50 protein-coding genes (2 of these 50 only partly in view) are annotated in these 56761 nt (G+C 73.2%); 17 read left to right on the forward strand and 33 right to left on the reverse strand.

All coding sequences use genetic code 11. From position 1 onward, the window contains the following. A protein-coding gene (locus C4J65_RS32505; protein WP_115745646.1) for a LysR family transcriptional regulator ArgP crosses the window boundary here: on the reverse strand, positions 1-332 show its 5' portion. The gene continues 583 nt to the left of window position 1, outside the view; the window shows 332 of its 915 coding nt (coding positions 1-332); the start codon lies at positions 330-332; the stop codon falls past the left edge of the window. A 77-nt stretch (positions 333-409) separates the two neighbouring features. On the opposite strand from C4J65_RS32505, the gene C4J65_RS32510 reads away from it, so the two are divergent. Continuing rightward, positions 410-1024, forward strand: coding sequence for a LysE/ArgO family amino acid transporter (locus tag C4J65_RS32510; protein ID WP_115745647.1), 615 nt, complete (start codon positions 410-412; stop codon positions 1022-1024). 74 nt (positions 1025-1098) lie between these two features. Continuing rightward, positions 1099-2409 carry an MFS transporter gene (locus C4J65_RS32515; protein ID WP_162833461.1) on the forward strand — a complete coding sequence of 437 codons (1311 nt, stop codon included), beginning with the start codon at positions 1099-1101 and terminating at the stop codon, positions 2407-2409. A 7-nt stretch (positions 2410-2416) separates the two neighbouring features. On the opposite strand, the gene C4J65_RS32520 is transcribed toward C4J65_RS32515, so the two are convergent. The 3 genes from C4J65_RS32520 to C4J65_RS32530 all read right to left on the reverse strand — a co-directional run bounded on the left by C4J65_RS32520 (position 2417) and on the right by C4J65_RS32530 (position 4927). Next, entirely contained in the window at positions 2417-2872 is a 456-nt protein-coding gene (locus C4J65_RS32520) for a cyclic nucleotide-binding domain-containing protein (RefSeq protein ID WP_115745649.1), read from the reverse strand. Between the two features lie 313 nt (positions 2873-3185). Beyond that, positions 3186-4664: an ornithine decarboxylase gene (locus C4J65_RS32525; RefSeq protein WP_115745650.1), complete on the reverse strand. Its 1479-nt coding sequence runs from the start codon at positions 4662-4664 to the stop codon at positions 3186-3188. A 29-nt stretch (positions 4665-4693) separates the two neighbouring features. Continuing rightward, positions 4694-4927, reverse strand: coding sequence for a hypothetical protein (locus C4J65_RS32530; protein WP_115746746.1), 234 nt, complete (start codon positions 4925-4927; stop codon positions 4694-4696). A gap of 155 nt (positions 4928-5082) precedes the next feature. On the opposite strand from C4J65_RS32530, the gene C4J65_RS32535 reads away from it, so the two are divergent. The 4 genes from C4J65_RS32535 (at position 5083) to C4J65_RS32550 (ending at position 7518) form a co-directional block, all read left to right on the forward strand. Further along, positions 5083-5541 (forward strand): ATP-binding protein, encoded by a 459-nt coding sequence (locus C4J65_RS32535; protein WP_115745651.1) that lies wholly within the window; start codon positions 5083-5085, stop codon positions 5539-5541. A 184-nt stretch (positions 5542-5725) separates the two neighbouring features. Further along, positions 5726-6598: a SigB/SigF/SigG family RNA polymerase sigma factor gene (locus tag C4J65_RS32540; RefSeq protein ID WP_115745652.1), complete on the forward strand. Its 873-nt coding sequence runs from the start codon at positions 5726-5728 to the stop codon at positions 6596-6598. A gap of 55 nt (positions 6599-6653) precedes the next feature. Beyond that, on the forward strand, positions 6654-6899 hold the full coding sequence (locus C4J65_RS32545; protein ID WP_115745653.1) for a DUF5133 domain-containing protein: 246 nt from the start codon (positions 6654-6656) through the stop codon (positions 6897-6899). A 184-nt stretch (positions 6900-7083) separates the two neighbouring features. Beyond that, positions 7084-7518 carry a hypothetical protein gene (locus C4J65_RS32550; RefSeq protein WP_115745654.1) on the forward strand — a complete coding sequence of 145 codons (435 nt, stop codon included), beginning with the start codon at positions 7084-7086 and terminating at the stop codon, positions 7516-7518. A 23-nt stretch (positions 7519-7541) separates the two neighbouring features. On the opposite strand, the gene C4J65_RS32555 is transcribed toward C4J65_RS32550, so the two are convergent. From C4J65_RS32555 to C4J65_RS32610, 12 genes are all read right to left on the reverse strand, one after another. Continuing rightward, positions 7542-9788 (reverse strand): FUSC family protein, encoded by a 2247-nt coding sequence (locus tag C4J65_RS32555; RefSeq protein ID WP_162833462.1) that lies wholly within the window; start codon positions 9786-9788, stop codon positions 7542-7544. 133 nt (positions 9789-9921) lie between these two features. Continuing rightward, the gene (locus C4J65_RS32560) at positions 9922-11298 is read right to left on the reverse strand and encodes an NAD(P)/FAD-dependent oxidoreductase (protein ID WP_162833463.1); all 1377 of its coding nucleotides are present in this window, start codon (positions 11296-11298) and stop codon (positions 9922-9924) included. A 207-nt stretch (positions 11299-11505) separates the two neighbouring features. Further along, positions 11506-13239: a GAF domain-containing SpoIIE family protein phosphatase gene (locus C4J65_RS32565; protein ID WP_115745656.1), complete on the reverse strand. Its 1734-nt coding sequence runs from the start codon at positions 13237-13239 to the stop codon at positions 11506-11508. Next, positions 13236-14297 carry an ATP-binding SpoIIE family protein phosphatase gene (locus tag C4J65_RS32570; RefSeq protein WP_115745657.1) on the reverse strand — a complete coding sequence of 354 codons (1062 nt, stop codon included), beginning with the start codon at positions 14295-14297 and terminating at the stop codon, positions 13236-13238. The genes C4J65_RS32565 and C4J65_RS32570 overlap by 4 nt, the downstream gene beginning before the upstream one ends. Then, positions 14297-14737 (reverse strand): anti-sigma regulatory factor, encoded by a 441-nt coding sequence (locus C4J65_RS32575; protein WP_115745658.1) that lies wholly within the window; start codon positions 14735-14737, stop codon positions 14297-14299. Before C4J65_RS32575 ends, C4J65_RS32570 begins: the two co-directional genes overlap by 1 nt. After that, positions 14737-15168: an STAS domain-containing protein gene (locus C4J65_RS32580; protein WP_115745659.1), complete on the reverse strand. Its 432-nt coding sequence runs from the start codon at positions 15166-15168 to the stop codon at positions 14737-14739. The genes C4J65_RS32575 and C4J65_RS32580 overlap by 1 nt, the downstream gene beginning before the upstream one ends. Continuing rightward, positions 15165-16064: an STAS domain-containing protein gene (locus C4J65_RS32585; protein ID WP_115745660.1), complete on the reverse strand. Its 900-nt coding sequence runs from the start codon at positions 16062-16064 to the stop codon at positions 15165-15167. Before C4J65_RS32585 ends, C4J65_RS32580 begins: the two co-directional genes overlap by 4 nt. Before the next feature lie 161 nt (positions 16065-16225). Next, the gene (locus C4J65_RS32590; protein WP_115745661.1) at positions 16226-16618 is read right to left on the reverse strand and encodes an STAS domain-containing protein; all 393 of its coding nucleotides are present in this window, start codon (positions 16616-16618) and stop codon (positions 16226-16228) included. 115 nt (positions 16619-16733) lie between these two features. Continuing rightward, complete coding sequence (locus C4J65_RS32595) at positions 16734-19181, reverse strand: SpoIIE family protein phosphatase (RefSeq protein WP_115745662.1); 2448 nt, start codon at positions 19179-19181, stop codon at positions 16734-16736. Then, positions 19178-23173: a HAMP domain-containing protein gene (locus C4J65_RS32600; RefSeq protein ID WP_115745663.1), complete on the reverse strand. Its 3996-nt coding sequence runs from the start codon at positions 23171-23173 to the stop codon at positions 19178-19180. The genes C4J65_RS32595 and C4J65_RS32600 overlap by 4 nt, the downstream gene beginning before the upstream one ends. Positions 23174-23443: 270 nt before the next feature. Continuing rightward, the gene (locus C4J65_RS32605; protein WP_087811184.1) at positions 23444-23878 is read right to left on the reverse strand and encodes an ATP-binding protein; all 435 of its coding nucleotides are present in this window, start codon (positions 23876-23878) and stop codon (positions 23444-23446) included. Positions 23879-24008: 130 nt separating this feature from the next. Continuing rightward, on the reverse strand, positions 24009-25916 hold the full coding sequence (locus C4J65_RS32610; protein ID WP_115745664.1) for an AMP-dependent synthetase/ligase: 1908 nt from the start codon (positions 25914-25916) through the stop codon (positions 24009-24011). Between the two features lie 154 nt (positions 25917-26070). On the opposite strand from C4J65_RS32610, the gene C4J65_RS32615 reads away from it, so the two are divergent. After that, positions 26071-26307 (forward strand): DUF6480 family protein, encoded by a 237-nt coding sequence (locus C4J65_RS32615; protein WP_115745665.1) that lies wholly within the window; start codon positions 26071-26073, stop codon positions 26305-26307. A 4-nt stretch (positions 26308-26311) separates the two neighbouring features. Here the strand turns inward: C4J65_RS32615 and C4J65_RS32620 are convergent, their stop codons facing one another. The 6 genes from C4J65_RS32620 to C4J65_RS32645 form a co-directional block, all read right to left on the reverse strand. Then, positions 26312-27403, reverse strand: a complete 1092-nt coding sequence (locus C4J65_RS32620) for a glutamate--cysteine ligase (RefSeq protein WP_115745666.1) — start codon at positions 27401-27403, stop codon at positions 26312-26314. 72 nt (positions 27404-27475) lie between these two features. Next, the gene (gene glgB / locus C4J65_RS32625; protein WP_115745667.1) at positions 27476-29701 is read right to left on the reverse strand and encodes a 1,4-alpha-glucan branching enzyme; all 2226 of its coding nucleotides are present in this window, start codon (positions 29699-29701) and stop codon (positions 27476-27478) included. A 3-nt stretch (positions 29702-29704) separates the two neighbouring features. Further along, positions 29705-31066 (reverse strand): maltokinase, encoded by a 1362-nt coding sequence (locus C4J65_RS32630; RefSeq protein ID WP_115745668.1) that lies wholly within the window; start codon positions 31064-31066, stop codon positions 29705-29707. 28 nt (positions 31067-31094) lie between these two features. Next, entirely contained in the window at positions 31095-32813 is a 1719-nt protein-coding gene (gene treS, locus C4J65_RS32635) for a maltose alpha-D-glucosyltransferase (protein ID WP_115745669.1), read from the reverse strand. Further along, positions 32810-34819: an alpha-1,4-glucan--maltose-1-phosphate maltosyltransferase gene (locus C4J65_RS32640; protein WP_115745670.1), complete on the reverse strand. Its 2010-nt coding sequence runs from the start codon at positions 34817-34819 to the stop codon at positions 32810-32812. The genes treS and C4J65_RS32640 overlap by 4 nt, the downstream gene beginning before the upstream one ends. A gap of 62 nt (positions 34820-34881) precedes the next feature. Next, the gene (locus tag C4J65_RS32645) at positions 34882-35154 is read right to left on the reverse strand and encodes a DUF5133 domain-containing protein (RefSeq protein WP_115745671.1); all 273 of its coding nucleotides are present in this window, start codon (positions 35152-35154) and stop codon (positions 34882-34884) included. A 337-nt stretch (positions 35155-35491) separates the two neighbouring features. Here C4J65_RS32645 and C4J65_RS32650 point away from each other — a divergent pair, with 337 nt between their 5' ends. Together C4J65_RS32650 and glgX are read left to right on the forward strand one after the other, a co-directional pair. Further along, a complete protein-coding gene (locus C4J65_RS32650) occupies positions 35492-36007 on the forward strand; it encodes a pep a2 (protein ID WP_115745672.1) in 516 nt (171 codons plus the stop codon). Next, the gene (gene glgX / locus C4J65_RS32655; RefSeq protein ID WP_115745673.1) at positions 36004-38151 is read left to right on the forward strand and encodes a glycogen debranching protein GlgX; all 2148 of its coding nucleotides are present in this window, start codon (positions 36004-36006) and stop codon (positions 38149-38151) included. Before C4J65_RS32650 ends, glgX begins: the two co-directional genes overlap by 4 nt. A gap of 10 nt (positions 38152-38161) precedes the next feature. Here glgX and C4J65_RS32660 read toward each other — a convergent pair whose 3' ends face one another. Next, complete coding sequence (locus tag C4J65_RS32660; RefSeq protein WP_162833464.1) at positions 38162-38965, reverse strand: VOC family protein; 804 nt, start codon at positions 38963-38965, stop codon at positions 38162-38164. Between the two features lie 176 nt (positions 38966-39141). On the opposite strand from C4J65_RS32660, the gene C4J65_RS32665 reads away from it, so the two are divergent. Further along, positions 39142-39483, forward strand: coding sequence for an ANTAR domain-containing protein (locus C4J65_RS32665; RefSeq protein WP_115745674.1), 342 nt, complete (start codon positions 39142-39144; stop codon positions 39481-39483). Here the strand turns inward: C4J65_RS32665 and C4J65_RS32670 are convergent. Continuing rightward, the gene (locus C4J65_RS32670; protein ID WP_115746749.1) at positions 39431-40222 is read right to left on the reverse strand and encodes a SigB/SigF/SigG family RNA polymerase sigma factor; all 792 of its coding nucleotides are present in this window, start codon (positions 40220-40222) and stop codon (positions 39431-39433) included. The two genes, C4J65_RS32665 and C4J65_RS32670, sit on opposite strands and share 53 nt — an antisense overlap. Positions 40223-40525: 303 nt before the next feature. Between C4J65_RS32670 and C4J65_RS32675 the strand changes: the two genes are divergently transcribed. Beyond that, entirely contained in the window at positions 40526-41050 is a 525-nt protein-coding gene (locus C4J65_RS32675) for a hypothetical protein (RefSeq protein ID WP_115745675.1), read from the forward strand. 18 nt (positions 41051-41068) lie between these two features. On the opposite strand, the gene hemC is transcribed toward C4J65_RS32675, so the two are convergent. From hemC to C4J65_RS32695, 4 genes are all read right to left on the reverse strand, one after another. Further along, positions 41069-42004, reverse strand: coding sequence for a hydroxymethylbilane synthase (hemC, locus tag C4J65_RS32680; protein ID WP_115745676.1), 936 nt, complete (start codon positions 42002-42004; stop codon positions 41069-41071). Positions 42005-42080: 76 nt separating this feature from the next. Further along, on the reverse strand, positions 42081-42857 hold the full coding sequence (locus tag C4J65_RS32685) for an NPP1 family protein (RefSeq protein WP_115745677.1): 777 nt from the start codon (positions 42855-42857) through the stop codon (positions 42081-42083). Positions 42858-42998: 141 nt separating this feature from the next. Beyond that, on the reverse strand, positions 42999-43979 hold the full coding sequence (locus C4J65_RS32690) for an ATP-dependent DNA ligase (protein ID WP_115745678.1): 981 nt from the start codon (positions 43977-43979) through the stop codon (positions 42999-43001). Positions 43980-44075: 96 nt separating this feature from the next. Continuing rightward, complete coding sequence (locus C4J65_RS32695) at positions 44076-45530, reverse strand: MFS transporter (protein WP_115745679.1); 1455 nt, start codon at positions 45528-45530, stop codon at positions 44076-44078. A 245-nt stretch (positions 45531-45775) separates the two neighbouring features. On the opposite strand from C4J65_RS32695, the gene C4J65_RS32700 reads away from it, so the two are divergent. Continuing rightward, positions 45776-46432, forward strand: a complete 657-nt coding sequence (locus tag C4J65_RS32700; RefSeq protein ID WP_115746750.1) for a TetR family transcriptional regulator — start codon at positions 45776-45778, stop codon at positions 46430-46432. Positions 46433-47042: 610 nt separating this feature from the next. Here C4J65_RS32700 and C4J65_RS32705 read toward each other — a convergent pair. Then, positions 47043-48236 (reverse strand): MFS transporter, encoded by a 1194-nt coding sequence (locus tag C4J65_RS32705; RefSeq protein ID WP_162833654.1) that lies wholly within the window; start codon positions 48234-48236, stop codon positions 47043-47045. 63 nt (positions 48237-48299) lie between these two features. Between C4J65_RS32705 and C4J65_RS32710 the strand changes: the two genes are divergently transcribed. From C4J65_RS32710 to C4J65_RS32725, 4 genes are all read left to right on the forward strand, one after another. After that, on the forward strand, positions 48300-49094 hold the full coding sequence (locus C4J65_RS32710; protein WP_115745681.1) for a helix-turn-helix transcriptional regulator: 795 nt from the start codon (positions 48300-48302) through the stop codon (positions 49092-49094). A 32-nt stretch (positions 49095-49126) separates the two neighbouring features. Beyond that, the gene (locus C4J65_RS32715; protein ID WP_115745682.1) at positions 49127-49507 is read left to right on the forward strand and encodes a DoxX family protein; all 381 of its coding nucleotides are present in this window, start codon (positions 49127-49129) and stop codon (positions 49505-49507) included. After that, entirely contained in the window at positions 49504-49971 is a 468-nt protein-coding gene (locus C4J65_RS32720; protein WP_115745683.1) for a peroxiredoxin, read from the forward strand. The genes C4J65_RS32715 and C4J65_RS32720 overlap by 4 nt, the downstream gene beginning before the upstream one ends. Before the next feature lie 61 nt (positions 49972-50032). Next, entirely contained in the window at positions 50033-52405 is a 2373-nt protein-coding gene (locus tag C4J65_RS32725) for a SpoIIE family protein phosphatase (RefSeq protein ID WP_162833465.1), read from the forward strand. A 32-nt stretch (positions 52406-52437) separates the two neighbouring features. On the opposite strand, the gene C4J65_RS32730 is transcribed toward C4J65_RS32725, so the two are convergent. After that, positions 52438-53076, reverse strand: coding sequence for a DNA polymerase ligase N-terminal domain-containing protein (locus C4J65_RS32730; RefSeq protein WP_115745684.1), 639 nt, complete (start codon positions 53074-53076; stop codon positions 52438-52440). 57 nt (positions 53077-53133) lie between these two features. Further along, positions 53134-53964 (reverse strand): aldo/keto reductase, encoded by an 831-nt coding sequence (locus tag C4J65_RS32735; RefSeq protein WP_115745685.1) that lies wholly within the window; start codon positions 53962-53964, stop codon positions 53134-53136. Positions 53965-54076: 112 nt separating this feature from the next. Between C4J65_RS32735 and C4J65_RS32740 the strand changes: the two genes are divergently transcribed. Further along, the gene (locus tag C4J65_RS32740) at positions 54077-55075 is read left to right on the forward strand and encodes a TauD/TfdA family dioxygenase (protein WP_115746752.1); all 999 of its coding nucleotides are present in this window, start codon (positions 54077-54079) and stop codon (positions 55073-55075) included. 35 nt (positions 55076-55110) lie between these two features. Here C4J65_RS32740 and C4J65_RS32745 read toward each other — a convergent pair whose 3' ends face one another. Then, a complete protein-coding gene (locus C4J65_RS32745) occupies positions 55111-56613 on the reverse strand; it encodes a metallophosphoesterase (RefSeq protein ID WP_115745686.1) in 1503 nt (500 codons plus the stop codon). 91 nt (positions 56614-56704) lie between these two features. After that, positions 56705-56761, reverse strand: the 3' end of a protein-coding gene (locus C4J65_RS32750) for a dienelactone hydrolase family protein (protein ID WP_115745687.1). It continues 699 nt past the right edge of the window; the window shows 57 of its 756 coding nt (coding positions 700-756); its start codon lies off the right edge, out of view; the stop codon is at positions 56705-56707.

A 56761-nucleotide genomic window follows, 5' to 3' on the forward strand; every position in this document is an offset into this window, starting at 1 on the left:
GAGTCCGCGTTCACCGCCACCGACACCCGGGTCGGCTCGCCCGCCCCGCGCAGGCCCAGCTCGGCCGAGGCGTCCCGCTCCAGCCGCGCCACCTGGCGGGCCAGCCGCACCAGCACGGCACCGGAGTCCGTCGCCCGCACCGGCTTGGTGCGCAGCAGCAGCACCCGGCCGGTGCGCTGCTCCAGCGCCTTCACCCGCTGGCTCACCGCGGACGGCGTCACGTGCAGGGCGGCGGCGGCCGCGTCGAACGTCCCCTCGTCCACCACTGCCAGCAGGGTGCGCACGTGGTCCAGCGGCAGATCCGCGAGGGCCGGCGCACAGGCCGGCGTCATGTCGTCATCACGACGGCTAATGATACGTAAGAATCCTTAGCTGTACGTCCGGTGATCGCCCGCTTAGCGTCGAGGACATGAACAACGCGCTCACGGCGGCCGCCGCCGGTTTCGGGACCGGCCTCTCGCTCATCGTCGCCATCGGCGCCCAGAACGCCTTCGTCCTGCGTCAGGGGGTCCGCCGCGACGCGGTGCTCGCCGTGGTCGGCATCTGCGCGCTGTCCGACGCCGTGCTCATCGCCCTGGGCGTCGGCGGGGTCGGCGCCGTGGTGGTGGCCTGGCCGGGCGCGCTGACCGCCGTCGGCTGGATCGGCGGCGCCTTCCTGCTCTGCTACGGAGCCCTGGCCGCCCGGCGGGTGTTCCGGCCGTCCGGTGCGCTGCGGGCGGACGGCGACGCCGCGGGCTCGCGCCGCCGGGCCGTGCTCACCTGCCTGGCGCTGACCTGGCTCAACCCGCACGTCTACCTCGACACCGTGTTCCTGCTGGGCTCCGTCGCCGCCGACCGCGGGCCGCTGCGCTGGACCTTCGGCCTCGGAGCCGCCGCCGCCAGCCTGGTCTGGTTCGCCGCGCTCGGCTTCGGCGCCCGCCACCTCGGCCGCTTCCTGGCCCGGCCCGCGGCCTGGCGGGTCCTCGACGGCCTGGTGGCCGCCACCATGATCGTCCTCGGCGTCTCACTCGTCGCCGGGGCCTGACCGGACCTGAACCCGAACACAGCTGCGATAGTGATCCCCGCAGCCGAAAGATGTACCGAGCATGCAGGAAGCGCGTGGACACGAGCGAGAGCAACAGTGAGAGCGGCACCGAACCGGGCGCGAAGGCCCCGGCGCCGGACGGGACCCGGCAGCGCGGATGGCGCCGCTGGGCCATGGACACCCGGCCCCTGCGCCGCCCGGCCTACCGCAGGCTGTGGTCCTCGACCATCGTCACGGCCGTCGGCAGCCAGCTCACCGCCGTCGCCGTACCCAAGCAGATCTACGACATCACCGGCTCCTCCGCGTGGGTCGGCGCCGCGAGCCTCGCCGGTCTGCTGCCGCTCATCGTCTTCGCGCTGTGGGGCGGCGCGGTGGCCGACACCATGGACCGCCGCAAGCTGCTGCTGATCACCAACACCGGCATCGCGGTGACCTCGCTGCTCTTCTGGATACAGGCGGTGACCGGCATGGCGTCGGTGGCCGCGCTGATGCTGCTGCTCGCGCTGCAGCAGGCCTTCTGGGGCCTCAACGCCCCGGCCCGCAACGCCTCCATCGCCCGTCTGGTGCCCGAGGACGAGCTGCCCGCCGCCAACGCCCTCGGCTCCACCGTCATGCAGACCGGGCAGGTGGTCGGCCCGCTGCTCGCCGGTGCGCTGATCCCGGTGATCGGACTGCCCGAGCTGTACCTGATCGACGCGCTGGCCCTGTGCGTCACCGTGTGGGCGGTCCACCGGCTCCCCGCGCTGCCGCCACTCGCGGGCACGGCGGTCCGGCGCGCGGGCGTGCGCGAGGTGGTGGCCGGCTTCCGCTACATCGCCGGGCACAAGGTGCTGCTGCTGTCCTTCCTGGCCGACATCGTCGCCATGGTGTTCGGCATGCCCCGCGCCCTGTTCCCGCAGCTCGCCGCCGAGACGTACGCCCCGTACGGCGAAGGGCTGGCGCTCGGTCTGCTGTTCGCGGCGATCCCCATCGGCGCGGTGGCCGGCGGACTGTTCTCCGGCACCTTCTCGCGGGCCCGCCGGCACGGCTGGATGGTGATCGGCGCGGTCGTCGTCTGGGGGGCCGCCATCACCGGCTTCGGGCTCAGCGGCAGTCTGTGGCTCGCGGTCGCCTTCCTGGTCGTGGCCGGTGTCGCCGACATGGTCTCCATGGTGTTCCGCGGGGCGATCCTGCTGTCCGCCGCGACCGACGAGATGCGCGGGCGCATGCAGGGCGTGTTCACCGTCGTCGTGGCGGGCGGCCCGCGGCTGGCCGACGTCCTGCACGGCGGCGCGGGCTCCGCCTTCGGGGCCCGGGAGGCCGTGGCCGGCGGCGGTCTGCTCGTCGTGGCCGTGATGCTGGCCCTGGCCGTCGCGATGCCCGCGCTGCGCCGCTACCGCGTCTGACGGCGGCTCACAGCGAGCCGCGCCCGTGCAGCGCGTAGTGCTCCATGAGCCGGCCCCTGGTGGACTCCAGCCGGTGCGCGAGGATCTCCGCGACCGACCGCACCAGCACGATGCCCAGCTGCGGGTCCCGCTCGCACAGGTCGAGCACCGCGGCCGCGTCGAACTCGTACGCGCGCACCGGGCTGAACGCCTCGGCGCCGAAGTCCCACTCGTAGGGCGGGAACAGCCAGGACCAGCCGAGCAGGTCGCCCACGCCGAGACTGGCGACCGTGACCCGCTGCAGGGACGTCACCTGCTGGGTCAGGGAGACCGCGCCGGAGCGGATGACCCAGAAACGGTCCGCCCCGCCACCCGCCTCGAAGATCCGGTCGTCCTCCGGGAAGGAGACCTCCTGGGCCAGCTCCATCAGCCGCGCGCGCTGGGGGAGGGGGAGGGCGTTCAGGAGTTTGATCGCTTTGGTCATGGCACGGGGCTCCTCGCCGGCGATTCGGTTCCGGGGCTTTCCCTATGTCCATTTCAGTCGCTGTCGCCGTGCTGAGCACCTCGGCGGACGGCGGGATCCGGTACGGATTCCGTGCCGGAACCGGGGACGGGAGCGCGCGGGCATGAAAAAGCCCTGGCCGGACGGGGGAGGCCGGCCAGGGCCGTAAGCGGTGACCGCGGAGGACATTTCGGTCGACTCCGTCGCCACGTATGGATGAACGCTAAACCATCTCCGGGTGTTCCGCGAAACCGACACCGCGACACGTGACCCGTTTCACTCATCGGGCCCCCGCTCAGGCACCGTGTTCCGCGACGACCCTGACGGTCTCCAGTGCCGGATCGGTCGGATCGGGGAGGTACATTCCCGCCTCCAGGCCGCTGCGCAGATAGCGCAGGACCGGCTCGGCCAGCCGCTCACCGGGCAGCACGGCCGGAATGCCGGGCGGATACGGAGTGATCATCTCCGCCGCGACCCGGCCGGCGGCCCGGTCCAGGGGTACATCCTCGGTGGGGCCGAAGAACGCGTCCCGGGGCAAGCACGTCTGAGGCATCCGCAGCTCGGCCGGCGACGGCACCTCGACGCGCGCAGCGGACCCCAGACCCGGGGCGGCGCGGGCGAGGTCCTTCAGGGCGGTGAGCAGTTCCCCGGCGGTCTCCCGGTCGTCGCCGTGGGTGATCTGCGCCCCGATGCGGCGGTGGTCGGTGATGTGGGCGATCACACCGCGGTGCTCCCGCAGCCAGTCCGCCGCCCGGAAGCCCGAGACGCCGAGCCCGTCGAGGTCGATGACGACCGGCAGCGGATCGAAACCGTGGGCCAACCCCGGACCGCAGAAGTCGTCGCGGTCGTTGACGTGCATGCCCTCGATCTCCTCGACGGCCGTCCGGACACCGGCCACCAGCTCCAGCGCGCCGCTCATCAGCTCCTGCCCGCCGAGTGCCATCTGGCGGCGCCAGCCGTCGAGACCGGCGAAGATCAGCACCGACGGGCTGGTGGTGCTCAGCAGGTCGGCGCGCATACCGAGCAGTTCGGGCGGCACCAGGTCGCCGCGCAGGTGGAACACCGATCCCTGTTCGAGACCGCTGCCCATCTTGTGGATGCTGGTCACGCAGATGTCGGCGCCCGCGTCCATCGCCCAGGACGGCAGATCCGGGTGGAAGGGCAGATGCGCCCCCCACGCCTCGTCGACGATCAGCGGCAGCGAGCGGCGGTGGCAGACCTCGGCGACGGCCCGCAGATCGGCGCTCGCACCGTACGGCGTCGGGCTGGTGACCAGGGCACCCCTGGCGTCGGGATGCGCCGTGAACGCCTCCTCGAACGACTCGGCGGACGGCGGGTGGGCCAGATGCCGTTCCGCGTCCCAGCGCGGCTCCACCCACACCGGCTCGATGCCGGACAGGATCAGCCCCGAGACCACGGACTTGTGGGCGTCCCGGCCGATCAGCAGCTTCTCGTGCGGCCCCGCCACCGCCAGCATCGCCGCCTTCACCGACAGGGAACTCCCGCAGGTCGAGAAGAACGTGTGATCGGCGTGCACGGCGTCCGCCATCAGCTGCTGGGCGCGCTCCAGCACCCGTCCCCGGGTGAGCCGGTCGTCGAGTCCGGCCGTCGCCAGCACGTCCCCGTGGAAGACGGCGTCACCCAGCACCTCGCGCACCGCGGGGTCCGCCCCGCGCGCCTGCTTGTGCCCGGGTGGCGTGAAGGACAGCCGTCCCGCACGGCGGTATTCGACGAGGGCTTCCAGGACCGGTGCTCGGCGGTGGTCGACTGTCATGCCGCCCCGGTTTCCCGTCCGGCGCCGTGTCAATCCGCCGGCGATCGCCGGTCCGCGTTCCGGCCCGGAGTCAGCACCTCGTCCAGCACCCGCAGCACCGCCTCGTACGCCACGGTCCGTACCGCGGCCTCCCGGGAGCCCTCCGGGTCGGTCGACCGCAGCGCCTCGCTGCGCGCCCGCCAGCTCCGGCCCTCCTCCAGCGCGCAGCTCCTCGCGCGGTGCATCCGGCGCAGTAGTTCGTCCGCGTCCACAACATCCGTCATGCACTCCGCGTACCCCCACAGGGCGTCCGGATGGCCCTTGGGCCGCACGGAGGACCGGAGGTTTGCCCCTACCGGCAGAGGTCAGCCGAAGGTGACGGGCCGCACGGCGCGCGCAGGGCCGAACCGGACCGTCCGACCGACCAGGGAGCTGACCGATGCGTGACAGGGACACGACTCAACCCGTCGTCGAGCAGCGCGGCAGGGAAACGGGCCGCCGGTACCGGCCGCGCCGGCCCGCCGACGCGCGCGAGGCGGTCGAACGCGCCGTCACCGAGTGCCGCGGCGCCGACGGCCGGGCGTCGTGCGACGCGGGGGCCCTGTCGGACGCCGTGCTCGTCGCCTCGGAGCTGACCACCAACGCCATCCTGCACGGTGGCGGCATCACCGACTTCCGGGTCGACGTCGTGGGACCGCGCGTACGACCGGGCGTGCGCCTCTCGGTGTGCGACCGCAGCCACGACCTGCCGGTGGCGGTGCCGTCCGACGACGACCTGGGCCGTCGACGCCTCGGCGGCCGGGGCTGGCCGATCGTCTGCCGACTGGCCCGCGAGGTGCGGGTGGCAGATCTTCCCTCGGGCGGCAAGTGCATCACCGTGGTCGTTCCGCTGTCCTGATGACTTTTCGAAAAGCGGAGTTTGTTCCACCGGGCCGGGGGCAGTCGCAGATTCGTGCTTCGGACCGGAGGCGCAGCAGCGGAAGCGGCAGGGCTGCTTCGGTGCCCCGGCTGTGCCGGGGACGACCCGGGCAGCGCCGTTTCCGCGGAAAGTCCCTGAGACCACCGTTCAGGAGCGGATCCGCATGCTCATAGAAACGCCCACCATCCGTCCCGGTACCCCCCAGCCCACCCAGCCCGTCCACCCCTCGACCGCCTCCGCACGCCGACGCCACGACGACGCCCCCGACACCATGGTGCTCTTCGGCCGCCTGGCGGGGCTGGCGGACGGCCCCGAACGCGACGCCGTCCGCGACGAACTCGTCACGGCCTGGCTGCCCATGGCCCACCGGATCGCCGGGCGGTTCCGGGACCGCGGGGAGTCCATCGAGGACCTCCGCCAGGTCGCGGCTCTCGGCCTGGTCAAGGCCATCGACCGCTTCGACCCCGAGCGCGGGGCCTTCGAGAGCTACGCCGTGCCCACCATCACCGGCGAGGTCAAGCGCCACTTCCGCGACCGGATGTGGGCCCTGAGGGTGCCCCGCCGGGTCCAGGAACTGCGCAACAAGGTGCGCGTCGCCCGCCGGGAACTCGCCCAGAGCCCGGGCAGTCCCGAACCCTCGGTGGCCGCCCTCGCGGCCCACACCGGGCTGAGCGAGGACGAGGTCGGCGCCGGGATGGAGGCGCTGGAGAGTTTCAGCACCCTGTCGCTGGACGCCGAGCTGTCGGCGGGCGACGACGGCTACAGCCTCGCGGACACCCTCGGCGCGGCCGACGCCTCGTACGACACGGTGATCGACCGCGAGTCCGCCAAGGAGGGCCTTCGCAGGCTGCCCGAACGGGAGCGCGCCATCCTCTACATGCGCTTCTTCGAGGACATGACGCAGAGCCGGATCGCCGACTGCCTGGGCATCTCGCAGATGCACGTCTCGCGGCTCATCAGCCGCAGCTGCGCCCGCGTCCGCGACGAGGCGATGGGGCAGCGCCCGGCCCGGCCCGGCCACCCGGCGCGGGCCTGATGGGCCGCGGCGCCGACGAGCCGGACGGCGGGGACACGGGGAGGGGGCGGGACGGATGCTGATGCCACACCCCGCGGTGCTGCGCAGACTCCTCGCGGAGTACGAGGTGGCCGCGGTGAACGAGCCCGCCGACGCGACGGGCGAACCGGGCCCGCGGACCCGGGACCTGGCGTACACGCTGTGCGTGTCGACCGGCACGCGTGACGTGCGCCGGGCCCTGGAGACGGCCCGGCGCCACCTCGCGGACGCACCGGCGCCGGAACCCGCACCCGGCGCCGCCCACGCGGGCGTGGCGGACTGAGACGAGGGACGGCCAGGGGCACGACGGCACCGCCCGTACACCGCCCGTCGGTGTACGGGCGGTCCTACGACCACGGCCCCCGCGGTGTGGCCGGGCGATGCGGGGCATGCGGAGTCCGGGACGGGAGGCCCACCCGGACACCGGCCAGGGGTCTGAGCCGCCCGGCACGGGGAACACGGGGCGAATGAACGAACACGAGATTCCTCCGCCGGACGGACGTCCCGTGGACGTCTACCTCGACCTCCTGCGCGTGCGCATGGCCAGCGACGACTACCAGCTACTGCTCAGCGTGGTGGAACCGGTCCTCCAGGCGATCGACGAGCAGCAGATGCCGACCATCGACTTCTCCCTGGACGGGGACAGCACCGAGGCGCTGCCCCAGGAGATCAGGGACGAGGCCGCACTCGTCATCGCCACCGCCGTCACCGGACGTCTCGACAACGAGGTCGTCGAGATCAGCACCGACGTGACCGGCCCGGTCCGGGTCGTCACCGACGCGGCCACCGCCTCCGACCCCGAACGACTCGGCGAGATCGCCGACTACCTCAAGGAACGCCACCAGCAGAACGAGGAGCTGCGCGGCATCGCCGAGGCGAGCGGTCTGCCCAGCGACTTCTGACCCTCACCACCCGGGCGGGACCGTCACCGCCGAGGCGCCCCGACGGACACGCCCAGCGGCCGGGCGAGGCCGACCACCGCCTCGTCCAGCCGCTCCAGGTGCCGCAGCACCCGACCCGTGATGCGGCCGTACCGCGGCACTCCGGCGGCGTCCGGCTCCAGCAGCGAGGCGATGCTCGGCCCGGTCTCCACCCGCGTCCCGGCGTTCTCGTCCGCGACGTGGGCGGCGATCGCCTCGATGTTGCGCACCGTGCGCCGCACCGCGCCGCGCAGCCGCGGGTCGGCCGCGATCGAGGGGTGGGTGGGCAGCAACTCGGCCGTCGCCGCCAGCGACCGCGCGTGATAGGCGCAGGTCTCCAGCAGCGCCACCACGTACTGGGCGGTGTCGCGCCGGGCCCGCAACGGCGTGATCGGATGGGTCAGCGGCTGGGTGGCGGCCCGCAGGTCGCCCAGTGCCTGGTCCAGCTCCCGCGCGGTGTCCAGCAGGTCGGCCTCCGGCCCGCCGCTGAGCTGGTCGACCGCGCCCTCCGTGACGTCGGTGAGCCGCTCCAGCACCGTGCCGAGGAGTTCGTTCGTACGCCGGTCGGTGCGGATCGGCAGCACCAGCGCCGCCGCCACGATCCCGCAGGCCGCGCCGAGCGCCGTCTCCTCCACCCGCAGCAGCAGCACCGACATGCTGTAGGTGTGCAGCAGCGTGTACAGCAGCCCGAGCATCGCGGTGACGAAGAACGACATCAGCGTGTAGGACAGCGGCGCCGTGTAGAACATCGCGAAGATCAGCACCAGTACCAGGCCGAACGCGGTCCAGGTGTGGTTGCCCACCAGTCCGGCCAGCACGATGCCCGCCACCACCCCCAGCACCGTGCCCAGCAGCCGGCGGTAGCCCTTGACCAGGATCTCGCCGGTGGAGGCGGTGTTGATGAACACGATCCAGCATGTGAGCACCGCCCAGTACCAGCGCTGCGAGGACAGGAACTCGCCGCCGACGATGGCCAGCGAGGACCCCACGGCCACCTGCACCGCGGCGCGGGTGGTGGGCCGCCGCAGCCCGGTCTGCTCCTCCTCCTCGGCCGCCTCCTCACCGGCGTCGATGGCCGCGTCCTCGGCGTCCAGCTCCTCCCGCGAACGGGCGGTGGCCGGTGAGTCGTCGGACTCGTCCTGCGGCCCGTCCAGCGCGATCCTGAGGCCCATCACCGCGCGCGCCGTCTCACCGACGCCGCGGAACACGTCCTGGACGGCCGCGGTCGCCTCGGGCAGGTTCTCCTCGTCGCGGTAGCCGAGCAGCCGGTTGCGCAGGTGGGACAGCGCGGTGCCGCGTGCCTCCGCCGGCGGCCGGAGCACCAGGGTGCGCAGCGCCGTGAGATCGCGGCGCAGCAGCTCCGTGGCCTCGCCCGGTGCGGGTGAGTGACCCACCGCGGGAGCGGGCGCGCCCGGCAGATGCAGCGTGAGGGTGTCGGCCCGCTCGGCGCTGCGCGCGGTCAGCAGCAGCAGACCGAGGCGCTCGGCGGCGATCTCGGCGTCCGCGATGCGCCGCTGCACCAGGCGTGCCGTGGACGCGTCGGGCGTGCCCTCGTCCAGCCGGGACTGGATCATCAGGGCCGTCTCGTGCAGGCGCGCGGTGCCGTCGCGCAGGCGCTCCAGCGTCCTGTCGATGTCGTCGGGGCCCGCGTCCAGCAGATCGAGCTGCGTCGCGATCAGCTGGGCCAGCCGTGCCCGGAAGGCCTGCCGCAGAAGGCTCAGGATGCGCACCGGCGTGGCCGGGACCACCCCGAAACGCACCACCGCGCTGGACGCGAACGCCACGGCGACGGCGGCCCACAGCCCCGGGAGTCCGGACACCTTCCCGCCGACGAACAGCGACACGAAGTAGACCTGGAAGCCGATCAGACCGAGCGCGGTGCCCCGGTCGCCGAACCGGCGGACGAAGACCGCGCAGAAGATCAGGACGACGAAGAAGGCGTCGCCGACGACGACCCGCGAGGAGAGCAGTGTGCTCAGCGAGACCGAGGCCAGGGCGACGGGCAGGCCCAGCGCCAGCGTGACCGCCTGCGGGCCCGGTTCCTTCTCCCGGATGGCGAACGTCGCGACCATCGCCGCCATGGCGCCCGCGACCAGATGCTTGACGTCCACGCCGAACACGGCGAGCACGCCCAGCGTCAGCGCGATGGCGCCCACCGTCCGCAAGCCCGCCGTCAGCCGCAACAGCCCCGGGTCGGACGCGGCGACGCGGTCGCGCAGCCTTGTCCGCGCCGAGCGTCCCGCTGCCTTCACGCCGCCGTACACTCTCCCGATTCACAGCCGGCCTCACAGCCGGTTCCAGCCACGCCCCGGCCGGTTCACGCCGAGATCCACTTCTCAGCATGTCATGCCCCGGTCCGTTACGGGAGGTGGGGGCGGCCGGGGGTCACCGCTTGGCCCGGTCCGCCTCCGCGACCCGCTCCCGCACCTGTTCCGGTGTCAGATAGGCGTCGGTGTACTCGAAGTCCTTCAGCTTGGCGGGCTTGCGGGCCTGGAAACCGGTGCGGACGAAATCGTCGCCGGCGACGGCGTTGAGCGCCCAGTCCGCCGCGACCCGGGCCTTGGCCACGCCGGTGCGCAGCGCCGACCAGTGGTAGCCGCGGGCCACCGCCTGCGCGGGCAGGCCCGTCAGCTCGACCCCGAGCGGCTTGGAGACCGCGTCGGTGCCGCCGAGGTCGACGACGAGCCCCAGGTCCTTGTGGACGTACGGCCGCAGCGGCTGGTTGCGCAGGGTGGCGATGAGGTTCTCGGCGACGTGCCGCCCCTGCCGCATCGCGTGCTGGGCGGTGGGCGGGCAGACGGCGCCCTCCTGGCCCTTGGCGAGGTCGGGTACGGCCGCGGAGTCGCCCAGCGCGAACACGCCGTCGTGGTTCGGCAGGCACATCTCGGCGGTGACCGCGAGCCGTCCCCTGACCGTCTCCGCGCCCAGCGTCGCGATCAGCGGGCTCGCCACCACGCCCGCCGTCCAGATCAGCGTGCGGGTGGGCACCACCCGGCCGTCCGTGAAGGTGACCTCCTCGGGCGCCGCCTTGGCGATGGACACGCCCAGGGAGATGTCGATGCCGCGCCGGGTCAGGATCTGCTGCGCGTCGCGGCCGAGCTTCTCGCCCAGCTCCGGCATCAGCTTCGGCGCGATGTCGATCAGATGCCACTTGATCAGCGCCGGGTCCAGCCGGTTGTAGCGCTTGACGGCCGCGTGCGTCAGCCGTTGCAGACACGCCGCGGTCTCGGTGCCCGCGTAACCGCCGCCCACCACCACGAACTGCAGCCGGGAGGCACGCTCCGCGGGGTCCTGGCTGGCGTCGGCGAGGTCGAGTTGGGAGATGACGTGGTCGCGGACGTACGCGGCCTCCGCCAGCGTCTTCATGCCGAACGCGTTGTCCGTGAGTCCCGGGATGTCGAAGGTGCGGGTGATGCTGCCGGGCGCCAGCACGATGTAGTCGTAGGGCTCGTTGACGATCCGGTCGGTGATGGTGCGCACCACACAGACCTTCGCCTCGAGGTCCACCCCGATGGCGCCGCCCGGGATGATCCGGGTCCGGTAGCGGCTGCTGCGGCGCAGGGAGAGCGCGATCGACTGGGGGGCGAGCACCCCGGCGGCGACGTGCGGCAACAGGGGGAGATAGAGCTGGTAGGAGAACGGCGTCACCAGGGTGACGTCGGCCTCGCCGGGGGAGAGCTGCCGCTCCAGACGACGGACGCACTCCACGCCGGCGAAACCTGCGCCCACCACCAGGATCCTGGGTCGTGTCACGGTGTTCATCCCTTTCTGCGACTCCGGGGCCATCTGCCGCGAACGCCGTTCGCCTGCCCGTGGATCGCCGCTTCGCACCTCGTCCATGCCACCGCGCCCGCACCGCCTCGGCCAGCCGGGTGCGGCAGGCAGGCGACACGTCCTGATCACCACCATGCCCCGCCCGGGCCCGCAGCGCACCGGGCGGGAGCGAACCGCTCGGAAATTTCCCGGGGATCAGTCCGTACCACGCAGGTGACACAGCAGCAGACACACGTCGTCGTCCCGCTCGGAGTCGCTGAGCATCGGACGCAGGATCCCGTCGGCCGAGCCCTCCAGGTCCGCGTCCAGCTCCGCCGGACCGAACGACCCGAGCGCGTCCGCCAGCCGCGCGATGCCCGGGTCTATGCCGCGGGCGCGGCGCTCCACCAGACCGTCCGTGTACAGCGCGAGCGTCGAACCGGGCGCCATCGGCACCCTGTGGTCCGCGATCACCTGGCGCATCGGGATGCCGAGCATCGCACCGGGTTTGGCGTCCAGGGTGCGAACCCGTCCGTCCGGGGTACGCAGCACCGGCGGCGGATGACCGGCGGCCGCCCACGTCACCGTCGGGTCGTCGGGGTGGAAGCGGGCGATGACCGCGGTGGCGAACAGGTCGGGCTGCAAGTGGTGCAGGAAGGTGTGCAGTTGGGTCAGCAACTGCCCGGGGCTGCCCCCGTCGACCGCGTACGCGCGCAGCGCGGTGCGCAGCTGGCTCATCATCACGGCCGCCCGCAGCCCGTGCCCGGTGACGTCCCCGACCACGGCGATGACACCGCCGTCGGGCTGCCGGAAGGCGTCGTACCAGTCGCCGCCGATGTTCAGCCCGTGGGTGGCCGGCAGATAGCGCGCGGCCAGGGCGAGCCCGGGCGGGGCCGGCAGCTCCGTCAGCAGGGCCCGCTGGAGCGTCTCGGCGATGTCGCGGTTGTGCTGGTAGCGCTGGGCGTGATCGATCGCGATGCTGGCCCGCCGGGTCAGCTCCACCAGCATCACGGCGTCGTCCGGGTCCCAGCGGTCCCCGGGCGGGGACAGGGTCACCACGCCCAGCGGCGCCTGCCGCGTCGGCAGCGGGATGCACAGCAGGGGCCGGTCCGGGGCGAGCGCCGAGGGCGGCTGGTCGTCGACGCCGGGCAGTCCGCCGGGATGCGCGGCGGCGTACTGCGGGCGACCGGTGCGGGCGGCGACCACCGCGGCGGCCGCGTGGGCGGGCCCCGGCCGGTCGCCGTCCTGGTCGAACAGCCAGATGTCCACACCGTCCGCGTACTCCGGCACCAGCAGCTCCGGCAGCCTGCGGACGATCTCGTGATGGTCCAGTGACGCCGTCAGCACCGCGCTCGCGTCCGCGAGGAACGTCAGCCTGCGCCGGGCGTGCTCCGCCTCCGTACGCGCCTTGCGCTCGGCGGCGAACGCCTCGCGCTGGGCCCGCCCGGCGGCGTCCAGCTCGGCGTGCAGCGCCACCACGCCCTGGTTCGTCTGCTGGAGCTCCTCCCGGTGGAAGTCGACCAGGCCCTCCTGCTCGGTGAGCCGCTCCAGCACCAGCGCCGTGTCCTCGTCGGCACCCAGCAGTGCCTCAGCCAGCTCCGCCGGGTCGTCCGCCACGGCGGCGGCGCCGACGTCCGCCGACGCCTCGGGGCACGGCACCGTGACCCGCCACGGCGGCTGTCCCGCGGCAGCGGCCTCGGGCGACGGCGTCACCACGGCGTGCAGCACGCGCTGCCCGGCCTCCGGAGCGGTGCGGGAGAGCGTGCCCGTCTCCAGGGTGAGCCGCCAGGTGCCGCCCTTGGTCAGACACTGCCGCAGCTGTGCGCCGAGGGCGGCCGTCAGCCGCGCGCGTTCCACGGGCGGCACACCGAGGGCCGTCGCCAGACGTGCGGCGGCGATGCGTGCCGCCGCCGCGCCGGTGACGTCGCTGATCTGCCAGGTTCGGGTCATGGGCCATCCGGCGGGTTCGGGGCCAGCACGGCGACGGCGGTGTCGTCCCGCACGGGCCGCGCCGAGCTGCTGGCGTCACGGATCGTGACGGCGGCGGTCACCGCCGGGTCGGTGGTGGTGCGGCAGGTGTCGGACGTCGGCGACCAGCGGCTCGGCAGACCGTCGCTGTGCAGGACCAGCACCCGGTCGTCGGCCCAGGCGGTCTCCTCCTCGCGCAGCGTGGTGGGCCGGTGGGTGCCGACGATGCCGGGCCGCGACACCAGGTGCCGCCAGGTGCCGCCCTCGCACAGCCGCGCCCCGATGTTGCCGACGCCGGTGAACCGGAGGACCGAGGCCCGCGTGTCGACCTGGGCCACCGCGACGGCGGCGCCGCGGGTGCCGGACAGCGCCCGGTCCAGTCGCCGCACCGCCTCGCCGGGCGGCAGGTGGGCCGAGGCGCGCAGTGCCTCCACGGCGGCGGTCGAGGCACGGGCGGCCTCCGGGCCGTGGCCCAGACCGTCGGCCAGCATCAGCGTGACGAGGTCGCCGTCCCGGACCCAGGCCCAGGCGTCGCCCGAGTACTCCGCGCCGCCGAACGGGACGTTCACCGCGCCGGCCCGCAACCGTCCCGCCGGACCGGGATCGGCGGCGCGGGACCCGGACACGCCGATCCGGGCGACCACCACCGTGCCCCGGCCGGGGACGCTGTGCAGGTCGAAGTCGTCGGCGACGCGCGCGCAGGTGCCGAGGCCCGCCCCCAGGGAGCCCGTGGTGGTGAAACCGTCGCGCAGCGCGGCGGAGACGTCGGCGATCCCCGGGCCGTGGTCGACCGTCGCGACCTGCACGCGCGGCCTCGGCTGCCCGCCGGCCGCGAGGACGGGAGGGTCGACCACGTCGACGACGACCCGGCCGCCCCCGGCGTGCTTGAGCAGGTTGGTGGCCAGCTCGGTCGCCACCAGCGCCGCCGCCGAGGTCCGCTGCTCGTCGAGACCGGCCAGGGCCGCCGCGTGCTCGGCGGCCACCCGGGCGTCCCGCACCCGGGTCGAGTCGTGCACCGGGACGTCCCACACGCGGGGCATCAGGACTCCTCCCGCGGGCGTGGCGGCCGGCCCACCCAGGACGCCACCCGCACCGTCGTTCCGGAGCCCGGGGCGCTCTCGATCGCGAACTCGTGCACCAGGCGCCGCGCGCCGCCCAGCCCCATGCCGAGTCCGTCGCCGGACGTGAACCCGTCGCTGAGCGCCTGTTCCAGGTCCGGGATGCCGGGCCCCTCGTCGCTGAAGGTCAGCCGCAGCCCGTGCGTGGTCCCCTCCATGAGCGACTCCGTCTCCATCGTGCCGCCACCGCCGTACACCAGCGTGTTGCGGGCCAGCTCACTGGCCGCCGTGACCAGCTTGGTCTGGTCCACCAGGCCGAAGCCGAGCTGGGCGGCGGCCTGGCGCACATGCTGTCGCACCCATACCAGATCCATGTCCGAACGGATCGGCAGGCGGGCCTGGGAGCCCGCGGCGGTGTGCATCACTGACTCTCCCGGCGCAGGCCGCCGAAGCGGGACGACGGGGCCTGCTGCCCGAGGAGCTCCATGGCCACCTCGGTACTGAGCGCGGTGTGCACGCCCGGCAGCGTCAGCCCCAGCTCCACCAACGTGATGGCCACCGCGGGCCGCATCCCGACCAGCACCGTCCGCGCCGCCAGCAGACCGGTCTGCCCGGCGATCTCGGCCAGGACCCGGCCGAGGAAGGAGTCGACGATCTCCACGCCCGAGACGTCGATGACCACGCCGGTGGCGCCGGCGCGCACGATGGTCTCGGCGAGATCCTCCTGGAGCTGCTGCGCCGTACTGTCGTGCAGATCCCCCTGAAGGGTGACCAGGAGGACCTCGCCGAGCCGCAGGACCGGTACATGCCCCGTCACCGGAGCCCCGTGGGGCCCGGGAAACGCCTGGCTCACCGCGCGACCGCACCGTTCGTGCCGGGCGTCACGATGCCGACCCCGAGCTGGTGCAGCACGTACCCCAGCGCGTCGGCGAGGCTCGCCCGGGTGACCACCGTGCCCAGGTCCAGACCGAGGTGGACCATGGTCTGCGCGATCGCGGGCCGGATGCCGGAGACGATGCACTCGGCGCCCATGAGCCGGGCCGCCGCGACCGTCTTCATCAGGTGCTGCGCCACCAGCGAGTCGACGGTCGGCACGCCGGTGATGTCCAGGATCGCGTAGCGCGCCTGCTGCTCCACGATGGACTCCAGCAGGGTCTCCATCACCACCTGGCTGCGCGCGCTGTCCAGCGTGCCGATCAGCGGAACGGCCACGATGCCGTCCCACAGCTTGATGACCGGCGTGGCCACCTCCAGCAACTGCAGCCGCTGGCGGTCGATGAGCGCCTGCCCCTCGCTGAGCGCCGTCTGCATCACCACCACCCGCAGGGTGCCCATCAGCACGTTCAGCGCGGTGACACACTCCCGGACGTGTTCGGCCGGGGCCTGCTCGGGCAGGTCGGCCACCAGCAGGTTCTCGACGGGGGGACGCAGCGCGGCCAGCTCGTTCGACACCTGCGCGGTGCTCAGCCCGGCGCGCGAACGGGCTGCGCCCATTCTGGCCAACTGCTCGCGCACCGCCGTGAATCCGGCGGCGTCCGGGTCCTCGACCCGTGCCGCGTCCGCGACTTGGGCCAGCGCGTCCACGACGGCCTTGCCCGCCTCGACCGCCTCGTCGCGCGAGACGGTGAACACGGCCCGGAACAAGGGCTCGTCCGCCCATCGCTGGGCGATCTGCTCACGGCGGCGCCGCAGAAAGTCCCTGACCTCGCGCGTCGGCGCTCCCGCCGTTCCCTCCGCCTGTTCCGGCACCTGTCCCACTCCTCATCCGCGTTGCGTCGCACCCCACCCCGACCGGGACGGTGTGCCGGCGACGTGACCCAGCCGGTCGACAACTCTAACCACCCGCCGACCTGGCGCGTCACCTGCTTCCGCGCGACCGGTACGGGACGGGAACACGGGCGTGCCGCGGCTCAGGCGTCGGGCACCCGCGGACCCTCCGGCTGGGCGTCCACACGGGCGAGGGCCTCGTCGAGGCTCTCCGAGACCGGCACCGTGATGCTCACCCCCGTCAGGTCCAGGACGCGCAGCACCGCCGGGGCCGGCGCGATGATATGCACGCTGCCCGGCAGCTCGCGGGCCTCCTGATAGACCCGCAGGATGATGTTCATGCCGGACGAGTCCATGAACGGGACCGCCGACAGATCAAGCAGGAAGTGCCGCCGGCCGTGGTGGAGCTGGTTGGCCAGATGGTGCTGGAACTCGGTCGCCGTGTCGACGTCCAGGTACCCCTCCACCTCGAGCAGCGCGACATCCTCCCGGGGCAGCGTCACCTCGACGGACAGCGGGTTCTGGGCCATGGGCACGTGTACCTCCAACGAACGCGGCGACGCGGCGGACCGGAGTGTGGCCCACCGCGCCGGGCGGATACCCCCGAAACCCGTCTCCATGCCTGCCGGCCGGACCGGTCGCCGCCGTGCCTCAGCCCACCCGGATGCCCACCAGACACGTGTCGTCGTCCGTGTCCGACCTGCTGTAGGTGAGCAGCCGGTCCAGATGCTGGTCCAGGGTGTTCGGCGTCGGACGCACCGTGCTCAGCAGCTGGGCCAGCGCCTCCTCCACCGGCCGGTCGCGGCGTTCGATCAGACCGTCGGTGTACATCAGCAGCGTGTCCCCGGCGGCCAGCTGCGCCTCCGCCTCCTCGTACGCGGCCTCCGCCACCGCCCCCAGCAGCATGCCCCGCACCAGCGGAAGCGGCTTGGCCCCCGGGCCCCGTACCAGCACCGGCGGCAGATGGCCCGCCCTGGCCCAGCGCAGCGTGCGCCGGGCCGGGTCGTACAGACCGCACACCGCCGTGGCGGTGACCCCGCCCGTCAGATGGTGCGCCACGATGTTGAGCCAGGACAGCAGCTGTCCGGGACCGGCCCCGGTGACCGCGAGACCGCGCAGCGCGTTGCGCAGCACCACCATGCTGGTCGCCGCCTCTATCCCGTGCCCGGCGACGTCCCCCACGCACAGCAGCACCAGCCCGCTCGGCAGCATCACGGCGTCGTACCAGTCGCCGCCCACCAGCTGCTCCGTCTCCGCGGGCCGGTACCGGACGGCCACCTGGAGGTCCGGCACCTGCAGCGGGGTCTGGGCGGGCGGCATGATGGCGTGCTGCAACTGCAGGGTGAGCCGGTTGCGTTCGACGGCCTGCTGCTCGGTGTGCGCCAGCTGGTCGCGGGTCGCGGCGAGCGCCACCTCCGTCCAGTGCTGGGCCGAGATGTCCTGGCAGGCACCCCGTACGAGGAGCAGCCGGTCGTCGGTGTCCAGGACCGGCTCGGCCACCACCCGCACGTGTCGGGTCACGCCGTCGGGCCGCCGCAGCCGGAACGCCGCCGACGCCGAACGCCGGTGGTGCAGCAGCGTGCGCAGGAACCGCCCGATGGTGACCGCGTCGTCCGGGTGGGCGTGGGCGGCCAGCTCCTCCAGCGGCACCGGCGTGCTCGTGTGCGGGCGCCCGTACAGGTCGAACAGCTGTCCGTTCCAGGTGATCTCGCCGGTCAGCAGGTTCTCCTCGAAACCGCCGATGCGGCCGAGTCGCTGGGCGTGCTGGAGAAGGCTGGCCAGCCGGGCGGTCTCGTCCTCGATGCGCCAGATGAGCAGCACGGCGTTGCCGTGCCGGCTGACGCTGATGTCCGCGACCGCCGACAGCGGCACCTGGTCCACCAGCGCGGTCAGGTTCAGATGCCGGGCGCGGAACGGCTCGCCCGTGGCGTACACGCGCTCCACGTTCTGGAACAGCTCGCTGTCCCCGGCGGCCATCGGATAGGCCTCGAGGAGCAGCGCACCGCCCACCACGGCCCGCGGCCGTCCGGCCGGATCCATGAAGCGCTTGTTCACGTGCTGGATGCGGAAGTCCGCCAGATGCCCCGCCGCGTCCAGGTGCGGCACCAGCACCAGGGCGGGGTCGTGCAGCCCGTCGGCCAGGTCCATCAGCTCCACCGCGTCCGGGACGACCCGCGGCTCCTGCCCGGGCCGGCGCGGCGGCGTGTACGACTCCAGGGTGTGCGCGCACAGCTCCGCCAGGGCCTCCACCTGACGGACCACCTGCGGGGGCTGCGGGGCCAGCGGCACCGGCCAGGCGATCTCCAGCACGCCGTGGATGCGCCCCCCGGTGCCGGCGGGCACGGCGACCCTGCCGCCGTCCGGGTACTGGTGCCGGCCCACGCTGGGCAGCCCCGTCCGGGCGAGGGAGGCGAACCACTGTCCCGAGCGCTCGGTCAGTCCGCACCGGGCCACCGTCGCCACGTCCGGCGGCACGTAGCGCCAGCGGGCCGCCTCCGCGGGCGGGAACCCGGCGCTGCCCACCAGGGTGAGCGCCCCGTCGTACCCGGCCGACCAGATGGCCACCGCGACCGCGCCGAGCGGGCGCAGCGCCTGCTCCAGCAGCGCGTCGGCGACGGCCTGGGTGTCGTCCGCGGCCAGTGCGCCGCTCTCGGCCGCCCGCAGGCGTACGGCGGCGGACTCCGCCACCGCCTCCTCGGCACCCGCGCCGTGCGTGTCCTCTTCGGAGTCCGTGGCCCGCACCGCGGCGGTGGCCGCGAGGAACGCGTCCGTCACCTCCGACACGCGGTCCCGGGCAGCCTGGTTGATGACGTCGACCGCGAACTCCAGCGGCGTCGCCCGGGACTGCTCGGCCAGCTCGGCGAGCTGCCGGGCGGCCTCGGCCGGGCCACAGCCGAGCCGCGCGACCAGGATGCCCTTGGCCAGCTCGACCAGCGCCCGGCCCTCGGCCTCCGCCTGGGCGGCGCGCACCTCGCGGCTGAGCCGGTCCACCGTGGCCGCCAGCCTGCCCACGGGCGACAGCGGCGCCATGCCGACCGGCTCGGACAGGTCCCGCCGGACACCGCCGCCCGGCTCGCCGGGCCGCTCGGGCACGCTCATGCGGGCAGCCACCGGCGGACGCAGGCGATCAGGTCCTGGGTGTCGACGGGTTTGGTGACGTAGTCGCTGGCACCCGAGGCCAGGCTCTTCTCCCGGTCGCCCGGCATCGCCTTGGCCGTGACCGCGATGATCGGCAGCTCGGCGTACCGCGGCATGCGGCGGATCTCGGCCGTCGCCGTGTAGCCGTCCATCTCCGGCATCATCACGTCCATCAGGACCAGCGCGACGTCCGGGTGGTCCACGAGCGCCTCGATGCCACGGCGGCCGTTCTCCGCGTGCAGCACCCGGAAACCGTGCAGCTCCAGGATCCCGCTGAGCGCGAACAGGTTGCGCGCGTCGTCGTCGACGACGAGGACGGTGCGCCCGGCGGGCGGACCCTGACCGGCCCGCGGGTCCGGACGCGGCGGCTCCTCCGGCCGCACCAGGGACAGCACGTCCCCGGGTTCCTCGGCGGCCAGGTGCAGCGCGATGCGCTCGCGCAGCTCGTCGAGGCCGGACAGGAACTCCAGGGCCCCGCCTGCCGCGCGCGAGCGCAGGTCCTCCTCCACGGCGGCGTCCGCGCGGTGACCGCTGTGCACGAGCACCGGCACGCTCGCCAGCGCCGAGTCGCCCCGCAGCGCCCGCAGGAAGCGGGACGCCTCGCCGTCCGGCATGCCCAGCTCCAGGACGACGCAGTGGCACGGCTCGGCGGCCAGCGCTCCGGCGGCCTCCTCGGCGCCCACGGCCGTGATGACGTCGAGCGGGGGCCGGTCGCCGGCGTCGTCCCGCCCGTGCGTCAGGTCGGCGACCACGCTCTCCGCGACGAGGGTCAGCAGGCCGCGCGGCCGCTCCTCCACGACGAGCAGGCGCCGCGGCCGCCCACGGTGGCCGCCGGTCGGTTCGGCCACCGGGGCCGGACGGTCGAGAACGCCGGCGGACGCGTCGGCAGGCAGCTGCTCCGGGCCGCGGGCCAGCAGGTCCTCGAAGTCGGGCCGGGCCACCGGCAGGTAGAGCGTGAAGGTGCTGCCCCGGTCGGGCGTGCTGTCCACCGTGACGGCGCCGCCGAGGAGCTGGGCGATCTCCCGTGTGATGGACAGGCCGAGCCCGGTGCCGCCGTACTTGCGGCTCGTCGTGCCGTCCGCCTGCTGGAAGGCGCCGAAGATCGACTCCAGGTTCTGCTCGGGGATGCCGATGCCCGTGTCCTTGACCCGGAAGGCCACCACGGGCCCGCCCCGCACCACGCCCCCAGGCACCTCGTCGTCCGGTGCCGGTTCGACGGCCAGCGCCACGCCGCCCCGCTCGGTGAACTTCACCGCGTTGGACAGCAGGTTGCGCAGCACCTGTCGCAGCCGGGAGTCGTCGGTCAGCAGGTCCGCCGGTGCCCCGGGGGCCGTCGTGACGGTGAACTCCAGGCCCTTCTGGCTCGTCATGGGCCGGAAGGTGGCCTCGACGTACTCGATGAGCCGGCCCAGCGTCACGCGCTCGGGGGAGACGTCCATCTTGCCCGCCTCGACCTTCGACAGGTCCAGGATGTCGTTGATCAGCTGCAGCAGGTCCGAGCCCGCCGAGTGGATGATGCCCGCGTACTCGACCTGCTTCGGGGTGAGGTTGCGCGAGGGGTTCTGGGCGAGCAACTGGGCCAGGATGAGCAGGCTGTTGAGCGGGGTGCGCAGCTCGTGGCTCATGTTGGCCAGGAACTCCGACTTGTACTTCGAGGCCAGCGACAGCTGCTGGGCGCGTGCCTCCAGCTCCTGCCTGGCCTGCTCGATCTGCAGGTTCTTCGCCTCGATGTCCCGGTTCTGCGCCGCGAGCAGGGACGCCTTGTCCTCCAGCTCGGCGTTGGAGTGCTGGAGTTCCTCCTGCTGGGTCTGCAGCTCCGCGGAACGGGCCTGGAGTTCGCCGGTCAGGCGCTGCGACTCGGCGAGGAGTTCGTCGGTACGCGCGTTGGCCACGATCGTGTTGACGTTGACGCCGATGGTCTCCATCAGGATGTCCAGGAAGTCCCGGTTGATCTGGCTGAACGCGGCGACCGAGGCCAGTTCGATGACCCCGAGGACCTGCCCCTCGACCACGATGGGCAGCAGCACCAGCGCGGCCGGGACCACTTCGCCGAGCCCCGAGGAGATGGTCAGGTAGCCCGGCGGAAGCTCGTTCACCGTGATGGTGCGCCGGCTGCGGGCGGCCTGGCCGACCAGGGTACGGCCGAAGGCGATGCGGGTGGGTCTGGCCGTGTCCTCCGGGTAGCCGTAGGAGCCGACGAGCCGCAGCTCGGGGCCGTCGTCCCCGTCCTCGGCCAGGTAGAAGGCGCCGTACTGCGCCGACACCAGCGGCACCAGCTCGTCCATGATCAGCTCGGCGACGACGGGCAGGTCCCGGTGCCCCTGCATCAGGCCGGAGATGCGGGCGAGGTTGGTCTTGAGCCAGTCCTGCTCCTGGTTGGCCCGCGTGGTCTGGCGCAGGGACTCCACCATGGCGTTGATGTTGTCCTTGAGCTCGGCGACCTCGCCGGACGCCTCCACGTTGACCGAGCGGGTCAGGTCGCCCTCGGCGACGGCGGAGGTGACCTCGGCGATCGCGCGGACCTGGCGGGTGAGGTTGCCGGCCAGCTCGTTGACGTTCTCCGTGAGGCGCTTCCAGGTACCGGAGACGCCCTCCACCTCGGCCTGGCCGCCGAGCCGGCCCTCGGTGCCCACCTCGCGGGCCACCCGGGTGACCTCGTCGGCGAAGGCGGAGAGCTGGTCGACCATGGTGTTGATGGTCGTCTTGAGTTCGAGGATCTCGCCGCGGGCGTCGACGTCGATCTTCTTGGACAGGTCGCCCCGGGCCACCGCGGTCGTCACCAGGGCGATGTTGCGCACCTGATTGGTGAGGTTGTTGGCCATCGAGTTGACGTTGTCGGTGAGGTCCTTCCAGGTGCCGGCGACGTTCGGCACGTTCGCCTGGCCGCCGAGCCGCCCGTCGGTGCCGACCTCCCGGGCGACCCGGGTGACCTCGTCGGCGAACGCCGACAGCGTGTCGACCATGGTGTTGATCACGTCGGCCAGCGCCGCGACCTCGCCCTCGGCGTCCACGGTGATCCGCTGCGACAGGTCGCCCCGGGCCACCGCGGTCGCCACCTGTGCGATGGAGCGCACCTGACCGGTCAGGTTGGACGCCATCACGTTGACGTTGTCGGTGAGGTCCTTCCAGGTGCCCGACACCCCGCGCACCCGGGCCTGCCCGCCCAGGTTTCCGGCCGTGCCGACCTCGCGGGCGACGCGGGTGACCTCGTCGGCGAAGGCGGAGAGCTGGTCGACCATGGTGTTGATGGTGTTCTTCAGCTCCAGGATCTCGCCGCGGGCGTCCACGGTGATCTTCTGGGAGAGGTCGCCCTTGGCCACGGCGGTGGCCACCTGGGCGACGTTGCGGACCTGGTTGGTCAGATTGCCCGCCATGAAGTTCACCGAGTCGGTGAGGTCGCGCCAGGTGCCCCGGACGCCCTGGACGTCGGCCTGGCCGCCGAGCCGGCCGTCGGTGCCGACCTCGCGGGCGACGCGGGTGACCTCGTCGGCGAAGGCGGAGAGCTGGTCGACCATGGTGTTGATGGTGTTCTTCAGCTCCAGGATCTCGCCGCGGGCATCCACGTCGATCTTCTGGGAGAGATCCCCCCTGGCGACCGCCGTGGCCACCTGGGCGATGTCACGGACCTGGGTGGTGAGGTTGCCCGCCATGGCGTTGACGGAGTCCGTCAGGTCGGCCCAGGTGCCCGAGACCCCCGGCACCCGCGCCTGCCCGCCGAGGGCACCCTCCGTGCCGACCTCGCGGGAGACCCGCGTGACCTCGGAGGTGAACACGGACAACTGGTCCACCATGCCGTTGAAGACCTTGGCGATGTCGCCCATCAGCCCGTCCGCGTCGTCCGGCAGACGGGTGCCGAAGTCGCCGTCCCGCACGGCCGTCAGGCCCGCCAGGAGACGGCGCAATTCCTGATCGCCCGGAACCGCGTCGACCGGTCCCGTGCTGTCGCTGGTCATGCGCACCCTCGTTCCGCTCCCCGGGGGTCCTCGCGGCGAGGACCCACCACCCCCTGCCGGACCGTTCGGGCGGTCCGGCCTCCCGTGCCCGCGTTCGCGCAGTTCACGGAGTCGCCCCCAGCAGAAAAATACGCCAGAGGCTAACCCAGGTCCCCGGCGCGGACAAAGCGATGTGTCACCCGGCCGAACGCCTGCCCCCGTACGGGTCACGCCCGGCCCGTGCGGATCGCCGTCCACGACGACACGGGGTGGTGCCCCGGCGGCTGCCCGTCACCAGGGCAGGAAGACGTGGATGTCCTTGCCCCGTTCCCCGGTGACCACGCTCACCTGGTCGGACAGGGTGTGGATCAGGTGCCAGCCGATGCCGCCGCCGCCCTTGCTCGGATGGAAGGGGCGCGGCGCGGGCTCCGTCGTGCTGGTGTCGTGCATCACCACGTGCACACCGTCGAAGGTACGCCGCAGTCGCAGTTGGAACGGCCCCGGAGCGTACTGCACGGCGTTGGCCGCCAGCTCCGTGACGACGAGGAGGATGTCGTCCCAGTGCTCGGGCGCCGCGGGCGGCGCCGCACGGGCGAGGTCGTAGAGGAACTCCTCCGCGACCAGCCGCGCACCGGTCACGTTGTGCAGCTCCCCGGTGAAGCTGGCGGTGCGGTTCGTGATCTCCTCGGAAGCCAGTGTCCTGTCCCAACGCGACTCGGCTGCCATTGCGCCTTCCCGGCCCGGCACGGGCCGGGCGTCGTTCCTTCTCCTTCGCATCCCCTTCGTTGGTAAGTTCCCGTGCGGGCCGAACCTAGTCGCGCCGGTGTGCCGGGCCGGGGGCGGGACGGGCGCCGGTTCAGCGGAAGAACACGTTGTCCGTGTCCTCCCAGGGGGCCGGCTCCTGCGGCGGCGGCGCCGGCCGGTGGTGGGACCGCGCGTCGTACATCGCGTCGATCTCCAGGGAGTAGGTCCGTACGATCTCGTCCCGCCGGAGTTTCATCGACGGGGTGAGCAGTCCGCCCGCCACGTCGAAGGGGGCGGGCAGGACCCGGAAGACCCTGATCGACTCCGACCGCGACACCGCGCTGTTGGCCGCGGCCACGGCCCGGGCGATCTCCTCCCGCAGCGCGTTCTCCTCGCGTGCCTCCCGGGCCGGGGCGTCGCCGGGCAGGGCCAGGGACGCCCGCCAGTGCGTCAGGAACTCCGGGTCGAGCGTGATCAGCGCACCGACGCAGGGCCGGTTGTCGCCCACCAGCACCGCCTGGTGGACCAGCGGGTGCATCCGCAGCCGCTGCTCCAGGGCGGCCGGGGCCACGCTCTTGCCGCCGCTGGTGATGATCACGTCCTTCTTGCGGCCGGTGATCGCCAGGTAGTTCTCGTCGTCCAGGTGCCCGAGGTCGCCGGTGGCCAGCCAGCCGCCGCGCAGCACCTCGCGGGTGGCGGTCCCGTCGCCGACGTACCCCTGGAACAGTGACGGCCCGCGCACCAGGATCTCCCCGTCGTCGGCCATCCGGATCTCCATGCCGGGCAGCGGCTGCCCGACGGTGCCCGACTTCTCCCGGCCCAGCGGCTGCATCGTCAGCCCGCCGCTGGTCTCCGTCAGCCCGTAGCCGTCGTGCACGTAGACGCCGATGCCCTCGTAGAAGAGGGCGAGCTCGCGGCTGAGCGGCGAACCGCCCGACGTGGCCCGGGTCACCCGGCCGCCCAGCGCGGTGCGCAGCCGCCGGTACACCGTCCGTTCGTACAGGGCGTGCTGGAGGCGCAGGTCGAAGCCGGGCCCGGTTCCCCTGCCCAGGCGCCGGCGCTCCAGCGCCGTGGCGAAGTCGCGCGCCGTGTCCGCGGCCCGCTCGAACAGGGCGCCGTGTCCCGCCTGCTGTGCCGTGCGCAGGAAGTTCTTGTAGATCTTCTCCAGGACCGACGGGACGGCGTACAGATACGTCGGACGGAAGGAACGCAGGGCCGAGGAGAGCGCCTCCCCGGTCAGCACGGGCTCGTGGGCCAGGAGGATCCCGCCGCGGACGCACAGGTTCTGGATCATCAGCCCGTACACGTGCGAGAAGGGCAGGTAGGCGAGGACCGCGCCCTGCTCTCCCGGGGGCGCCACCGTGTGACCCCAGCCGGCGAGCAGCGTGTCGCACGGGGCGGCCAGGCCGCGGTGGCTCAGCGCACAGCCCAGCGCGCGCCCGGAGGTGCCCGAGGTGTAGGCCACCACCGCCGTGGCGTCCGGCAGCACGATGCGGCGCATGGAGTCGACCGTGGCGGACGGGAGGAACGCGCCGCGCGCCACCAGCGTGTCCAGCGCGCCCGCGTCCAGCTGCCAGACGTGGCGCAGCGCGGGCAGCGAGGCGCACACCGAGCCGACGGTCATCACGTTCTGCTCGTCCTCGACCAGCACGCCCACGCAGCCCGCGTCCCGCAGGATCCACTCCACCTGGTCGCGTGAGGAGGTCGGGTAGATCGGCACGACCTCGGCGCCCACCGTCCACAGGGCGTAGCTGAAGACCGTCCACTCGTACCGGGTGCGGGCCAGGATCGCGACCCGGTCGCCCGGCGAGATACCGCTCGCGATCAGGCCCTTGGCCAGGTCGACCACCTCGTCGCGGAACTCCACCGCGGTCACCTCGTCCCACGCCGTGGAGCCGGGGCCGCGGCGCCGGGCGAGCATCGGCAGGGTCGGCGTGCGGGCGGCCGTCTCGAAGAGGCTGTCGGCGAGACCGCCGGTCAGCGACGGGACGGCCCGGGGAGCGAGTGCGGGGTCGTGCATGCGCCGGCTCCTGACGTGTACGGACGGTGACGTCGCCGACGAACACCGTGGTCGACGGTGCTCGGAGGCTAGCCCAGCCGCAGGCGGCGGGGGGCCCGGACGGCAGAAGTGTTCCCACCCGGTGATCTCGGCCCGATCGGGGGACCCGGGGTACATGACCTACGTGAATCCGGATCCCGAACCCCGACTCAGCACCGGCCTGGAGCCGGGCGGCGGCGTGCCGCCCGGGGAGACCCCGCCGGCGGAGAGCAGCATGCCCGAGGCAGGCCCGCAGGACCTGCTCAGCAATCCCGCCAAGGGCTGGGCCAAGGGCCCGATGGCCCTGATCCTCGCGGTCGTGCTGCTCTTCGCGGTGGGCCTGCTGGGCTACGCCCTGGCCCTGATCTACTGATGTCTCAGACCGCCTGAGTACGGCGCACGCACGCGGCGACGACCTCCCGCAGGCTGCCGGTGCGCGCCAGCAGTTCGCGCTGCACCCGGGCGCCGTTGCCGTGCCCCAGCAAGTCCTCGACACCCTCGCGCACCCGTTCCAGGTCGCCCGCGGCCGCGAGGGCCTCCCCCGCGTGTTCCAGCAGGTCCCGTACGACCGTCTCGGCCGGCATCCGCCGCATGGTCGCCGGGTGGAGCAGCTCACTCGTCAGCCCGGACCGGGCGGCCCGCCAGGCCGCGAGACGGAGCAGACTCACACTGTGCTCGGCCGGTTCCGCGCCCCCGCGCCACTCCCGCGCCGCGGTGTCGACCAGCGCCCGGGCGAGCGCGGCGAGGACGACGGCCGTCGAGGCGTCGAGGCAGACGTCGGCGACCCGGAACTCGACCGTCGGATACCGCTGGGAGAGCCGGATGTCGAAGTAGACCATCCCGTCGTCCAGGATCGTCCCGGTGGCGAGCATGTCCGCGACCCTGCGGTGGTAGCGCTCCGCCGAGCCGAACAGCTCCGTGGGACCGGCCGACGGCCAGCGCTGCCACACCCGGCTGCGATAGCTGCTGTACGAGGAGTCCCGGCCCTGCCAGAACGGCGAGTTCGCGCTCAGCGCGGCCAGCACCGGCAGCCAGGGCCGCACCCGGTCGATCACCGCGACGCCCTCCTCGTCGGAGTCGACCGAGACGTGCACGTGGCACCCCAGGACCAGCTGCTCGTGGACCACGACACCGTACTGCTCGGCCATCCACTCGTAGCGCCGGTTCACGCCGATGGACGGCGTCACCGGCAGCGGTGAGGTGGCGAGCGCGGCGACCGCGCACCCGATCCCTCCGGCATGCCGCCCGGCCTCCTCGCGGCAGCGGACGATCTCGGCGTGCAGCCGCTCCATGTCCGCCTGCGGATGGGTGGCGAACTCGAGCATCTGCTCGTGCAGCTCCTTCTCGAAGACGTCCTGCCCGGAGCCGTCCAGGAACGCCCGGGCGAGCACGGCCGCGGACAGCGCCCGCGGCTCACCGGTCGCGGGATCGACCAGGAGGAGCTCCTCCTCCACTCCGACGGTGCGCACGTGATGCCGCCTCTCTGTGGGCCGGTGCCACCGACCGACTGCCCCGGACAGCCGGCCGGACACCTGGCCGGCTCACGGGGCGTACGGCATCAGCCACACCGTCGCCAGCGGGGGCAGCGTGATCCGGACGCTCCCGTCCTCCGGCTTCACCGGGTCCGGGTTGGTCACGCCGCTGCCGCCGTACTCCTCGGCGTCGGTGTTGAGCACCTCCTGCCAGGCGACGGCCTCGTCGCCGACGGCGAGCCCGTAGTCGTGCCGCACGACCGGCGAGAAGTTCGACACCGCCAGCAGCGGAGTCCCGTCCGTGCCGTACCGCAGGAACGCGAAGACGTTGTCCTCGGCCGCGTCCACCGAGACCCAGCGAAAGCCGGCCGGGTCGGTGTCGCGCTGCCACAGGGCGGGGGTGCGGGCGTAGCGGGTGTTGAGCTCGCGGACCAGGTCCCGCACCCCGCGGTGGTCGCCCGCCGAGTGGTACCCCTCGTCGAGCAGCCACCATTCGGGGCCCTGCTTCTCCGACCACTCGGCACCCTGCGCGAACTCCTGGCCCATGAACAGCAACTGCTTGCCCGGGTGCGCCCACATGAAGCCCAGGTAGGCGCGCACGTTCGCCCGCCGCTGCCACCAGTCGCCCGGCATCTTCGACACCAGCGCCTGCTTGCCGTGCACCACCTCGTCGTGGGAGATCGGCAGCACGTAGTTCTCGCTGTACGCGTACACCATCGAGAAGGTCATCTCGTGGTGGTGGTACTTGCGGTGCACCGGTTCGTGGGCGACGTACTCCAGCGAGTCGTGCATCCAGCCCATGTTCCACTTCAGGCCGAAGCCGAGCCCGCCGGTGTCGGTCGGCCGGGTCACCCCGCCCCACGCGGTCGACTCCTCGGCGATGGTCACCACGCCCGGGCAGCGCCGGTAGACGGTCGCGTTCATCTCCTGGAGGAAGGCCATGGCCGCCAGGTCCTCCCGGCCGCCGTACTGATTGGGCTCCCACTGGCCGGAGTCGCGCGAGTAGTCGAGGTACAGCATCGAGGCGACCGCGTCCACGCGCAGGCCGTCGATGTGGAACTCCTCGCACCAGTACACGGCGTTCGCCACGAGGAAGTTGCGCACCTCGGTCCGCGCGAAGTCGAAGGTGTACGTGCCCCAGTCCGGGTGCTCCGCGCGCCGGGAGTCCCCGGGCTCGTACAGCGGGTCGCCGTCGAAGCGGCCCAGTGCCCAGTCGTCCTTCGGGAAGTGCGCCGGCACCCAGTCCATGATCACGCCGATGCCGGCCCGGTGCAGCGCGTCGACCAGGAAGCGGAAGTCGTCCGGGGAGCCGAGGCGCGCGGTCGGCGCGTAGAAGCCGGTGACCTGGTAGCCCCAGGACGGCCCGTAGGGGTGCTCCGCGACCGGCATCAGCTCGACGTGGGTGAAGCCCAGGTCCTTGACGTAGGCGGGCAGCTCCTCGGCCAGCTCGCGGTAGGTCAGCCCGGGCCGCCAGGACGGCAGGTGCACCTCGTACACCGAGAACGGCGCCTCGTGCACAGGCGTGTCGGCCCGGGTCCGCATCCATTCCGCGTCGCTCCACTCGTAGCGCGAGGCGGTCACCACGGACGCGGTGTTCGGCGGCTCCTCGGCCGCGCGGGCCATCGGGTCGGCCTTCAGGAACCGGTGCCCGTAGCGGGAGTGGATCTCGAACTTGTACCGGGTGCCCTCGCCGACGCCGGGCAGGAACAGCTCCCACACCCCGGACGAACCGAGCGAACGCATCGGGAACGCGGTGCCGTCCCAGTGTGTGAAGTCGGTGGCGACCCGCACCCCCTGGGCGTTGGGCGCCCACACGGTGAACCGGGTGCCGGTGACGCCCTCGTGCGTCATCGGCTCGGCACCGAGCGCCTGCCACAGCTGTTCGTGCCGGCCCTCGCCGATCAGGTGCAGGTCCAGCTCGCCGAGGGCGGGCAGGAAGCGGTACGGGTCGTGCGTCTCCTGCGCCTCGCCCTCGGCGTACGCCACCACCAGCGTGTACGCCGGGACCCCGGCTAGCGGCAGGACACCGGAGAACAGGCCGTCCTCCTCCGACGCGAGGGCGTGGCGCTCACCGTCCACGACCACACCCACCTCGCGGGCGAAGGGACGCAGCGCCCGGAAGGCGATGCCGCCGGGCACCGGGTGGGCGCCGAGCAGGGCGTGCGGGTCGTGGTGGGCGCCCGCCAGCAGGCGCCCCCGGTCGGTGGGGTCCAGGGGCGGCGCGGTCGCGCACACACCGGGTGCGGGTGCGACGGGACCGGACGGCTCGGGGATCGAGGTGTCGCGGAGGGCCACGGGTCAGTCTCCTCTCACGGCGAGTCGTTCGATCGCCGCCATGGGTACGGGAAGCCAGTCGGGGCGGTGCCGGGCCTCGTACAGCACCTCATACACGGCACGGTCGGTCTCGTAGGCGCGCAGCAGGCCGTGCTTCTTACGGGGGTCCCACCCGGCGCGGGCGGCGTAGCCCGCGCAGAACGCCTCCCGGCAGCGGCGCGCCCACTCCGGGCGCCACGGCCGGCGCTGCCGGGCTGCGTAGTCGAAGGAACGCAGCATCCCCGCGATGTCCCGCACGGGGGAGTGGGCGCTGCGCCGCTCGGCCAGTGGACGCGAGGGCTCGCCCTCGAAGTCGATGACGAACCAGTCCCGGCCGGCCCGCAGCACCTGACCGAGGTGCAGGTCGCCGTGGATGCGCTGGGCGGGCGGTCCCGAGTCGCAGGTGGACAATGCCGCGAAGGCCGCCCGCAGGCCGGGGACGAAGGGCTGCAGCGCCGGTACGCAGTGCGCCGCCGCGGTCAGCCGCTCGGTCATCGCCGCCGCCGTGCGGCCGTTCTCGCCGGGAGCGCCGACCGGGAAGGCGGAGGCCAGCGCGAGGTGCACGTCACCCATCGCCTGCCCCAGCTCGTGGGCCCGCACGGTGAACTCGTCCCCGGCGGCGAGCGCGTTGAGGGACAGGGTCCAGCCGTCGGAGGCGCCGTGCAGGAACGGCTGGAGCACGCCGAGCGTCGCCCCGTACGGATGGGTCGTGCGCATCCAGGCCACCGGCGCCGGCACCCGGCCGCAGCCCTGCCGGGCCAGCGCGTCCGGCACCTCCAGGTCGGGGTTGACGCCGGGCTGGATGCGGCGGAACAGCTTCAGGATGAACTCGTCGCCGTAGATCAGCGAGGAGTTGGACTGCTCGGCGTCCAGCAGCCGCGGCGCGAGACCGCCGGGCACCGGCCGCGCGGGGTCGGCCTCGAAGCGCAGGGGGCCCGCCTTGCCCGGGTGCCGGAGCCGTTCCAGGAGCAGCTGGGCGGTCCGGGGGTCGTGCAGCGCGTCGTAGACCGTCCGCCCGGCCAGCGGCCCGTCCTGCACCTGCCCGATGACGGCCCGGCCCAGCCGCGGCGCGGGCTGCTCGCGCACGCCGAGGAGCAGCTGGTAGCAGTCCCCGGCCGGGGGAACGCCGCCCGGGGAGGGCACGGAGCCCTGCCCGGTGTGCACCAGGAGGTGCAGACAGCCCGGGAACAGTTCGGTCATCGACAGCAGACCCAGCTCGGCCACGGGCCGGTCCTTGCCCGCGAACCAGCGCTGGCGCGGCAGCCACTGGCGCAGCAACTCGCCGAGCGACGCCATCGGCTCGGCGAGCTGCCTGCGTCTGGGGCGCAGGGGTGCGGTCTTCGGCATGGTGACGCGTCCTTTCCTCGGCCCACGCTCAAGCGCGGCGGCCGATGCGGGATGCGACTCGGGTGAGCCGGAACCAGTAGAAGCCGTGGCCCCCGAGGGTCAGCAGGTACGGCAGTTCACCGATGGCGGGGAAGCGGACCCCGCCGAACAGCTCGACCGGATGGCGTCCGGCGAACTCGCGCAGGTCCAGCTCGGTGGGCTGGGCGAACCGCGCGAAGTTGTTCACGCACAGCACCAGGTCGTCCTCGTACTCGCGCAGGAAGGCCAGCACCGCCGGGTTGGAGGAGGGCAGCTCGGTGTAGGTGCCCAGGCCGAAGGCGGGATTCTGCTTGCGGATCTCGATCATGCGCCGGGTCCAGTGCAGCAGCGAGGAGGGCGAGGCCATCGAGGCCTCGACGTTCGTCACCTGGTAGCCGTGGACCGGGTCCATGATCGCGGGCAGGTAGAGGCGGCCCGGGTCACAGGTCGAGAAGCCGGCGTTGCGGTCGGGCGTCCACTGCATCGGGGTGCGCACGGCGTCGCGGTCGCCGAGCCAGATGTTGTCGCCCATGCCGATCTCGTCGCCGTAGTAGAGGATCGGGGATCCCGGAAGGGCGAGGAGCAGCGCCGTGAACAGCTCGATCTGGTCGCGGTCGTTGTCCAGCAGGGTGGCGAGCCGCCGGCGGATGCCGATGTTGGCGCGCATGCGCGGGTCCTTGGCGTACTCCGCGTACATGTAGTCGCGTTCCTCGTCGGTGACCATTTCCAGGGTCAGCTCGTCGTGGTTGCGCAGGAAGATGCCCCACTGGCAGCCGGACGGGATCGCGGGCGTCTTGGCGAGGATTTCCGAGACCGGGTAGCGGGACTCCCTTCTGACCGCCATGAAGATGCGGGGCATGACGGGGAAGTGGAAGGCCATGTGGCACTCGTCGCCGCCCGCGGCGTAGTCGCCGAAGTAGTCGACCACGTCCTCCGGCCACTGGTTGGCCTCGGCCAGCAGCACGGTGTCCGGGTACTGCGCGTCGATCTCGCGGCGCACCCGCTTGAGGAACGCGTGGGAGGCGGGCAGGTTCTCGCAGTTGGTGCCCTCTTCGGCGTACAGGTAGGGCACGGCGTCGAGACGGTAGCCGTCCACGCCCAGGTCCAGCCAGAACTTCAGGGCGGCGAGCATCTCCTCCTGCACGGCCGGGTTCTCGTAGTTGAGGTCCGGCTGGTGGGAGAAGAACCGGTGCCAGTAGTACTGGCCGCGGACCGGGTCGTAGGTCCAGTTGGACGCCTCGGTGTCGACGAAGATGATCCGGGCGTCGGCGTACCGGGTGTCGTCGTCGGCCCAGACGTAGTAGTCGCCGTACGGGCCGTCCGGGTTCTTGCGGGACTCCTGGAACCACGGGTGCTGGTCGCTGGTGTGGTTCATGACGAAGTCGATGATCACGCGGATGCCGCGCTGGTGGGCCGCGTCGACGAAGGCGACGAAGTCGGCGAGATCGCCGAACTCGGGCAGGACGGCGGTGTAGTCGGAGACGTCGTAGCCGCCGTCGCGCAGGGGCGACTTGAAGAAGGGCGGGAGCCACAGGCAGTCCACGCCCAGCCATTGCAGGTAGTCCAGCTTGGCGGTCAGGCCCTTGAGATCACCGACGCCGTCGCCGTTGCTGTCCTGGAAGGAGCGGACGAGGACCTCGTAGAAGACGGCTCGTTTGAACCAGTCCGGGTGCCGGTCCCCCGCGGGGGTGTCCTCGAAGGTGTCCGGCACGGGCTCGTTGACGGTCATGAGGCTCCTGACCCTCCGTTCTGCGGCGCGGCGGCAGCGGACGGACGCCGGACGTGGAAGACGTGGGCAGGAGCCCGGCCGGGCTCGAGCCGCACGTAGTTCGTCCGGCCCCAGTGGTAGGTCCGGCCGGTGAGTTCGTCGTGGACCGGCACGGAGGCGTGCCGGTCCAGGCCGAGCTGCGGCATGTCGAGCGAGATCGTGGCCTCCTGGGTGCGATGCGGATCGAGGTTGGCGACCACCAGGACGACGTCGTCTCCCACGCGCTTGCTGTACGCGATGAGCGCGTCGTTGTCGGTGTGGTGGAAGCGGAGGTTCCTGAGCCGGTGCAGCGCGGGGTGCTCGCGCCGGATGGTGTTGAGCTTGGTGATGAGGGGGGCGATGGTGGTGCCCTCGCGGGCGGCGGTGGTCCAGTCGCGGGGTTTGAGCTGGTACTTCTCGCTGTCGAGGTATTCCTCGCTGCCTTCGCGCAGGGGGGTGTTCTCGCAGAGTTCGTAGCCGCTGTAGATGCCCCAGGTGGGGGAGAGGGTGGCGGCGAGGACGGCGCGGACCTCGAAGGCGGGGCGGCCGCCGTGCTGGAGGTAGGCGTGCAGGATGTCGGGGGTGTTGGCGAAGAGGTTGGGCCGCATGTACGCCGCCGCCTCGCCGGACAGTTCCTCCAGGTACTCGGTGAGTTCCTGTTTGGTGTTGCGCCAGGTGAAGTAGGTGTAGGACTGCTGGAAGCCGATCTGGGCGAGGGCCGCCATCATCGCGGGGCGGGTGAAGGCCTCGGCGAGGAAGATGACGTCGGGGTCGGTGGTGTTGATGTCGGCGATGACGCGTTCCCAGAAGGCGACGGGTTTGGTGTGGGGGTTGTCGACGCGGAAGATGCGTACGCCGTGGTCCATCCAGTGGCGCAGGATCCGTACGGTCTCGGTGTGGAGTCCGTCGGGGTCGGTGTCGAAGGCGATGGGGTAGATGTCCTGGTATTTCTTGGGCGGGTTCTCGGCGTGGGCGATGGTGCCGTCGGGGCGGTGGTGGAACCACTCGGGGTGTTTGTGGACCCAGGGGTGGTCGGGGGAGCACTGGAGGGCGAAGTCGAGGGCGATCTCCAGGCCCAGTTTCCGGGCTTCGCGCACGAAGTGGTCGAAGTCGTCGAGGGTGCCGAGGGCGGGGTGGACGGTGTCGTGGCCGCCTTCGGGGGAGCCGATGGCCCAGGGGACGCCGACGTCGTCGGGGGTGGCGGAGAGGGTGTTGTTGCGGCCTTTGCGGTGGGTGGTGCCGATGGGGTGGACCGGGGGGAGGTAGACGACGTCGAAGCCCATGGCGGCGATGGCGGGCAGGCGGCGGGCGGCGGTGCGGAAGGTGCCGTGCGGGGTGTCGGGGGTGCCTTCGGAGCGGGGGAAGAACTCGTACCAGGCGCCGTAGAGGGCGCGTTCGCGTTCGACGAGCAGGGGCAGCGGGTCGGAGGAGGTGAGCAGGTCGCGCAGGGGGTGGCGGGCCAGGACCGCGTCCACCTGGGGCGTCAACGCCGCCGCCAGCCGGGTGGCCACGGGCAGCGCGTCGTCGAGCAGAGCGGTCGCGACGCTCAGCAGCACGTCCCGACCGGAGCCCTTCGGCACTCCCGCGGCGGCCCGCCGGTACAGCTCGGCCCCCTCCTCGAGCACGAGACCGGCGTCGATACCGGCCGGGACCTTGATCCGCGCGGTGTGCCGCCAGGTGGCGACGGGGTCGCTCCACGCCTCCACCCGGTACGTCCAGTTGCCCGGCGCGTCCGGGGTGACCTCGGCGCCCCAGCGGTCGGTGCCCGGGGCCAGCTCCCGCATCGGCGTCCAGGGTCCCGGCCGGCCCTCGGGATCCTTGAGCACGACGTTGGCGGCCACGGCGTCGTGCCCCTCCCGGAACACGGTGGCGGTGACCTCGAACGTCTCTCCCGTCACCGCCTTCGCCGGACGCCTGCCGTACTCCACCACCGGCTGGACATCCCGGACCGGGATACGTCCGATCCCCACGGTCGCGCTCATCCGCATCTCACCTCCGCCGTGCTCGTGGCCGGGCGCGGGGCCCGGCCGGTTGGGTTGGGCCGATCGGGTCAGGCCGCGCCGGAGGGGGCCTTGTGCCCCGCCGGCGCGAGCCGCTCCGGCTGTTCCTGCGCATGGGTGACCAGGTGCGTCCGCAGATACCGTTCGGCGGCGTCCGCCGCCTCGCGTGCGCACCGCTTCCCCATCAGCACGCAGAGGGTGTATCCGGAGTCCTCGAAGGTGGTCCGGACGGTGACGTCCGTCGGGGACGCCAGCATCGAGCGTTCCCAGGCGCGGTAATGCCGCAGCTGCCGGGCGACTTCGCTCTTCGCGGGGAGCAGCATGGCCGGTCACCTTCCGGACGGTCCGGTGGTACGGACGATCGGGTTCTGGACGATCGGGATCTGAGCGTTCGGGATCTCAGCGTTCGGGATCTGGACGATCGAGTTCTTCACACATGGTGCACGGGTGGTCACGCCCCGTCTTGTTGGATCTTCAACCGCTTTTCGTCGCCCGTTCCCGCCCGGATTCCGGCCCCGAACTGCTCGTGTTGCACGAATGGACTACCGCTCCCACTCTGGAGTGACTCAGAAGCGATCAGCGCTCACGCTTCGTGATCGGGGAGCCCGTCCCCCAAGGGACGAGGAGGAGCGAGAGCCTTCGCGGTGAGGAGCCACGACGATGAAGACCGCAGTGCCCTGCTACTACCACCTCGACGTGGAAGTGAGCCCGGAACGGGTCGGACAGGTCAGGCGCATCCTGGCCGCTCACCTCCGGTTCTGGAACCTGGAGAACCTCGTCGAACCCGTCTGCTCGGGCGCCGAGATGCTGCTGCTGGCGATCGACGAGCACGCGAGCGACAAGAACACGTCGATCGAGATGTGGTGGAACCACCAGCACCTCATCACGGCCGTAGGGGGCAACGACCAGGCGCTCCGTCCCGACCACGACCTGCGCACCTGTCTGCAGCACCTCGCCGCCAACAGTGACGGCTGGGGCTGCTGCGCCACCGACACCGGAGCCAAGGTCATCTGGTTCTCGCGCCGCGCCCGGGCCGGCGAACGCGTCCCGCTGGTGGCGACCGAGCCCGAGCCGATCACCCAGGAGGGGCTGGAAGTGCCGCGCGAGATCATGCCGGTGGCGCAGGCGGCCGGCTGGGCACGTACGGGCAGCGGCGTTCTGGAGGAGGCCCGGTGACCCGCGCCAGGCCGAACTGGAAGGGGTCGCCCGTGTGGAGCGGGCACCCCTACCCCCTGGGGGCCGCGTACGACGGGCAGGGCACCAACTTCGCCCTGTTCAGCGAGGTCGCCGAGCGGGTCGACCTCGTGCTCGTCGACGACGACGGCAACCACAGCACCATCCCGCTGCCCGACGTCGACGGCTTCGTCTGGCACTGCTACCTGCCCGGCGTCGGCCCGGGGCAGCGCTACGGCTACCGGGTCCACGGCCCGTGGGCCCCGGCCGTCGGCCACCGCTGCAACCCGGCGAAGCTGCTCCTCGACCCCTGCGCCCGCGCCGTGGACGGGCTGGTGGACAACCACGCCTCCCTCTTCGAGCGGGCCAGGGGCAAGGCCGACCCGGGCGACAGCGCCGGGCACACCATGCTCGGCGTGGTCACCGACCCGTTCTTCGACTGGGGCGACGACCGCCCGCCCCGGCGCCCGTACTCGGAGAGTGTCATCTACGAGGCCCACGTGCGCGGCCTCAGCCGCACCCACCCCGGCGTGCCCGAGGAACTGCGCGGCACCTACGCGGGCCTCGCCCACCCGGCGGTCGTGGAGCACCTGACCTCCCTCGGCGTGACCGCCGTGGAGCTCATGCCGGTGCACCAGTTCGTCCACGACGGCGTGCTCCAGGACCGCGGCCTGTCCAACTACTGGGGCTACAACACCATCGGCTTCTTCGCGCCGCACAACGGCTACGCCGCCCTGGGCACCCGCGGCCAGCAGGTCAGCGAGTTCAAGTCGATGGTCAAGACCCTGCACGAGGCCGGCCTCGAGGTGATCCTCGACGTGGTCTACAACCACACCGCCGAGGGCAACGAGAAGGGCCCCACCCTCTCCTTCCGCGGCATCGACAACGCCTCGTACTACCGCCTGGTGGACGGCGACTGGCAGCACTACTACGACACCACCGGCACCGGCAACAGCCTGCTGATGCGCCACCCCTATGTCCTCCAGCTCATCATGGACTCGCTGCGGTACTGGGTCACCGAGATGCACGTCGACGGCTTCCGCTTCGACCTCGCGGCCACCCTCGCCCGGCAGTTCCACGAGGTGGACCGGCTCTCCGCGTTCTTCGACCTGATCCAGCAGGACCCGGTGATCAGCCGGGTCAAGCTGATCGCCGAGCCCTGGGACGTCGGCGAGGGCGGCTACCAGGTGGGCAACTTCCCGCAGCTGTGGTCGGAGTGGAACGGCAAGTACCGCGACGCCGTACGGGACTTCTGGCGTGCGGGGGAGCACACCCTCGGCGAGTTCGCCTCCCGGTTGACCGGCTCCTCCGACCTGTACCAGCACAGCCGCCGCCGCCCTCGCGCCAGCGTCAACTTCGTCACCGCGCACGACGGCTTCACGCTGCGCGACCTCGTCTCGTACAACGACAAGCACAACGAGGCGAACGGCGAGGACAACCGGGACGGCGAGAGCCACAACCGGTCCTGGAACTGCGGCGTGGAGGGCGACACCAGGGACCCTGCCGTCCGGGAACTGCGCGGTCGCCAGCAGCGCAACTTCCTCGCCACGCTCCTGCTCTCCCAAGGCATCCCGATGCTCTGCCACGGCGACGAACTGGGCCGCACCCAGCGGGGCAACAACAACGCCTACTGCCAGGACAACGAGATCTCCTGGATCGACTGGCGACTCGGCGACGAGCAGCGCGCCCTGCTGGACTTCGTCCGGCGCCTGATCGCGCTGCGCGCCGACCACCCGGTGCTGCGCCGGCGCCGCTTCTTCCGCGGGGAGACCGTCACCCACGCCGACCAGCCGCTGCCGGACCTGGTGTGGCTGCTGCCCGACGCGCGGGAGATGACCGACGACGACTGGCAGCGCTCCGACGCGCACACCGTCGGGGTCTTCCTCAACGGCGACGCCATCGCCGAACCCGACCCCCGCGGCCGGCCCGTGGTCGACGACTCCTTCCTGCTGCTGCTCAACAGCCACTGGGAGCCGGCCGACTTCCGGCTGCCCGACGCCGGCTACGGCGAACGCTGGACGGCCCTGGTCGACACCGCCGACCCGGACGGCGTCCCCGACGAGGCCGAACACAAGGCGGGCACCCGGCTGACCGTCGAGCAGCGCAGTCTCGTGCTGCTCTCCCGGCCCTCCCGCACCGGCCGGTGAGCCGGTGAGATCAGCTGCCGAGGCGGCGCGCGGTCACCGTGAACTGCGCGCCGTCGGCGTCCCGGAGCACCGCCTCGTCCGGGCTCAGCGAGAGCACGCTGCCGCCGTGCCGCTCCGCGGTACGGGCGCAGGCCGTGACGTCCTCGACCGCGAAGTGGACCTGCCAGTGCGGCCGGACGGCCGGGTCCGGAGCCGCTCCCAGCGCTCCCGACTCGATGCGGGCCACGACCTCGCCCTCGTGGCGCAGGACCACCTCGTCACCCTCGTACCGGACCTCGCAGCAGCCCTGCCCCGACGCCCACTCGAAGATCTCGCCGTAGAAGATCGCGGCGTCGAAGGCGTCACGGGTGTGCAGCCGGATGAAGGCGGGGCGCTTGGTGCGCCAGGCGTCCCAGTCCGCGAACAGCTCGCCCTCCCAGATGCCGAACGTCGCGCCGTCCCGGTCGGCGAGCAGGGCCGCCCGCCCCGGCGGCAGGGAGATCGGCCCGACCGCGGCGGTGCCGCCGCGCTCCTGCACGCGCGACACGGCCTCGTCGGCACTGCGCACGGCGAAGTACGGCGTCCACGCCACCGCCATCTGCCACATGGCGGCGACGGCGGCGATCCCGGCCACCGGCACCCCGTCGGCCAGGGCCATCCGGAAGGGTTCGCCCAGCCGGGCGGGCCGCCACCGCCAGCCCAGCACCGCCGAGTAGAACTCCTCGGTGGCCTTCAGATCACGGCTGGTGAGGCTCACCCAGCAGGGTGCCCCGTACACGGAGTGCGTGGACAGGAGACTTTCCCCACGGGTGGAGGAGGTCGTGTCGTGGTTCATGGCAGTCGTGTCCTGGTCTCGTCCACCGGCAGCCACCGGCTCCACACCAGTGTCCGGCCGGGAGTGCGGCGGGCGCCTGGCGAGTACCCCGCAGGTGGCGCCGAAACGGTGGCGCGCCCGCCCCGGACGGCCCAGTGGCGCGGCAGCGCGGGGCCGGCCGGGACGGAGGCCCGGAGATGACCGTGCCCCCCAGCGACGTGGACCAGATCTTCCGGCTGCAGGAGGAGGTCCGGCAGCTCAAGGAGGCGGTCGTCTCGCACGCCGTCGTCGACCAGGCCATCGGGGTGGTCATCGCCCTCGGCGGGGTGACGCCGGACGAGGGGTGGATCGTCCTGAAGGAAATTTCCCAGCATACGAACATCAAACTCCGCAATGTGGCGGAAGCGATACTCATCTGGGGGCGCGCCGGAGTGATACCGACGGAGATCCTGGCCGCCCTGGAGGACCGCCTGGGGCGGCCCGGGCTCAGCGGGCCTCCGCCAGGATCTCCTCGCGTATCCGGTCGAAGCAGCCGGTGAGCAGCCGGGAGACGTGCATCTGGGAGATGCCGAGCTGCTGGGCGATGCGGCTCTGCGTCATCCCGCCGAAGAAGCGCAGGTAGAGGATGGTGCGTTCGCGCTCGGGCAGCGCCTCCAGACAGGGCCGGACGGCCACCCGGTCCACCACCGCGTCGAAGGCGGGATCGGGGCCGCCCAGCGCGTCGCCGAGGGCGTACCCGTCGGTGCCGGGCATCTCCGCCTCCAGCGACAGGGCCGAGAAGCACTCCAGGGCCTCCATGCCGGTGCGTACCTCGACGGTGGTCAGCTGCGCGTGCTCGGCGATCTCCTCGACGGTCGGGGCGCGCCCCGGCGTGGTCTGCGCCAGCTCCTTCGCCGATCTGCGGACCCGGTTGCGCAGGTCCTGGATCCGGCGCGGCACGTGCAGCGTCCACATGTGGTCGCGGAAGTGCCGTTTGATCTCGCCGGTCACGGTCGGCACGGCGTACGCCTCGAAGGCGTGGCCGCGTTCCGGGTCGTAGTGGTCGACGGCCTTGACCAGGCCGAGGGCCGCCACCTGATAGAGATCCTCCAGGTTCTCGCCGCGGCCCCGGAAGCGGACGGCGATCCGCTCCGCCATGGGCAGCCAGACCCGGATCAGTTCGTCCCGCAGCGCCTTGCGCTCCGGTCCCTCGGGCAGCCCGGCGAGCCGTTCGAACGCCGCGGCCGTGTCGGGGGCGTCGTCGTGCGGGTGGGGCTGGGTTCTGCCGGCGACACGCATCACGCGCACCTCCCTCAGCAGGGGTGCTGGCAAGTCCTCGTATATATGGATACTGAGCGCGAATCCCCCGAACGGCCACTCGAACGGCTGCGTACCGGTGACCGGTGCGGCCGCCCCGTCGCGGGACGTGATGTGCGGCACGCTCCCGGTGATCGCGCGGACCGGCGCCGGCGGATCGTCCCTGGGCAGCGCTTGATCGCCGATCAAAAGGGACGAAGCCCCTGGCCACAGCGCATTCCGCTCATTTGACAGTGCGCTGAGCGTACGGATAGGAAGCAGCGTCGAGAGGTCGAGAGGGGCACCGTGTACGAGCCGAACGTGGTCGGGGACTGGCAGGAGTACGACGAGCACGCCGGCCTGCGGGTCCGCGTCCACCGTCTTGAGCCGGCCGAGCCGCCCCGTGGCCGCGACGACGCCGCCGAGGGGCTGACGTACTTCCGGGTCCGGGTGACCGTCGAGAACCGGGGCGGGCGGCACCTCGGCATCCATCTGGAGGACGGCCAGATCGACGTGCGGATCGGCCCCGACGGGGAGAGCGCCTTCCTCGACTGGCGCAACTCCCAGTTCATCGAGGGCTTCGACGTCTACCCGCTGCGCCGGGCCACCGCAGTGCTCTACGCGGCCGGGCCGGAGGCGAGCCTGAGCCAGGTCGACGTCCAGGTGCAGCTGAGGGTGGACGAGGAGTGGGCCGACCGCCGGCTGTGGAGCGGTGCTCTCGGCCTGCCCGACGGCGCCGGCGCCGCCCCGTGCGGCGGGGTGCGGGAGGACGGCCTCGTACACCAGGTGAGCGCGTTCCTGCGGGGCCAGTCGGAGGAGGGCTCCGCCTGACCCGCCGGGCGGCCGCCCTCAGTGCGCGATGCCGTCGATGATCTCCCGGGCGCCCTGCCGCAGCAGGGCCACCGCCACCGACGTGCCCAAGGTCGCCGGATCCAGGCGGCCGGCCCACTCGTGCGCGTTCAGCCGGACCTTGCCGTCGGGGGTGAACACGCAGGCCCGCAGCGAGAGTTCACCGCTGCGGTCCACGTGCGCGTGTCCGGCGATCGGGCTGTTGCAGTGCCCCTGCAGGACGTGCAGGAACATGCGCTCCGCCGTCGCCTCCCGGTGCGTGCGCGGGTCGCCGAGGGCGCTGACCGCCTCGATCAGCGCACCGTCGCCCTCGCGGCACTGCAGGGCGAGGATGCCCGCGCCGATCGGCGGCATCATCGTCTCGGGGGAGAGGACCTCGCTGATCACGTCGGCCCGGCCGATGCGCTCCAGTCCGGAGACGGCGAGCAGCAGCGCGTCCGCCTCGCCCGCGGCGAGCTTCGCCAGCCGCCGGTTGGCGTTGCCGCGGAAGGGAACGCACCGCAGGTGCGGGTGGGTGGCGGCCAGCTGCGCGACACGGCGCACGGAGGACGTGCCGACGCGCGTCCCGTCCGGCAGCTCGTCCAGGGTGAGCCCGCCCGGGTGGACGAGCGCGTCGCGCACGTCGTCCCGCTTCAGGAACGCGGCGAAGACCGTACCGGCGGGCAGCGGCCGGTCGGCCGGCACGTCCTTGACGCAGTGCACCGCGAGATCGGCCTCGCCCGACAGCAGGGCGGCGTCGACCTCCTTGGTGAACGCGCCCTTGCCCTCCACCTGGGACAGGTCCCCGAGCCACTTGTCGCCGGTGGTCCGCACCGGTACGACCTCGGTGCGGACGCCGGGGTGGAGGGCGGTCAACTCGGCCCGGACGCGCTCGACCTGAGCCAGCGCCATGGGGGAGTCGCGGGAGACGATGCGGATGAGCTCGGGGGCGGACATGCGGACACGATAGTGCTCCGGGGGAGCCCGGACCGACCGCTTCGCCCGACCGGCCCACTGTCCGCCCCCGGCAGGGTCAGGCGTTCGGGTCGAAGGGAATGCCGGCGGGCTTGGCGGCGGCCAGGTGGGAGGCGAAGCTCCCGTCCTTGAGGCCGAAGTTGGCGCTGCCGAAGTCGTAGGCGCTCAGCTTGTCGCGCAGGCCCGCCGGATAGCCGTTCCAGCCCACCAGGGCCGGGTACTGCCAGGCGCCCTCGTGGTTCTCCGGCGGCTCGTCGCCCGAGGTCGCCAGGCGGAAGCAGTGGGTGCTGATGCCGTCCTTGTGGTAGACGATCTTCGGGTGGGTGCCGTCGAAGCGGACGGCGGAGCGCTCGTGCACGCTGAACGAACCGTGGTTGGACGTCGACACGTACTGCACGGCGGTGTCCTTCACCCACACCACCACGTGCTCCCAGTCGTGCCGGTGGCCGCCCAGGCTCGTCCCGGGCAGCGCCTGGTCCTTCTCGAAGTAGAGGCCGTACATGTAGGCGCACCAGTCGCCGTCGCACTTGGCGCGCGCGTAGCCGTTGGTGTTGTCCAGGTCGGAGGCGTCCCGGCAGTTGCCGTTGAGCGCGCCGGTCGGGTTCAGTCCGCCGTTGACCGCTCCGTCGGCGCCGATGGCCGGTGTGGGATAGCAGCCGTCGGTGTCGTAGTCGTAGGCGGGCTGGTACATCCGCTCCAGGCCGTCGGCGTTGCCGGGCAGCCCCGGGGGCGGGGCGGCGAAGGCGGTGGCGGGAAAGGCGACGACGAGGGCGAGGGCACCGAGCGGCACGGTGAGCCATCTCCGGCGGGGCGTCGCGGTGGTACGCGGGGACATCGCGTCCTCCTCGGGCTGGCGCAGCCCAACGGCTGTGGGGGGAAGGGGAGTTCAGGGTGCCCCCTTTTCACTCCCGCGCCAAGGGCGCACGGGCGTCACCGCGGTGAAGGATGGCCCAACACCTGACCCGGACTCACCCGCTCACACCAGGTCGTCCGGAAGGTCCGCGGCCGACTCCTCGGGCGCCAGGTCCGGGCGGAGCCGGAGCCAGGACGGCTGGCGGAGCATGCCCTCCCGGGTGCGGGTGCTGTAGCGGACCTCGCCGACCAGCCGGGGCACGACCCAGCGCGCCCCCGGAACCCGCGGCACCGGGTCGAAGGGGCAGACGTCACTCGCGGCGGCCGCCAGCAGCGCGGCCAGCTCGGTGCGCTCGCCCGCGCTCCAGCCGGTGCCGACCCCGCCGACGTAGCGCAGCCGGCCCGCGGCGCGCTGGCCGACCAGGACGGCCCCGGGGAGGCCGCCGAGCCGCCCCTTGCCGGGCAGCCAGCCGCCGACCACGACGTCCTCGCTGCGCATGTTGCGGATCTTGATCCAGGCCCGGGAGCGGACCCCGGGCTCGTACACCGAGTCCAGCCGCTTGCACACCAGCCCCTCCAGACCGTGCTCGCGAGTGGCCCGCAGGGCCTGTGCGCCGTGCCCGACCAGCGCGGCCGGGGTCGACCACGACGGCCCGTTCAGCCCGAGGTCCGTGAGCAGCTCACGGCGGCCGGTGTAGGGCAGGCGCAGCAGGGAGCGGCCCGCCAGGTGCAGGGCGTCGAACAGCACCAGGTGGACGGGAACCTTCGCCGCCCGGTGCGCCGCCCGGACCGGGGTGTGCGCGAGGCCCATCCGGGACTGGAGCAACTGGAAGTCGGCACGGCCCTGTTCGTCCAGCGCCAGCACTTCCCCGTCCAGCACGGCGGGGGTCCGGCCGAGCGCGGTGGCGAGCGGCGCCAGCTCCGGATAGGCGGGGGTGATGTCCTGGCCGGAGCGGGCACGCAGCAGGACGCTCCCGTCGCCGGGCAGGTAGACCACCACGCGCTGCCCGTCCTGCTTGGTCTCGTAGGCCCAGCGCGCGTCCTGCCCGGCGGGCGGCAGGGCGCCGGGGGTGGCGAGCATCGGGGGGATCGACGGCAGCTCCACGGGTCAGTACTCGACCCGCCGGGGCGCCGTCACGCGCGTTGCCCGTCAGGTTCGCCTGAACGGCGCCGGTCCCGGGCGGGACCGGCGCCGGCGCCGTCAGCGCACGGAGGCGGGCTCCGACGCGACACCGTCGGCCGGAGCCGGACCCGCCGGGGGGCCGGCCTGGCGGTGCCGGGGGATGAAGGACGCGAGGACGGTGGCCAGCAGGGCCGCGCCCGCGCCGATGGCCATGACCACCTTGAACGCGTTCTCGGACGGCAGGGCGAAGCCGCCGAGGTCGATGGTCATCTGGGCCAGGATCACACCGGCGATGGCGCTGGCGACCGACGTGCCCAGGGACCGCATGAGGGTGTTGAGGCTGTTCGCGGAGGCCGTCTCGCTCGGCGGCACCGCGCCCATGATCAGCGACGGCATGGCTCCGTAGGCGAAGCCGATGCCCGCGCTGATGACGCAGGAGACCAGGACCAGGTGCCAGACCTCGGCCATCAGCACGATGTTCAGGCCGTAGCCGGCCGCCACGATCAGGGCGCCGATCATCAGCGTCACCTTCGGGCCCCTGGACCCCGAGACCTTCGCGGAGACCGGGGCGAACGCCATCATCACCAGGCCGGACGGCGCCATCACCAGGCCCGTGGTCAGCAGGGAGCGGCCGAGTCCGTAACCGGTGGCCTCGGGCAACTGAAGCAGCTGCGGAAGGACGAGGGACATCGCGAACATCGAGAAGCCGATGGCGACGGACGCCAGGTTGGTGAAGAGCACCTGGCGGCGGGCGGTGGTGCGCAGGTCCACCAGGGGCTCCGGGGTGTGCAGCTCCCACCGGCCCCAGGCCAGCAGGATCACCACGGCCGCCGCGAACAGGCCCAGGGTGGTGCCCGAGGACCAGCCCCAGTCGCCGCCCTTGGAGATGGCCAGCAGCAGGCTCGCGAGACCGGCGGCCATGCCGAGGCCGCCGGGCAGGTCGAAGCGGCCGCCGGTACGCACGGCCGACTCCGGCACCAACGAGAGCACGAGCACCAGGGACACCACTCCGAGCGCGCCCGAGAGCCAGAACAGCATGTGCCAGTCGAGCTTGTCCGCGATCAGCGCGGCGGCCGGCAGGCCGAGCGCGCCGCCGACTCCGAGGGAGGCGCTCATCACCGCGGTGGCACCGGCCAGCCGCTCGACCGGAAGCTCGTCGCGCATGATGCTGATGCCGAGCGGGATCACGGCGGCGGACAGGCCCTGCAGGGCGCGGCCGGCGACCATCGGGACCAGCGCGTCGCTCAGCGCGCAGACCGCGGAACCGGCGATCAGCAGCACCAGGCTGAGCAGCAGCATCCGCCGCTTGCCGAACATGTCGCCGAGCCGGCCGACGACCGGGGTGGCCACCGCGGAGGCGAGCAGCGTGGCGGTCACCGCCCAGGCCGCGTCCGAGGCCGACGCGTCCAGGAGCTTCGGCAGCTCCGGGATGATCGGGATGACCAGGGTCTGCATCAGCGCGACGACGATCCCGGCCAGGGCCAGTACCGCCACCACGGCGTTCGGCCGTGGTGAGGCGGGGGAAGCGGGCATGGAAGAGCCTTTCGGGCGATGCGTCTTGCGACGGGTGGGAGAAACCGGAACGCGAACCTTTAAGTCAGTCGCTTGAAGTATCCTACGGGGTGTGAGGGGCGAACGCCCGTCCGGGCCGGACGGCGATGCCTCGCCGCCGCGCCGTAGGCTTTCGCGAGAACCCGCCGTACGTCGGCGGACCTGCGACGACTCGAGGGACTGGTCGTCGCGGGCGGTACGGAGAAAGTCCCGGCGCGGTGGTGATCATGGCGGGCAGGGCGGTCCGGACGGAACAGGTCAGCGCGACCCGGCAGCTGATCCTGACCACCGCTGAGCGGCTGTTCGCCGAGCACGGGGTGTACGCGGTCTCCAACCGCCAGGTCAGCGAGGCCGCAGGGCAGGGCAACAACGCGGCGGTCGGCTACCACTTCGGCACCAAGGCGGACCTCGTCCGGGCCATCGCGCAGCGCCACTCGGAGCGGGTCGAGGAGCTGCGCGCCCGGCAGCTCGCCGCCCTCGGCGACTCGCCCGACCTGCGCGACTGGGTGGACTGCCTGGTCCGTCCACAGTTCGACCACCTGGCGGCGCTGGGCAGTCCCACCTGGTACGCGCGGTTCTGCGCCCAGGTCATGACCGACCCGGCGCTGCGGCAGATCATGACCGAGGAGTCCCGGGCATCCGCCTCCCTGCGGGCCATCATCGTGGGGCGCAACCGGTGCATGCCCGCGCTGCCGGACGAGGTCCGTGCGGAGCGCGGCGACATGGCCCGTCACCTCATCGTGCACACGGCGGAGGAGCGCGAGCGGGCCCTGGCCGAGAACCGTCCGACCCCGCGCGCCAGCTGGCAGGACGCGGCCGACGGCCTCGTCGACGCGATCGTGGGCATGTGGCTGGCGCCCGTCACGCCCCGGGGCGCGGAGTGACGGGCGCCGGAAGGTGAAGGGGCGCGGTGGGCGGGAGAGGCGGATCCGGGTCACGGCGTCCTCGGCGCAGGCCCCCGACTCGTCGGCCACGCGGGCGACGCCGTCGGCGATCTCCGCGTGCCCGGGGTCGGCGCCGGTGTCCACGGTCTCCGCCCCGGCGCCCCGGCGCGGGTCGTCGACCCGGGCGACGGCGTCGTCGGTGCGGCTGCCGACGAGGACGTCCCCGGAGCGCTCGCGCGTAGGCCGGCGCGCCCGGCGCCCGGGCCGCCGATGCTCACGGCCCGCGCACGCCGGTGTCGCGTGCCGGCGGTGACCCGACGGCGGGTGGGGTCGGGGGCGTGGCCGGTTCGCGCAGGCGGCACAGGAGCAGCCTGCCCACGGCGGGCAGTGCGACCAGCGGCAGCAGGGCCGTCCGCGGCCCCGGCGCCGGGGCCGCCGATGCTCACGGCCCGCGCACGCCGGTGTCGCGTGCCGGCGGTGACCCGACGGCGGGTGGGGCCGGGGGCGTGGCCGGTTCGCGCAGGCGGCACAGGAGCAGCCGGCCCACGGCGGGCAGTGCGACCAGCGGCAGCAGGGCCGTTCGCGGCCCCGGCGCCGGGGCCGCCGATGCTCACGGCCCGCGCACGCCGGTGTCGCGTGCCGGCGGTGACCCGACGGCGGGTGGGGCCGGGGGCGTGGCCGGTTCGCGCAGGCGGCACAGGAGCAGCCTGCCCACGGCGGGCAGTGCGACCAGCGGCAGCAGGGCCGTCCGCAGCGAGGACGCGTCGGCCAGCGCGCCCAGCGCCGGGGCGGCGAGGCCGCCGACGCTCACCGCCAGTCCCAGCGTCACCCCGCTCGCCGTCCCCACCCGGCGCGGCAGGTAGTCCTGGCCCAGCGTGATGTGCAGGGAGAACGGCACGTACAGCCCCGCCGACGTCAGGGCGACGAACAGGTACACCGCGGGACCCGGCACGAGGACGACCCCGGCCACCGCGAAGACCGTCAGGACGTACGACCGCCGCACCACCTTCAGCCGCCCGTACCGGTCGGCGAGCCGGCCCCCGGCGACGGTGCCCACCGCGCCGCCCAGATAGAGCACGAACAGCGCCGCCGTCCCCGCCGCGCTGCCGCCGTCCACCCGCTCCCGCACGTACAGCGCCACGAACGTGCTCAGGCCGACGAAGACGACGGAACGGCACACGACGGCGCCGGTGAGCCGCAGGAAGGACGCCCAGTCGTCGGCCCCCGCCGCCACCGCAGTACGGCCGCCCGCCGTGCGGGCCGCCCCGGCCGAACGCACCGCCGCCCCGCACAGCACGGCCCCCGCCACCGCGGGCAGCGCCAGCAGCCAGGACGCACCGAGCCCGCCGCCGCCGACGACGGCCCACACCAGCGGCGGTGCCAGCGCGAAGCCGACGTTGCCGCCCAGGGAGAACCACCCCATCGCCGTATGGCTGCCCTGTGCGGCGTCCCGCGCCGCCCGTGCCGCCTCCGGGTGGTACGCGGCGATCCCCACACCGCCCGCCGCGACGGCCGCGAGGGTGAGCGGGTAGGAGTCGGTCACGCCGCCGAGGGCGACGCCCGCCCCGGCGGTCAGCGTGCTCAGCGGCAGCAGCCACGGCAGCGCCCGCCGGTCGGTGAGCGCCCCGAACAGCGGCTGCACCAGCGACGACAGCAGCGAGGCGGCGAGGACGACGCCCGAGGCGGCGGCGTAGCCGTACGCCCGCTCGGCGACGAAGTACGGCACCAGGGCGGCCACGGTGCCCTGGTAGACGTCGACGCAGGCGTGGCCGAAGGACAGCAGGACGATGGGCCGGTCGCGCATGAGGGTCACCCGTCGATCGTCACGCGCACCGGGCCTGGCCCGCTTTCGATAATCTGCCGACCTATGCCGAACATCCGCCAGCCGAACATCCGCCACACCCCGGTCGCCCCGACCCGCGCCCAGCGGCTGGCCGCCGGGCAGCGGATCGACGCACACCGGCACGACGAGCACCAGATCATCCACGCCGGGTCCGGGGTCGTGGCCGTCAGTACCGAGGCGGGAACCTGGTTCGCGCCGGGGACACGGGCCATCTGGATCCCGGCCGGCACCGTGCACTCCCACCGCGCCCACGGCCGCCTCGACCTGCACCTGATCGGCCTGCCCGCCGACGCCAACCCGCTCGGCCTGGACAGCCCCGTCGTCCTCGCCGTCGGCCCCCTGCTGCGGGAGCTGATCGTCGCCTACACCGTCGACCCCCGGGACACGAGCCCGGAACGCGGCCGCCTCCTGGCCGTGCTGTGCGACCAGTTGCGCGCCTCGCCGCAGCAGCCGCTGAGCCTTCCCACCCCCAGGGACCCCCGGCTGGCCGAAGTCTGCGCGCTGGTGCACGCCGATCCCGCGGACACCCGCACCCTCGCGGCCCTCGGCGCCGCCACCGGCACCGCGGAACGCACCCTCAGCCGGCTCTTCCGTCGCGAGTTCGGTATGACCTTCCCCCAATGGCGCACCCAGTCCCGCCTCTACCACGCCCTGCGCATGCTCGCCGACGACCTGCCCGTCACCACCGTCGCGCACCGCTGCGGCTGGTCCTCCGCCAGCGCGTTCATCGAGGTCTTCCGGCGTGCCTTCGGGTGCACGCCAGGGACCCACAACCGCCGGGCACGAACCGTCCACCAGCCGGTCCTTACCGTCGAGTAATATCGCGCGGCAGGCCCCCCTGAGGAGGAACCGTGTCACGGTCCGAACGCTCACCCCTGCTGCTCGCCGGCCTGCTGGCCACCGCGGGCGCCGCCCATTTCGCCCGGCCCCGACCCTTCGACGCCACCGTGCCACGCTCCCTGCCGGGCACCCCCCGGGCCTGGACGTACGCGAGCGGCGTCGCCGAACTCGCTCTGGCCGCCGGGCTCGCCGTGCCGCGCACCCGCAGGGCCGCCGCGCTGGGTGCCGCGGCCTTCTTCGTCGGGGTGTTCCCCGCCAACGTCAAGATGGCCTGGGACTGGCGGCACCACCCCGCCCCGCGGCAGGCCGCCGCCCTCGGACGGCTGCCCGTGCAGGTGCCGCTCGTGCTGTGGGCCCGCGCCGTCGCCCAGAGCAGCGGGAGCCGGTCATGAGCGCGCTGCCCGCCGTGGGCGACACCGTCGAGGACTTCACGCTGCCGGACGAGACCGGCACCCCCCGCCGCCTGTCCGAACTGCTCGCCGACGGCCCGGTCGTCCTCTTCTTCTACCCCGCCGCCCTGACCACCGGCTGCACCGCGGAGGCCTGCCACTTCCGCGACCTCGCCGCCGAGTTCGCCGCGGTCGGCGCCCGGCCCGTCGGCGTCAGCGGCGACCCCGTCGAACGCCAGCAGGAGTTCGCCGGGCGCCACACCCTGGGCATGCCGCTGCTGTCCGACACCGACGGCGCGGTGCGCGAGCGGTTCGGGGTGAAGCGGGGCTTCAGCCTGGCTCCCACCAAGCGGGTCACCTTCGTCATCGGGCAGGACCGCACCCTGCTGGAGGTCGTCCGCAGCGAGCTCAGGATGAACGCGCACGCCGACCGCGCCCTCGCCGCGCTCAGCGGTGACCGACAGTGACGGGACCACCGGCAGCCCGCCCCGGTTGATACCGCATCGTCCTGGGATGATCCTGGACGGCATGGAGGATTCCTCCGCCGCGATGACCGTCGACGCCCGCGGACTGGTGACGGGCTGGAGCGACGGTGCGCGGCGGCTCACCGGATACGCGGCCGAGGAGGTCGCAGGACGCCCCGCACGGGACCTGCTCGCGCGGGGTGTACCCACCAGCACCCTGTCCCGCGCGGACCCGGCCGGCACCGCGCTGTCCGGCACCGTCGTGGTCCGCCACCGGGACGGCCGCCCGGTGAGCCTCGCGCTGCGGGTCTGTCCCCTGCGGGGCGCCGACGGCGCGCCCGGCGGCTACCTGGCGACCGCCGAGGCTCCCGGCGGCCCGGCGCCCGCCCTGATCGACGACGCCGTACGGCAGGCCTCCCTGTCGATGTCCGTCCTCGACCCCGAGCTGCGCTTCGTGCACGTCAACGACACCGCGTGCCGGATGATGGGCAGGCCCGCGGAGGAACTGATCGGCCGCAGCCTGTCCGACACGCTGGCCGACTTCGAGGGCGACGCCCGGAGTTTCCTGCACCACCTGCGGGTGGCGGCCGACCGGGGGCGGCCCGTCCAGTACGAGAGCTACTCGCCCGCGCCCGCCGGTAACTGCCTGCACGCCTGGACGGTGGAGATCTGGCCGGTCCACGACGCCTCCGGCACGCTCACCGCCGTCGCCATGGCGGCGCTGGAGAGCACCGAGCAGCACCGGGCCCGGGAGCGGCTGGCCCTGCTGAACGCGGCCGGCGCGGTCGGCAGCACCCTCGACGTCGTCCGCACCGCGGAGGAACTGGTCGGGCTCCTCGTACCCCGGTTCGCCGGTTTCGCCAGCGTCGACCTGCTCGACTGGGTGCTCGGCACCGACGAACCCCTCGCCGTGCCGCCCGGGACCGGCGCACTGCGCCGGGTGGCCCACGCCTCCGCCACCGAGGGCTTCCCCACCCCCGCCGTGCACCTCGGCGGGCAGGAGGTCCACCCGTCCGACAGCCCGCCCGCCCGGGCGGTGCGCGAGGGCCGCGTCGTCCTCAGCGGCCCCGGCGACCCGGACTTCGACCGGTGGATGCGGACCCGCGAGGCCGATGCCCCGCACAACCGCCCGTTCCGCGAAGCGGTCTGCTCGACCCTGTCCGTCCCCCTGCGCGCCCGCGGCACCACGCTGGGTGTCGCGCTGGCCGCCCGGACCGTGCCCCGGGAGCCGTACGCCGCGGAGGACGCCGTACTGGCCGAGGAGCTCGTCTCCCGGGCCGCCGTGTCCGTGGACAACGCCCGCCGCTTCGCGCGCGAGCGCTCCACGGCCCTGGCGATCCAGCACAGCCTGCTGCCCAGGGACCTGCCCGGTCAGGCCGCGGTCGAGGTGGCCCACCGCTACCTCCCCTCCGCGTCGGCGGCGGGCATCGGCGGCGACTGGTTCGACGTCATCCCGCTCTCCGGCACCCGTGTCGGCCTCGTCGTCGGCGACGTCGTGGGCCACGGCATCCCGTCCACGGCGACCATGGGCCGCCTGTGCACGGCCGTACGCACCCTCGCCGACGTCGATCTGCCCCCCGACGAGCTCCTCACCCACCTCGACGACCTCGTCGCCCACCTGGCGGCCGGCGGCGCGAACGACGGCGGCGGCGCGGAGGTCGCGGAACTGGGCGCCACCTGCCTGTACGCCGTGTACGACCCCGTCTCCCGGCGACTGGCCCTGGCGGCCGCCGGTCACCCCGCCCCCGCCCTCCTCCTCCCCGACGGAACCACCCGCCTGGTCGCCATGAGTGCCGGGCCGCCGCTCGGCGTCGGTGGACTGCCCTTCGAGGCGACGGAGCTGGAGGTGCCGGAGGGCTCCGTCGTCGCTCTCTACACCGACGGACTGGTGGAGGACCGGGACCGCGACGTCGACCACGCCATCACGGAACTGCGCCGGGCCCTGGCCGCGCCCGCCACCTCTCTCGAAGCGCTGTGCGACGGCGTCCTCAAGGCGGTGCTGCCCGAGGAGCCCGGCGACGACGTCGCCCTGCTGCTGGCCCGCACCCGGGCGCTGGGCGAGGACCGGGTGCGCACCTGGGACGTCCCGCCGGACCCCTCCGGAGTGGCGGCCACCAGGCGGTCCGTCGGTGAACAGCTGACGGCCTGGGGGCTGGACGAGACGGCCTTCGTCACCGAACTCGTCGTCAGCGAACTGGTCACCAACGCGATCCGGTACGGCGAGCCGCCCATCCAGTTGCGTCTCATCCGCCACACCGCCCTCATCTGCGAGGTGTCCGACGCCAGCTCCACCTCGCCCCACCTGCGCCGTGCCCACGCCTTCGACGAGGGCGGCCGGGGCCTGCTCCTGGTCGCCCAGCTCACCCAGCGCTGGGGCAGCCGCCAGACGGACACCGGCAAGACCATCTGGGCCGAACAGCCCCTGCCCCCGGAGTGAGCCGGGCGCACGGCCCCTGGTCCGGCCCGCCCCTACTCCTCGCCGTCCTCGGCGGCCACCCGCGCCAGCGTGCGGCCGGTGCGCGCGGACCGGGCCCGCCGGGGATCGGGGGTGCGTTGCCCGCGCCCGCCGCCGGCCGTCTTCACCAGCAGCCACGCCGGGTCCGCACCGGCGCCGCCGTCGGGGCCGGTGCGGACCCGGGTCAGCGCGTACTCGCCGCGCAGCTTGGCGCCGTGCAGCCGGAACCGGGCGTGCCCGTGCGCGAGCGACTCGGCGAAGTCGACCGGCCGTCCCCGCCGGTCGTGGCTCAGCGGCTCGTAGGTGCCGTGGTCCCACACGATGACCGTGCCGCCCCCGTACTCACCCGCCGGGATCACGCCCTCGAACTCCTCGTACTCCAGCGGATGGTCCTCCGTCGGCACCGCGAGCCGCTTGTCGCTCGGGTCCGCCGACGGCCCCTTCGGCACGGACCAGGACTTCAGCACGCCGGCCACCTGCAGGCGGAAGTCGAAGTGCAGGGTGCTCGCGTCGTGGATCTGCACGACGAAGCGCGGTGCGCCCTCGCCGGGGGCTCCGCCCTCGCCGGGTGCCCCACGTCCCGCGGGCTCCCCGGTCCGGCCGAAGTCCCGTTTGCCGTGGTAGTCCCGCAGTCCGTCGCCCTCGCCGTCCACCTGCCGCTCCTTCCGGGGAGATCGGCGATCCTCGCCGACCCGGACCGGGTACCCCGCTCAGAACTCCTCGTGCACCTCCGGGTCGCCGCCGATCCGCCGGTGGACGCGGTCCGCCACCGCGCGCATCTGCTCGGCGTCCAGTTCGAAGCCGAAGACGTCCAGGTTCGCCCGCTGCCGTGCCGGGTCGGCGGACTTCGGGATCGGCACCGCGCCCAGCTGGGTGTGCCAGCGCAGTACGGCCTGGGCGGGCGTCACACCGTGCGCCGCGGCGACCGCGGCGACGGCGGGGTCGTCCAGCAGGTCGCTGCCCCGGCCCAGCGGGCTCCAGCTCTCGGTGCGGATGCCCTTGCGTTCGTGGTAGGCGCGCAGCTCGTCCTGCGGGAGGAGCGGGTGCAGCTCGATCTGGTTGACGGACGGCAGGACGCCGGTCTCCTTCTCCAGCCGCTCGATGTGCTCCGCCGTGAAGTTGGAGACGCCCACCGAACGTACGAGGCCGTCCTCGCGCAGCTTGACCATGGCCTTCCAGGAGTCGACGTACTTGTCCACGCGCGGCAGCGGCCAGTGGATCAGGTACAGGTCGACGTACTCCAGACCGAGACGGGCGCGGGACTCCTCGAAGGAGGCGAGCGTCTCCTCGTAGCCGTGGTGCCTGCCGGGCAGTTTGGTCGTCACGACGATCTCCTCGCGCGGGAGACCGGCGGAGGCGACCCCGCGGCCGACGCCGGTCTCGTTGCGGTAGTTCGTCGCGGTGTCGATCAGGCGGTACCCCGTCTCCAGGGCCGCGCGGACCGCCCGTTCGGCCTCCTCGTCCTTCATCGGCCAGGTGCCCAGACCCAGGGCGGGGAGGGCGGTGCCGTCGTTGAGCGTGTACACGGGAATGCTGATCACCGTGGGACCTTCCCTCGACTGTGTGCGGCGGTGTGCCGCCCGTCCAGCCTCGCCCAGGGAAGGACCGGTGATCAACCGGACGGCGCGGCGGAGGCTCTGCCACGATCTCCGCATGACGACGGACAGCGCGAAGGACACGGCGACGGACAGGACGACGGACGGGACGACGGACAGGACGACGGGAATCGAGGTGGCACCGGTCGCCGGGCACATCGGCGCCGAGATCCGCGGCGTCGACCTGGCGGCGGGCCTCGGCGCCGCTCAGGTCGCCGCGGTGCGCGCGGCGGTGCTGCGCTGGAAGGTGGTGTTCTTCCGCGACCAGCGCCTCGACCACGCCGGGCACGTCGCGTTCGCCCGTCTCTTCGGCGAGCCCGTCGTCCTGCCGCGGCGCGGCAAGGCGTCGCCGTCCGGCTTCCCGGAGATCGAGACCACCGCCGACCGGCTGGAACTGGGCGGACGCTTCGGGATGGAGCACGACGAGTGGCTGTGGCGCCGGCGCCACACGCTGCTGCGCGGCTGGCACTGCGACCACGGCGCCCGCGTCGACCCGCCGGCCGCGACCATCCTGCGCGCCGAGACGGTACCGCCCTACGGCGGCGACACCACCTGGGCGAACCTCACCGCCGCCTACGCCGGACTCTCCGCCCCGCTGCGCGCCTTCGCCGACACCCTGCGCGCCGAACACCGGCTCGGCGTCGGCTACCAGCCCCGGCCCGGCGACGACGCCTACGTCCGGCACCTCCTCGGCCACCAGACCGCCACGGTGCACCCGCTGGTCCGGGTCCACCCGGAGACGGGGGAGCGGGTGCTGTTCGTCAACGGCTACTACGTCGAGCAGATCGCCGGGCTCTCCCGCCCCGAGAGCGCGGCGATCCTGGACCTCCTCCTGGAGCAGGCCACCCGCCCCGAGTACACCGTCCGCTTCCGCTGGGAGCCCGGCAGCGTCGCCTTCTGGGACAACCGCGCCACCATCCACCTCGCCCCCGGCGACCACGCCCACCTCGACCACCCCCGGACCATGCACCGGGTGATGCTCACCGGCGACGTGCCGGTGGGCGTCGACGGCACCCCGTCGGAGCCGGTCGTCGGCAGCGAGGCGGGCCGCTGGTGAGACGCCCCCCGGGGGGGAGGCGGGCCGGGTGACGGTCACCCGAGCGGGATCGTCACCTCGTCCTCGACCGGCGGGTCCATCTCCTGGGCCCGGTTGCCCGTGGCGGCGTAGCAGCGCAGCCTGACCGCCTCCGGTGTCACGTCCAGGCGCAGAAAGCACTTGAAGAAGGGCGGGCTGTACGTCGCCGACCCCGGCGAGAACACCGATGTGTAGATCTTGCGCACGGGCAGCCGGAACCGCTTGCGGCGTTCGGGCCGGCGCGCGGTGCCGAGCAGCCCGGCCACGATCCGGGTGCGCCGGGTGATCCGGGCGCCGTCGCCCGGTGCGCGGCCGGTGCGGATGCCGAGGCGTTCCGCGATCACCGCCGTCGCCTCGGCCTCCGTGAGGGTGAACAGGCGCCGCATCCGCAGCCGGCGGCCGTACAGCGCGCTGTAGAAGGCGAGCGAGTCGCCGCGCAGCGGATAGGAGCGGAAGTCGTCCTCGGTGACACCGGCCACCGAGACGCGCGGGATGGTGTGCGTGGCGTGCATGAACGCACCCCCGCCGCCGGCCACGACGTACTGCACGGTGCGGCCGTCCACGTCGACCGGGTAGCGCTGGTAGTTGTGGATGTCGCCGCCGATCGCCGCGACGTAGTGGTGGGCCGGATCGCGCACGAGGTCGTCGACCGTGCCGCCGCCCTCGATCTCGCAGGGGTGGTACTCGCCGTCCACGTACAGCGGCGAGCCGGTGACCAGGATCTTCGGCCGGTCTCCCGCCGACACCTCGCGCAGCCAGGCGCCCTGCTCGGCGTCGAGGGTGCCCAGCAGCCCCGTGTCGATGCCGACGATCCGGACCGGACCGGCGTCGACGGCCCAGTACGGGCCCGGCTGGGTGGCCCGCTGGGCGGGTGCGGGACGCTGTGTGCGCGCCTCGTCCAGGCGGGCGCCGTCGTCCGGGCGCGGGCGGTGCCACAACAGCGACCGCAGCCACGCGGGGGTGAGGGGGCGCGGCGCGGGTTCCGGCGGCAGCGGCGGGGCGTCGTCGCAGAAGACCCGCATGAAGGCGCCGAGGTCCTCGTACCAGTCGTGGTTGCCCGGTATCGCGTAGATGGGCGCCGGGTAGTCGCCGTACGGGCGGAAGAACTTCGTGCCGTAGTCGTCGGCACTGCCCACCGGGTAGATCACGTCGCTCGCGAGGACCGCGAACCGGGTGTCCCGGCCCGCCTCCAACAGCCCGGGCACGACGGCGTACTGGGGATCGCCGCCCTCGCCGGTGTCGCCGAGGACCAGGAAGGAGAACCGGTCGGGGTCGTCCCGGCGGATCACCTTGTCGGCCGGTGCACCGGCCGCCGCCCGCTGCGCCACCCAGCGGGAACGGGTGCGGCCCGTGGGGTCCCCGAACCAGGAGGCCAGCACGCCGTTGCGGGCGGCCCACAGCGTTCTCGGGCTCAGCCAGGACAGCTTCTCGGTGCGCCCCGGCATGAGCGCTCGGTAGGCGCCGGGCTCGGCGGAGCCCCAGCCGGCGCCTTCGGCGGAATCGCGTGAGGAGTTGGACACCCGGGCACGGTAACAACGCCCGCACCCGGGGCCGGACGGGGGGAGGCGCGCCAACTCCCGCCCAGGACGGGCCGTTTCGGGTCGTCCGGGGTCAGAACGTCCGCTTCAGGAGGTCGAGCAGGGCCGCCCAGTGCCGCTCGGTCGCCTC

Source organism: Streptomyces sp. CB09001 (genome assembly GCF_003369795.1).
Lineage (GTDB): Bacteria > Actinomycetota > Actinomycetes > Streptomycetales > Streptomycetaceae > Streptomyces.

What these genes read in the sequence shown, in the direction of transcription:
- C4J65_RS32695 (WP_115745679.1), bottom strand. Translation starts at nt 45,530, where the DNA reads ATGCCCGCTTCCCCCGCCTCACCACGGCCGAACGCCGTGGTGGCGGTA.
- C4J65_RS32685 (WP_115745677.1), bottom strand. Translation starts at nt 42,857, where the DNA reads ATGTCCCCGCGTACCACCGCGACGCCCCGCCGGAGATGGCTCACCGTG.
- treS (WP_115745669.1), bottom strand. Translation starts at nt 32,813, where the DNA reads ATGACCGTCAACGAGCCCGTGCCGGACACCTTCGAGGACACCCCCGCG.
- hemC (WP_115745676.1), bottom strand. Translation starts at nt 42,004, where the DNA reads ATGTCCGCCCCCGAGCTCATCCGCATCGTCTCCCGCGACTCCCCCATG.
- C4J65_RS32610 (WP_115745664.1), bottom strand. Translation starts at nt 25,916, where the DNA reads ATGCACGACCCCGCACTCGCTCCCCGGGCCGTCCCGTCGCTGACCGGC.
- C4J65_RS32570 (WP_115745657.1), bottom strand. Translation starts at nt 14,297, where the DNA reads ATGCCCCGCGTGTGGGACGTCCCGGTGCACGACTCGACCCGGGTGCGG.
- C4J65_RS32640 (WP_115745670.1), bottom strand. Translation starts at nt 34,819, where the DNA reads ATGCGGATGAGCGCGACCGTGGGGATCGGACGTATCCCGGTCCGGGAT.
- C4J65_RS32535 (WP_115745651.1), top strand. Translation starts at nt 5,083, where the DNA reads ATGCGTGACAGGGACACGACTCAACCCGTCGTCGAGCAGCGCGGCAGG.
- C4J65_RS32595 (WP_115745662.1), bottom strand. Translation starts at nt 19,181, where the DNA reads ATGAGCGTGCCCGAGCGGCCCGGCGAGCCGGGCGGCGGTGTCCGGCGG.
- C4J65_RS32705 (WP_162833654.1), bottom strand. Translation starts at nt 48,236, where the DNA reads ATGCGCGACCGGCCCATCGTCCTGCTGTCCTTCGGCCACGCCTGCGTC.
- C4J65_RS32530 (WP_115746746.1), bottom strand. Translation starts at nt 4,927, where the DNA reads ATGACGGATGTTGTGGACGCGGACGAACTACTGCGCCGGATGCACCGC.
- C4J65_RS32645 (WP_115745671.1), bottom strand. Translation starts at nt 35,154, where the DNA reads ATGCTGCTCCCCGCGAAGAGCGAAGTCGCCCGGCAGCTGCGGCATTAC.
- C4J65_RS32560 (WP_162833463.1), bottom strand. Translation starts at nt 11,298, where the DNA reads ATGAACACCGTGACACGACCCAGGATCCTGGTGGTGGGCGCAGGTTTC.
- C4J65_RS32720 (WP_115745683.1), top strand. Translation starts at nt 49,504, where the DNA reads ATGAGCGCGCTGCCCGCCGTGGGCGACACCGTCGAGGACTTCACGCTG.
- C4J65_RS32665 (WP_115745674.1), top strand. Translation starts at nt 39,142, where the DNA reads ATGACCGTGCCCCCCAGCGACGTGGACCAGATCTTCCGGCTGCAGGAG.
- C4J65_RS32740 (WP_115746752.1), top strand. Translation starts at nt 54,077, where the DNA reads ATGACGACGGACAGCGCGAAGGACACGGCGACGGACAGGACGACGGAC.
- C4J65_RS32565 (WP_115745656.1), bottom strand. Translation starts at nt 13,239, where the DNA reads ATGACCCGAACCTGGCAGATCAGCGACGTCACCGGCGCGGCGGCGGCA.
- C4J65_RS32630 (WP_115745668.1), bottom strand. Translation starts at nt 31,066, where the DNA reads ATGCCGAAGACCGCACCCCTGCGCCCCAGACGCAGGCAGCTCGCCGAG.
- C4J65_RS32670 (WP_115746749.1), bottom strand. Translation starts at nt 40,222, where the DNA reads ATGCGTGTCGCCGGCAGAACCCAGCCCCACCCGCACGACGACGCCCCC.
- C4J65_RS32700 (WP_115746750.1), top strand. Translation starts at nt 45,776, where the DNA reads ATGGCGGGCAGGGCGGTCCGGACGGAACAGGTCAGCGCGACCCGGCAG.
- C4J65_RS32600 (WP_115745663.1), bottom strand. Translation starts at nt 23,173, where the DNA reads ATGACCAGCGACAGCACGGGACCGGTCGACGCGGTTCCGGGCGATCAG.
- C4J65_RS32650 (WP_115745672.1), top strand. Translation starts at nt 35,492, where the DNA reads ATGAAGACCGCAGTGCCCTGCTACTACCACCTCGACGTGGAAGTGAGC.
- C4J65_RS32660 (WP_162833464.1), bottom strand. Translation starts at nt 38,965, where the DNA reads ATGAACCACGACACGACCTCCTCCACCCGTGGGGAAAGTCTCCTGTCC.
- C4J65_RS32540 (WP_115745652.1), top strand. Translation starts at nt 5,726, where the DNA reads ATGCTCATAGAAACGCCCACCATCCGTCCCGGTACCCCCCAGCCCACC.
- C4J65_RS32520 (WP_115745649.1), bottom strand. Translation starts at nt 2,872, where the DNA reads ATGACCAAAGCGATCAAACTCCTGAACGCCCTCCCCCTCCCCCAGCGC.
- C4J65_RS32510 (WP_115745647.1), top strand. Translation starts at nt 410, where the DNA reads ATGAACAACGCGCTCACGGCGGCCGCCGCCGGTTTCGGGACCGGCCTC.
- C4J65_RS32615 (WP_115745665.1), top strand. Translation starts at nt 26,071, where the DNA reads ATGACCTACGTGAATCCGGATCCCGAACCCCGACTCAGCACCGGCCTG.
- C4J65_RS32725 (WP_162833465.1), top strand. Translation starts at nt 50,033, where the DNA reads ATGGAGGATTCCTCCGCCGCGATGACCGTCGACGCCCGCGGACTGGTG.
- C4J65_RS32550 (WP_115745654.1), top strand. Translation starts at nt 7,084, where the DNA reads ATGAACGAACACGAGATTCCTCCGCCGGACGGACGTCCCGTGGACGTC.
- C4J65_RS32575 (WP_115745658.1), bottom strand. Translation starts at nt 14,737, where the DNA reads ATGCACACCGCCGCGGGCTCCCAGGCCCGCCTGCCGATCCGTTCGGAC.
- C4J65_RS32605 (WP_087811184.1), bottom strand. Translation starts at nt 23,878, where the DNA reads ATGGCAGCCGAGTCGCGTTGGGACAGGACACTGGCTTCCGAGGAGATC.
- C4J65_RS32710 (WP_115745681.1), top strand. Translation starts at nt 48,300, where the DNA reads ATGCCGAACATCCGCCAGCCGAACATCCGCCACACCCCGGTCGCCCCG.
- C4J65_RS32545 (WP_115745653.1), top strand. Translation starts at nt 6,654, where the DNA reads ATGCTGATGCCACACCCCGCGGTGCTGCGCAGACTCCTCGCGGAGTAC.
- C4J65_RS32525 (WP_115745650.1), bottom strand. Translation starts at nt 4,664, where the DNA reads ATGACAGTCGACCACCGCCGAGCACCGGTCCTGGAAGCCCTCGTCGAA.